The organism is Streptomyces sp. NPDC001401 (genome assembly GCF_042895385.1).
GTDB lineage: Bacteria > Actinomycetota > Actinomycetes > Streptomycetales > Streptomycetaceae > Streptomyces.
Genome location: NZ_JBIAWI010000012.1, coordinates 199,513 through 256,279 on the forward strand (window position 1 = coordinate 199,513; position 56,767 = coordinate 256,279).

The following is a 56,767-nucleotide window of genomic DNA, read 5'->3' on the forward strand; positions in this document are numbered from 1 at the left end:
ACACGAGATAGACGGACATCAGGTGCAGGACGTTGTCGCCGCCGTCCCCCATGAAGACGCTGCGGTTCTGCAGCGAGAGCACACCGATCATGAACAGCACGGACATGGTGCGGGTGCGCCAGCCGAGCAGCAGCAGGACGCTCGAGAGGGCGGCGAGCGCGTACACGAACTCGAACCAGCCCCGGCCGTCCGACCACATCAGGGCCGTGAAGGCACTGTTGGACGCGATCAGCTGCTGGGCGAGGTCCCAGCTCCACGGGCCGCCGGGGCCGTACAGCTCCTCCCGGTGGGGGAACTCGCGCAGCAGGAACAGCAGCCAGGTCGCGCTGAAGCCGATGCGGATCACGGCGGTCTGGTAGGGGCCGAGCGCCGATTCCGTGATGCGGGCGATGGCGGCGGAGACCGACAGGGCGAAGCGGGTCACTGGGCGCCTCCGTCGGTGTCGGCGGCCGTGACCGGCCACCAGGGCAGCACGCGGTCCATGGGTTTGTCCGAGATCTTCTCGGTGCTCCACTTCGGCGGGGGCACGTTGGTGGTACGGGAACGGACCTGGACCTGCTCGATGACCCCGCCCTTCCCGGCTGCGTCGTCGCGGCCCAGGCGCAGCACCACTATGCGGCGCAGATACGTCTCGGACAGGGCGCCGCGCAGCCCCGCCGGACGGTTGGTGCTGTCGTGCGTGGCGACGAAGAAGTCCCAGGCCCGCCGCAGTTCGTTCTGCTCAGTGTGGCTGGGCAGCAGATTGCCCTCGATGGCCTGCCCGTCCTGGGCGGACAGGTCGTACCAGCCGGTGGTCCGCACCTCGCCGTTCTTCGCCTGCACCTCGGCGCGGACCTGGACGGCGATGTTCTGCTGCAGCGGGTTGGGCGCGAAGAGCTTCCAGTTCTGTTCGAACTCCGGATAGATCCAGTCGTCGATCGCCTTGCCGTGCGCCTTGGTCAGCGTGTTCGACGGCGCGACGTGCAGAAAGACCATGCCGACGTGGACACAGGCGACGACGGCGACGACCGCGAGCGCCAGCGCGGCGCCGATCTGGTAGCGCAGGGAGAGGGCGGCCACACCGGTGCGGGGTTCGGCGTACGGGCCGGCGGCAGGGACGGCCGAGAAAGCGGTAGCGCCGGGATCGAGTACGGCGGCGTCCGGTGCGGCACCGCGCGGATCGCCCGTCCGGTCCGGTCCGCCAGGCTCGGGCGGGCCGTCCGGCACAGGCGCCCTGTCCGGCCCGGGCGGGCCATCCGGCTCGGGCGCACCGCCCGGCCCGTCCGGCCCGTGCCGGGCGTCCGAGTCTGTGCCGTACGCGTCCATTCCGCCCCGTCTCCCGATCCCGGTCCGTCTTCCGGCCGCCCGGCCGCGGGGCGCCCTACCGCCTGTGCGCACCGCTCCACCGCACTCGCACGGGCACCGTACTCAGGCCCGCCCGCGCGGCACAGCCCCTGTCGGGCCGAGCTCGCCGCGGCGTACGCGAGGTCGCCCCGTTTGTCCACAGGACACGCCCGCAGGTTATCCACAGCGGTTGACACCTTACGGCGCCCGTCCCACCATGGAATCGCACGAACCGAACGATCGGTCGGGAGCGAGCTCCGGACAGAGCCCAGGTCGAGGGGGACCGCATGGCGACAGCAGCCGCGCACCAGACGCACGGCACCGCGCAGGACACCGCCGACACCGGTGCGTACGAGCGCGCCTTCGACGCCGCCGTGGCCGCCGACGAGCGCATCGAGCCGCGCGACTGGATGCCCGACGCCTATCGCGCGACGCTGGTCCGGCAGATGGCGCAGCACGCCCACTCCGAGATCATCGGCATGCAGCCGGAGGCCAACTGGATCACCCGCGCGCCGTCCCTGCGCCGCAAGGCGATCCTGATCGCCAAGGTGCAGGACGAGGCTGGACACGGGCTCTATCTGTACAGCGCGGCCGAGACCCTCGGCACCAGCCGCGACGAGCTGCTCGACAAGCTCCACTCCGGCCGCCAGAAGTACTCCTCGATCTTCAACTACCCGACGCTGACCTGGGCGGACGTCGGCGCGATCGGCTGGCTGGTGGACGGCGCCGCGATCACCAACCAGGTCCCGCTGTGCCGCTGCTCCTACGGCCCGTACGCGCGCGCGATGGTCCGCATCTGCAAGGAGGAGTCCTTCCACCAGCGCCAGGGGTACGAGCTGCTGCTGGCCCTCGGCCGCGGCACCCCGGAGCAGCAGGCGATGGCGCAGGACGCGGTGAATCGCTGGTGGTGGCCGTCCCTGATGATGTTCGGTCCGCCCGACGACGAGTCGGCGCACTCCGCGCAGTCGATGACGTGGAAGATCAAGCGGCATTCGAACGACGAGCTGCGCCAGCGCTTCGTGGACATCTGCGTCCCCCAGGCCGAGTCACTGGGCCTGACCCTCCCCGACCCGGACCTGCGGTGGAACGAGGAGCGGGGGCACTACGACTTCGGCCCGATCGACTGGACGGAGTTCCGGGAGGTCCTCAAGGGCAACGGGCCGTGCAACGAGCAGCGGATCACCCAGCGCAGGCGCGCGCACGAAGAAGGTGCATGGGTACGGGAGTCGGCCGCGGCCTACGCGGCCAAGCACACCGGCGAGACAGGCGAGACAGGCGAGACAGGAGCGACGCGAGCATGACGAACACCGACTGGCCTCTGTGGGAGGTCTTCGTGCGCTCACGCCGCGGCCTCTCGCACACCCACGCCGGCAGCCTGCACGCGCCGGACGCGGAGTTCGCCCTGCGCAACGCCCGCGACCTGTACACCCGCCGCGGCGAGGGCGTCTCGATCTGGGTCGTCGCGTCTTCCGCGATCACCGCGTCCTCCCCGGACGAGAAGGACCCGTTCTTCGAACCGGCCGCCGACAAGCCGTACCGGCACCCGACGTTCTACGAGATCCCGGAGGGGGTGAAGCACCTGTGACGACGACAGTTCCCGTGACCGCTGCCCTCGCCCTCGGCGACGACGCCCTGGTGCTCTCGCACCGCCTCGGAGAGTGGGCGGGCCATGCCCCCGTCCTGGAGGAGGAGGTCGCCCTCGCCAACATCGCCCTGGACCTGCTGGGTCAGGCCCGCGTGCTGCTGTCGACGGTGGGCGACGAGGACGAGCTGGCGTATCTGCGCGAGGAGCGCGCCTTCCGCAACCTCCAGCTGGTGGAACAGCCGAACGGCGACTTCGCCCACACCATCGCCCGTCAGCTCTACTTCTCCACCTACCAGCACCTGCTGTACGCCGAACTGGCCGCCGGGGACGGCCCCTTCGCCGGCCTCGCCGCAAAGGCCGTCAAGGAGGTCGCCTACCACCGCGACCATGCCGAGCAGTGGACCCTGCGGCTCGGCGACGGCACGGAGGCCGGCCACGAGCGCATGCAGCGCGCGTGCACGGCCCTGTGGCGGTTCACCGGCGAGATGTTCCAGCCGCTGGACGGCCTGGACATGGACCTGGCCGGGATGGAGACGGCCTGGCTGGAGTCCGTCCGGGCGGTGCTGCGCCGGGCGACCCTGACGGTCCCCGAGGGACCGCGTGCCGGGGCGTGGACGGCCGGCGCGGGCCGGCAGGGCGTGCACACCGAGCCCTTCGGCCGGATGCTCGCCGAGATGCAGCACCTGCACCGCAGCCACCCGGGGGCGTCATGGTGACGACGACCACCCCCCTGGAGGCCGAACTCCTCGAGATCGCCGGTTCGGTGCCCGACCCCGAACTGCCCGTGCTCACCCTCCGGGAGCTCGGCGTCCTGCGCGCAGTGCATGTCCGCGGCGCGGACTCGGTCGAGGTCGAGCTGACGCCGACGTACACGGGCTGCCCGGCCATCGAGGCGATGTCCCTGGACATAGAGCGGGTGCTGCACACACACGGCATACGGGACGTCACCGTCCGCACGGTGCTGCGGCCCGCCTGGTCGACGGACGACATCACGCCCGAAGGGCGGCGCAAGCTGCGGGAGTTCGGGATAGCGCCCCCGCGCGTGCGGGAGGTGTCCGGACCGGTCCCCGTATCGCTGGGCCCGACCCGCACGCTGGAGCCGGTGCGCTGCCCGCACTGCGGCAGCGCCGACACCGAGTTGCTCAGCCGCTTCTCCTCCACCGCCTGCAAGGCACTGCGGCGCTGCCTTGCCTGCCGTGAACCCTTCGACCACTTCAAGGAGCTGTGATGGCCCGCTTCCACACGCTCCCGGTGGCGGCGGTCGACCGGCTCACCGACGACTCGGTGGCCCTCACCCTCACCGTGCCCCCTCAGCTGCGCGAGGAGTACCGGCACGCCGCGGGCCAGCACCTCGCCCTGCGGCGCCTGGTCGACGGGGCGGAGATACGGCGCACGTACTCGATCTGCTCCCCGGCACCCGCCCCCGACGGCGCGGGGCCCAGCACCCTGCGGGTCGGCGTGCGGCTGGTCGAGGGCGGGGCCTTCTCGACGTACGCGCTCAAGGAGATCAATGTCGGAGACGAGCTGGAGGTGATGACCCCGGCCGGCCGTTTCACCCTCGATCCGGCGCCCGGCCTGTACGCGGCGATCGTCGGCGGCAGCGGCATCACTCCCGTGCTCTCGATCGTCTCGACGCTGCTCGAGCGCGAGCCGGGGGCCCGGTTCTGCCTCATACGCAGCGACCGGACGGCCGCCTCGACGATGTTCCTGGACGACGTCGCCGATCTGAAGGACCGGTACCCGGGGCGGCTGCAGTTGGTGACGGTGCTGTCCCGGGAGGAACAGCAGGCAGGGCTGCCGTCCGGGCGGCTCGACCAGCAGCGGCTGACCGGGTTGCTGCCGGCGCTGCTGCCGGTGGGCCAGGTGGCGGGATGGTTCCTGTGCGGGCCGTTCGGGCTGGTGCAAGGGGCCGAGCGGGCCCTGCGCGGACTCGGTGTGGCGCGCACGCGCATCCACGAGGAGATCTTCCACGTGGACGCCGCCGCCCCCACGCCGGCCGCGACCGCCCCCGCACACAGCACGGTGACCGCCCGGCTCGACGGCCGCGGCGGGACCTGGCCCGTGCAGGACGGCGAGTCCCTGCTGGAGACGGTCCTGCGCAACCGGCCCGACGCGCCCTACGCCTGCAAGGGCGGCGTATGCGGCACGTGCAGGGCCTTCCTGGTCACCGGCGAGGTGCGCATGGACCGCAACTTCGCGCTGGAACCGGAGGAGACGGGGGCGGGATATGTGCTGGCATGCCAGTCGCATCCGGTGACGGAGAAGGTGGAGCTGGACTTCGACCGCTGACCGGGACCGGGCGAGCTGACCGGGCCCGGACGACGGGGGCGGCCGCACCGTTCCCTTCTCCTAGAACCTGTTCTATCTTGACGGTCCGTCAGATCAGGCTGGGTGCCTGGTCGGTGAGCCGGCGTGCGCGTGGAAGGACAGGGACCGTGGACTTCACCTTCACCGAGGAGCAGCAGGCGGCGGCCGAAGCGGCGCGGGGGGTGTTCGCCGGGGTCGCGCCTGACGCGGTGCCTTCTCCCTCGCTCGTCGCGGGCGCCGTGGCCGAGGACTTCGACCGCGCGCTGTGGACCAGGCTCGCCGAGGCGGACCTGCTGAGCCTGCTGCTGGACGCGGAGTACGGCGGGGCGGGCCTGGACGCCATCGCGCTCTGCCTGGTGCTGCGGGAGTCGGCCAAGGTGCTGGCGCGCGTGCCACTGCTGGAGACCAGCGCGGCCGCCGCGGCCGTACAGGCATACGGCGGCAAGGAGTTGAAGTCGGCGCTGCTCACCCGCGCGGGGCGGGGGGAGGTGGTGCTGACCGCCGCCGCGAACGGCCGCACCGGCCACGACCCGGCCGAACTCGCCGTGACCGCACGGCAGGAGGGCGAGGAGTGGGTCCTGGACGGGGTGCAGACAGCGGTGCCATGGGCACACACCGCCGACTTCGTCGTCGTACCGGCCCGTACGAGCGCCGATCGCACCCTCCTCGCCGTGGTTCCCCGCATCCACCAAGGCGTCGGCCTCGGCGAGCAGATCTCCACCACCGGCGAGCGGCTCGGCGAACTGCGTCTGGAGTCCGCCCGGATCGCGGCCCGTGACGCCATCGACGCCGACGGCGCATGGGAGTGGCTGCGCGAACTGCTGACCACGGGGACGTGTGCGCTGGCGCTCGGCCTGGGCGAACGAGTCCTCGCGATGACCAGTGAATACACCGGCAAACGGGAGCAGTTCGGATACCCCGTCGCCACATTCCAGGCCGTCGCCGTGCAGGCCGCCGACCGTTACATCGACCTGCGCGCGATGGAAGCCACACTGTGGCAGGCCGCCTGGCGGATCGCCTCGGGGGCACCCGGCGTGCTGCCCGCCTCCGGTGACGTCGCCGTCGCCAAGATCTGGGCGTCGGAGGGCGTACGGCGGGTCGTGCAGACGGCGCAGCATCTGCACGGCGGGTTCGGGGCGGACGTCGAATACCCCCTGCACCGCTATCACGCCTGGGCCAAGCACCTGGAGCTGCAGCTCGGCCCGGCGGCAGCGCACGAGGAGGCCCTGGGCGACCTGCTGGCGGCACACCCGCTCGGCTGACCGCCGCAGCCGCCACGAGCTACAGGACGAACCCGGGCTGCCCCTCGTCCGTCACGACCGGGCGGCCCACGGCCGCCCACACCTGCATGCCTCCGTCGACGTTCACGGCGTCGATGCCCTGCTGCACGAGGTACATCGCGACCTGCGCCGAGCGTCCGCCGGAGCGGCAGATCACGTTGACGCGGCCGTCCTGCGGCGCGGCCTCGGTCAGTTCGCCGTAGCGGGCGACGAAATCACTGATGGGGATGTGCAGTGCCCCTTCGGCGTGACCTGCCTGCCACTCGTCGTCCTCGCGGACGTCCAGCAGGAAGTCGCCGTCCTTGAGGTCCCCGACCTCGACCGTGGGCACACCAGCTCCGAAATGCATGCCTGAGACGCTACCCGACGCGGCCGGGAACGGAACCGGCCGCCCGAGCGGCAACCGCCCCACCGCCACCACCGGCGCGCCCTACCCCAGCAGCTCGGCCAGCTCCGCCTCGCGCTGGGAGACATCGGCCAGGAGCTTCTCGGCGATCTCCTCCAGGAGCCGGTCGGGATCGTCCGGCGCCAGCCGGAGCATCGAGCCGATCGCGCTCTCCTCCAGTTCCTTGGCGACCAGCGAGAGCAGTTCCTTGCGCTGGGCGAGCCATTCGAGGCGGGCGTAGAGCTCCTCGCTGCGGCTCGGACCGCGCTCCGCCGGCGCCGGTCCCTTCGCCCACTCCTCGGCCAGCTCCCGCAGCAGGGGTGCGTCGCCGCGGGCATAGGCGGCGTTGACCCGGGTGATGAACTCCTCGCGCCGGGCCCGCTCGGTGTCGTCCTGGGCCAGGTCGGGGTGGGCCTTGCGGACCAGTTCGCGGTAGAGCTTGCGGGCCTCGTCGCTGGGGCGCACCCGCTGCGGGGGCCGCACGGGCTGGTCCGTGAGCATCGCCACGGCCTCCGGGAAGAGCCCCTCCCCGTCCATCCAGCCGTGGAACAGCTCCTCGACGCCGGGCATCGGCAGCACCCGGGCCCGTGCCTCGTCCGCCTTGCGACAGTCCTCGGGGTCGCCGGTGCGGGCGGCCCGGGCCTCGGCGATCTGCGCGTCCAGTTCGTCGAGGCGGGCGTACATCGGGCCGAGCTTCTGGTGGTGCAGCCGGGAGAAGTTCTCGACCTCCACCCGAAAGGTCTCGACAGCGATCTCGTACTCGATCAGCGCCTGCTCGGCGGCCCGCACGGCCCGCTCCAGCCGCTCCTCGGGACGCGGCGCACCGTCCTGGGGCGTCGCCTGCGCCTCGCCGGCGACACCACCCTGCTCAGCTTCCGGGCTCGTCACCCGCCCAGCGTAGGCCACGGCGGGGCCGGACCACTCCGGCGCACCGGCGCCGCCGGCCCGGCACTCCTACGCCCCGCTCGGCATCCCGGCTGCCCGCCCCGACGCACGGCCACCGCACTGCCCGCACAGGCACGGCACGATCCGCACCGGACGGTCGCCGACGGCACCCCGCAGGAAACCCCGCTACCTCCAGGGACACCCCGTCCCCGATGCCCACGGGCCCCGATGTCACCGGCCCTCGCCGCGAGCCTCGGGACAGTCCGCATCCACCCACTCCACCACCAGATCCCGGCACACCACGACCAGCGTTCCCGGCCGGCAGGCGATCTCATGGGTGCAGCCGTCGGCGTGCGGCAGCACCTCATCGAGGATCACCTCGCCCAGCGCGCTCACGTCGCACACGTCCAGGACGTCCACCTGGAAACGCGAGACGCCCGTGTACCGGACAAGGAGGTCCTCGCCGTGCTTGAAACAGTTGTGCCCGAAGCGGATCTCGATCTCGTCGTCGCCGGTCCGGCGTACGCCTTGCGGCTTGAGATCCTTCACACACCGCTTGGCGCAGAAGTCGTAGTGCCCCGGATCCGTGGCGAACGCCCTTGCCCCCGGCGGCAGTTGCGGTGCCAGCGCCGGCAGCCGCGCCAGGTAGGGCCGCGGGTCGATGATCCCCGTCACATCACCGTCCCGCCCGTCGAGGTCGACGTACTTCACGCCACGCTCCTCACCGGCCGCCTCCCGCAGACACTCCCCTCACACTCCCATTTCCGCCGGGATCCGCCCCGCCCGCACCGCCGCCACCAGATCGGCGTGGTCGGCCTCCGTGCGGTCGGCATAGGCGACGGCGAAGTCGGCGATCGCCTCGTCCAGTTCCTCGCTCTTGCCGCAGTACCCGGCGACCAGGCGCGGGTCGGCGCTGTGGGAGTGGGCGCGGGCCAGGAGGGCGCCGGTCATGCGGCCGTAGTCGTCTATCTGGTCGGCGGCCAGCGCCGCCGGGTCGACGCTGCCCTTGCGGTTGCGGAACTGCCGTACCTGGAAGGGCCGTCCGTCCACCGACGTCCATCCCAGCAGGATGTCGCTGACGACCTGCATGCGCTTCTGCCCGAGAACCACCCGGCGGCCCTCGTGCTCCACCTCCGGCGCCTCGAAGCCCGCGGCCACCAGGTGCGGCACGAGCGTCGAGGGGCGGGCCTCCTTCACTTGCAGGACGAGCGGCTGCCCCCGGTGGTCCAGGAGCAGCACGACGTACGACCGTGTGCCGACGCTGCCCGTGCCGACGACCCGGAAGGCGACGTCGTGCACCGCGTGGCGGGCCAGCAGCGGAAGCCGGTCCTCGGAGAGCGTCGTCACATACTGCTCGAGGGCCGCCGCCACCGCCGCGGCCTCCGCGTCCGGCACCCGCCGCAGCACCGGCAGCGCCTCGACGAAGCGGCGCCCGCCGTCCTCGGCCTGCTCCGTCGACTTCGCCGCGAAGCGCCCGCTCGTATTGGCCCGCGCCTTCTCCGAGACCCGCTCCAGCGTGCCGAGCAGGTCGTGGGCGTCGGTGTGGGAGACGAGTTCCTCGTCCGCGATGGCGTTCCACGCGTCCAGTACCGGCAGCTTGGCGAGCAGCCGCATGGTGCGGCGGTAGGCGCCGGTCGCGTCGTAGGCCGCCTTGCGGCAGTGGTCCTCGTCGGCGCCGGCCTCCCGGCCCGCGAGGACGAGCGAGGCGGCGAGCCGCTTGAGGTCCCACTCCCAGGGGCCGTGGACGGTCTCGTCGAAGTCGTTGAGGTCGATGACCAGGTCGCCGCGCGCATCGCCGTACAGGCCGAAGTTGGCGGCATGCGCATCTCCGCAGATCTGCGCGCGGATCCGGGTCATGGGTGTGCGCGCGAGGTCGTACGCCATGAGGCCGGCCGAGCCGCGCAGGAAGGCGAAGGGAGTGGCCGCCATCCGGCCCGCCCGTATCGGAGTGAGCTCGGCGATCCGGCCTCGGTGGGACTCCTCCACCGCGTCGGCCGCGTGCGGGCGGGAACCGTCCAGGTCGAGCGCGGAGTGCGCGCTGCGCGGCACCCGCTTGCGCAGCGCCTTGCCCTCGTCCTTGGGCGACCCCTCGGCGGGCCACTCGGCGAAGCCCCGCACCCGCGGCAGCCGCCGCACGCCCGACTCCACCGCCGCCGCCTCCGCTGCCTCTCCGATTTCGGTCACACCAACCGCCTCCCCCGCACGGGCACGAACATCAACTCGTGCCGACCGTACAGCCGGTGGCCGAAGTGCGTCAGACCCTGTGGACAACTCCGCACCTGTGGAAAACGCCGCCCGGGACCGGCCGGCGGGCCGTGTGATTGTCCTCACCGGGTAACACGCCTCACACCGCCCCGGACAACGCGAAAGCCCCCAGGTCAGAGACCTGGGGGCTTTCGGCTGGTGCGCGAGGGGGGAGTTGAACCCCCACGCCCTTGCGGGCACTGGAACCTGAATCCAGCGCGTCTGCCTATTCCGCCACCCGCGCATTGGGTGTGTCCTCCGGCTCCGGACCCTTGGGGCTGGCGCCTTCCGACACGCAGAACATTAGCACGCTGGCAGGGGTGGGTTCACATCCCTTATGCCTGGGCAGCCGCCCACCAGCACGGACGTGTCGTCCAGTCGGCGACCGGCCCACGACCTGCCGACCCACGCCGCTTCCCGCCACGCGACCCGCGACCGACCGGCCCACGGACGACCGACCCGCCGAGCCCCCCGCTCCGTATCAACACGTACCGGTTCACGTATCAACCTCGTACCGGTCCGGCTCGTCTCCCCTTGAGCCGGGCCGGGTCCACAGTCAGGTGCGGGACACTGGTCTGCGGCCACCTCTACGATCCTTGGCAGAAGGAGTGCGCGGGAGGAGTTCGAAGGGCAGCTTCGGAGGGAACTTCCGGAGGGAACTTCGTCCAGCGTCGACACCCGTCGACAAGGCCGACAGGGGGAACCAGCTGATTCACCCGCGCGTGGATACGATCAGTAAGCAGTACCAGGCAAGGCAGCGCCCGCCAGCCGGGACACTGGATGGAAGCGACATCGGAGGAGGTGCCTCATGGGAGTCCTGAAGAAGTTCGAGCAGCGTCTCGAAGGTCTGGTCAACGGCACCTTTGCCAAGGTGTTCAAGTCCGAGGTCCAGCCCGTGGAGATCGCCGGAGCGCTCCAGCGCGAGTGCGACAACAACGCGACCATCTGGAACCGCGACCGGACGGTCGTGCCCAACGACTTCATCGTTGAGCTGAGCACGCCGGACTTCGAGCGGCTCAGCCCCTACTCCGGCCAGCTCGGCGACGAGCTCGCCGGCATGGTGCGCGACTACGCCAAGCAGCAGCGCTACACCTTCATGGGACCCATCAAGGTCCACCTGGAGAAGGCGGACGACCTCGACACCGGCCTGTACCGGGTGCGCAGCCGTACGCTCGCCTCCTCCAGCAGCCAGCAGGCTCCCGGGCCCGCCGCTCCGGCGGCCGGGCCGGCAGGCCGCCCCGGCGGAGGGTACGGCTACCCGCCGGCCGCCGCACCTGCGGGCGCCCCGCCGATGCCTGCCGCGCCGCCCGGCGCGCGCCCCGGTGCCGCGCCCTACGGCCAGCGTCCTGGCGCGGCCGGCGGCCCGGTCGGCGCACCGCAGCCCGGCTCACGCACCCGCCACTGGATCGAGATCAACGGCACCCGCCATCAGATCTCCCGCCCGACGCTGGTGCTGGGCCGCAGCACCGAAGCCGACGTGCGGATCGACGACCCCGGCGTCTCCCGCCGGCACTGTGAGATCCGGACCGGAACGCCCTCGACGATCCAGGATCTCGGGTCCACCAACGGCATCGTGGTGGACGGGCAGCACACCACCCGCGCTACGCTCCGCGACGGCTCGCGGATCGTCGTGGGCAGCACCACCATCATTTACCGGCAAGCCGAAGGGTGAAGCGGGGGCAATGTCAGAGCTGACCCTCACGGTCATGCGGCTGGGTTTCCTGGCCGTACTGTGGCTGTTCGTGATCGTGGCCGTGCAGGTCATCCGCAGCGACCTGTTCGGTACGCGCGTCACCCAGCGCGGGTCCAGGCGCGAAGCCGCACGGCCACAGCAGGCCGCCCGGCAACAGGCCGCGCCGCCGCAGCAGCGTCAGCAGGCCGGCGGCGGCCGCCAGCGCCGTAACGCCCCCACCAAACTCGTCGTGTCCGAGGGCACCCTCACCGGCACGACCGTCGCGCTCCAGGGCCAGACCATCACCCTGGGCCGGGCGCACGACAGCACGATCGTGCTGGACGACGACTACGCCTCCAGCCGCCATGCCAGGATCTACCCGGACCGCGACGGCCAGTGGATCGTCGAGGACCTGGGCTCCACCAACGGCACGTACCTCGACCGGAGCCGGCTCACGACCCCCACGCCGATTCCCCTGGGCGCGCCGATCCGCATCGGCAAGACAGTCATCGAGCTGCGGAAGTAGTACGAAAATGAGCGAGCGGAGCGAGCACGCAGCGGCGGCCCCCACCACGGGCACCGGCGCGCTCCCGACCGGAGGGTGGGCACCGTGCGGATGTACCCGGAGCCGACGGGCGAGGTGCGCATGAGTCTGTCACTGCGCTTCGCCGCCGGATCGCACAAAGGCATGATCCGCGAGGGCAACGAGGACTCCGGATACGCCGGTCCGCGCCTGCTCGCGATCGCCGACGGCATGGGCGGCGCCGCCGCCGGAGAGGTCGCCTCCTCCGAGGCCATCTCCACCATCGTCGCCCTCGACGACGACGTGCCGGGCTCCGACATCCTCACCTCCCTCGGCACCGCCGTACAGCGCGCCAACGACCAGCTGCGCGCCATGGTGGAAGAGGACCCGCAGCTCGAGGGCATGGGCACCACGCTCACCGCCCTCCTGTGGACCGGCCAGCGGCTCGGCCTCGTGCACGTCGGCGACTCGCGCGCGTACCTGCTCCGCGACGGCGTCCTCACCCAGATCACCCAGGACCACACCTGGGTGCAGCGCCTGGTCGACGAGGGCCGTATCACCGAAGAGGAAGCCACCACCCACCCGCAGCGCTCCCTGCTGATGCGCGCGCTGGGCAGCGGCGAGCATGTCGAGCCGGACCTCTCGATCCGTGAAGTCCGCGCCGGCGACCGCTACTTGATCTGCTCCGACGGTCTGTCGGGCGTCGTCTCGCACCAGACGCTCGAGGACACCCTCGCCAGCTACCAGGGCCCGCAGGAGACCGTGCAGGAGCTGATCCAGCTCGCGCTGCGCGGCGGCGGCCCCGACAACATCACCGTCATCGTCGCCGACGTACTGGACCTGGACACCGGGGACACCCTCGCCGGGCAGCTCTCCGACACCCCGGTCGTGGTCGGCGCGGTCGCCGAGAACCAGAACCACCTGCACGACCCCGGCTTCATGGAGACCCCCGCAGGGCGCGCCTCCGGCCTCGGCCGCCAGGGTCACGGAGGGGGCGGCGGCGAGTTCGGCCCGCCCGGCTCCGGCGACACCACCGGCTACATCCCCGCGGGCAGCTTCGGCGACTACACCGACGACGACTTCGTCAAACCCGGCAAGGGCCGCAAGTGGGCGAAGAGATCCTTCTACATCGTGCTCGCCCTCGCCGTCGTCGGCGGCGGCCTCTACGGCGGCTGGCGCTGGACGCAGACCCAGTACTACGTCGGCACCAAGGCCGAGCACGTCGCGCTGTACCGGGGCATCAGCCAGGACCTGGCCTGGGTCTCCCTCTCGAAGGTGGAGAAGGACCACCCCGAGATCGAACTCAAGTACCTGCCGCCGTACCAGCAGAAGCAGGTCAAGACGACGATCGCCGAGGGCGGCCTGACCGACGCCCAGTCGAAGATCAACGAGCTTTCCGTGCAGGCCTCCGCGTGCAAGAAGGAGACCGAGCGTCAGCAGGCCGAGAGCGAGAAGAACTCGAAGACCGGCACGGGCCAGGCGGGCGGCACCACAGGAACCACCAAGACCTCCCTCACGTCCAAGGCATCACCGAGCCCGTCGACCTCACCGACCCCGTCCACATCAGCGACCGCACCCACCCCCAGCCCCGGCCCCACCCTCTCGGAGGATGAGCAGAAGGTCGTCTCGCTGTGCGGTAAGCAGTAGGCAAGCCGTGAGAGGCCCTGTCACACGATGAGCAGTACTACCAACACCCCGACGCACCATACGTCCACGATCGGCGCGATCGGCGCACCGAGCCGGCGCAACACCGAGCTCGCGCTCCTGCTGTTCGCCGTCGTCATCCCGGTCTTCGCCTACGCCAACGTGGGCCTGGCCATCGACGACAAGGTGCCGGCCGGGCTGCTGAGCTACGGCCTGGGACTCGGCCTGCTCGCGGGCGTCGGCCATCTCGCCGTACGGAAGTTCGCCCCGTACGCCGACCCGCTGCTGCTGCCCCTGGCCACGCTGCTGAACGGACTCGGGCTCGTCGCGATCTGGCGGCTCGACCAGTCGGCGCTGCTGCGGCAGATCGGCGTGGCCGGCGGCAAGGCCACCAACCAGCTGATCTACACGGCGCTCGGCATCACCCTGTTCGTCGTCGTCCTGATCTTCCTCAAGGACCACCGGGTCCTCCAGCGCTACACCTACATCTCCATGGTCGGCGCCCTGGTCCTGCTGCTGCTCCCGCTGGTCCCCGGCCTCGGCGCCAACATCACCTACGGCGCCAAGATCTGGATCCAGGTCGGCAGCTTCACCATCCAGCCCGGCGAGTTCGCCAAGATCGTCCTGGCGGTCTTCTTCGCCGGCTACCTGATGGTCAAGCGCGACGCGCTCGCCCTCGCCAGCCGCCGCTTCATGGGCCTGTACCTGCCGCGCGGCCGCGACCTCGGCCCGATCATCGTCGTCTGGATGATCTCGATCCTCATCCTGGTCTTCGAGACCGACCTCGGTACCTCGCTGCTGTTCTTCGGAATGTTCGTCATCATGCTGTACGTCGCCACCGAGCGGACCAGCTGGATCGTCTTCGGTCTGCTGATGTCCGCGGCCGGCGCCGTCGGCGTGGCCAGCTTCGAGCCGCACGTCCAAACGCGTGTCCAGGCCTGGCTCGACCCGATGCGCGAGTACACCCTCAGCCGCACCCCGAACGGCGACGGCCTGGTCCACTCCGAACAGGCCATGCAGGCCCTGTGGGCCTTCGGCTCCGGCGGCACCCTCGGCACCGGCTGGGGCCAGGGCCACTCCGAGCTGATCCGCTTCGCCGCCAACTCCGACTTCATCCTCGCCACCTTCGGCGAGGAGCTGGGTCTGGCCGGCATCATGGCGATCCTGCTGGTCTACGGCCTGATCGTGGAGCGCGGTGTGCGCACCGCCCTCGCCGCCCGCGACCCGTTCGGCAAGCTGCTCGCGATCGGCCTGTCCGGCGCCTTCGCGCTACAGGTCTTCGTGGTGGCCGGCGGTGTGATGGGCCTGATTCCGCTGACCGGTATGACGATGCCCTTCCTCGCCTACGGCGGCTCCTCCGTCATCGCCAACTGGGCCCTGATCGGCATCCTGATCAGAATCAGCGACACCGCACGCCGCCCGGCGCCCGCGCCCGCCGGCAACCCCGACGCCGAGATGACCCAGGTGGTCCGCCCCGGCACCGCCGGTCCCGTCGAGTGATCCTGATCACCCCACTCCATCAACATCATTTCCCCCAGGTCGCTCACTAGAATTACGAACGACCATTCGAATCCCGTTGTTCACGGGATGACCAGACACATTGGGGGATCTCATGCTTCGCATGGGCTCACGCGGCAAGCGCGTCGCGGTGGGGGCGGCCGCCGTGCTCGGCGCCGCACTGTTCACGGTGACCAGCACGACGAGCGCCCAGGCCGCTCCGCTGTACGGGGGCAACTGGAACGCGGACGACGTCAAGATCCGCAAGGGGCCGAGCACGGACCTGGCGATCGTCGACCGCGGCTACAAGGGCGACGGCGCCGCCGTGAAGTGCTGGGTCAAGGGCGAGGGCGTCTACGGCGACAACATCTGGTGGTACGTGAAGAACGTCAACTCCAGCAAGAACGTCTGGGGCTACACCTCCGACTACTACTTCAACGTGGCCAGCGGCAACCCGCCGAAGTGCTGACCAGGCCCTCGGCGCACTCCTGACGGACGGCTTCCGACCCCGGCACCCGCCGGGACCGGAAGCCGTCCGCGGTTTCCGGAACCCACCGCACCGCTGATGCGTCTCTTCACCAGTCGTTGTCCACAGCCCCGCCCGGGAGACACAGCCACTGCCCCTAGACTGTGGGCGGCCAAGATGAGTACCAGCGCCATCGGCACCGAGAGACTGAAGCAGCAGGCGCACCTGTTAGCTTGTGGAAAGGCCGGATGTGAACAAGCCACTGCGCCGAATTGCGATCTTCTGCGGACTTCTCGTCCTGGCGCTGTTGATCCGTGACAACTGGCTTCAGTACGTCCAGGCCGACAAGCTGCGCACCGATCCGGTCAACCGCCGCGTCGCCATCCAGCGGTACGCGAACCCGCGGGGCGACATCGTCGTCGACGGCGACCCCATAACCGGCTCGGTCGTGAACAAGCACGGTGACTTCAAGTACAAGCGCACGTACAAGAACGGGCCCATGTGGGCCCCGGTCACCGGCTACTCCTCCCAGGCCTTCGACGGCAGCTTCCTCGAGAAGGTCGACGACGGCATCCTCACCGGCACCGACGACCGGCTCTTCTTCCGCAACACCCTCGACATGATCACGGGCAAGCAGAAGTCGGGCGGCAACGTCGTCACCACCCTCAACGCCGCAGCGCAGAAGGCCGCGTACAACGGCCTCAAGGCCCAGGGCGGCAAGGGGGCCGTCGCCGCGCTGGACCCGTCCACCGGCAAGATCCTGGCGCTGGCCTCGTACCCCTCGTACGACCCCTCCGTGTTCGCCGGCAACACCAACGACGACGCGAAGGCCTGGAAGAACCTGCAGAAGAGCTCCAACCCCAACGACCCGATGCTGAACCGGGCGCTGCGCGAGACCTACCCGCCGGGCTCCACCTTCAAGGTGGTCACGGCCGCGGCCGCGCTGGAGAACGGGCTGTACACCTCCGCCGACCAGGCCACCGACTCGCCGCTGCCCTACATCATGAAGGGCACGACGACCCCGCTGAAGAACGAGGGGAACATCCCCTGCAAGAACGCGACGATGCGGGTGGCCCTGAAGGTGTCCTGCAACACCGTGTTCGGCAAGATCGGCTCCGACCTCGGCAGCGACAAGATGCTGACCGAGGCGAAGAAGTTCGGCTTCGACTCCGAGCAGTTCGTCCCGGTCCGCTCCAACGCCTCGGTGTTCTCCGAGGACATGAACCCCTCGCAGACCGCGCTGTCCTCGATCGGCCAGTACAACACCGCCGCGACCCCCCTGCAGATGGCCATGGTCGCCTCCGCGGTCGCCAACAACGGCAAGCTCATGAAGCCGTACATGGTCGACAAGCTCCAGTCGTCCAACCTCGACACCGTCGCGCAGACCGACCCGCAGGAGCTCAGCCAGCCCCTGTCGGCGAAGAACGCGCAGATCCTGCAGTCGATGATGGAGACGGTCGTCAAGGAGGGCACGGGTCAGAAGGCCCAGATCGGCGGCGGCGTCACCGTCGGCGGCAAGACCGGTACCGCGCAGCACGGTGTGGCCAACAGCAAGAACCCGTACGCCTGGTTCCTCTCCTACGCCAGGCTCAGCGACGGCAGCTCGCCGGTCGCCGTGGCCGTGGTGATCGAGGACGACAACGCCAACCGTGAGGACATCTCCGGCGGCGGCCTCGCCGCCCCGATCGCGAAGAGCGTGATGGAGGCGGTCATCAACTCCAAGAAGTGACCCCGCTCACGTCCCCTTCACAACGGTGCACGTTGCGATACCGGTCCTGTATCGGGTGACGCACTTGGCCAGGTCACACAAAGCTAGCCGGGTACCGTAGGCCCGGACGGCAGCCTCCGACCGCACACCCGTGCCGGTCGGGACCGACGGAGAGGGCTGGTAGGAGCTATGGAAGAGCCGCGTCGCCTCGGCGGCCGGTACGAACTGGGCCAGGTGCTCGGTCGTGGTGGCATGGCGGAGGTCTACCTCGCGCATGACACCCGCCTCGGGCGCCAAGTGGCGGTGAAGACGCTGCGAGCGGACCTCGCACGCGACCCGTCCTTCCAGGCCCGGTTCCGCCGGGAGGCCCAGTCGGCCGCCTCGCTCAACCATCCCGCGATCGTCGCGGTCTACGACACGGGCGAGGACTACATCGACGGGGTCTCGATCCCGTACATCGTCATGGAGTACGTCGACGGCTCCACGCTCCGTGAGCTGCTCCACTCCGGCCGCAAGCTCCTGCCCGAGCGCGCGATGGAAATGACCATCGGCATCCTCCAGGGCCTGGAGTACGCCCACCGCAGCGGCATCGTCCACCGCGACATCAAGCCGGCCAACGTCATGCTGACGCGCAACGGCCAGGTCAAGGTCATGGACTTCGGCATCGCCCGCGCCATGGGCGACTCCGGCATGACGATGACGCAGACGGCCGCCGTCATCGGCACCGCGCAGTACCTGTCGCCGGAGCAGGCGAAGGGCGAGCAGGTCGACGCACGGTCTGATCTTTATTCGACCGGCTGCCTGCTCTACGAACTCCTCACCGTACGCCCCCCGTTCGTAGGGGACTCCCCGGTCGCGGTCGCCTACCAGCACGTACGCGAGGAAGCCCAGGCCCCCTCCGTCTTCGACCCGGAAATCACGCCCGAAATGGACGCCATCGTCCTGAAGGCCCTGGTCAAGGACCCGAACTACCGCTACCAGTCCGCCGACGAGATGCGCGCCGACATCGAGGCCTGCCTCGACGGCCAGCCCGTCGCGGCCACAGCGGCCATGGGATCGGTCGGCTACGGCGGCTACCCCGACGACCAGCCGACCACGGCCCTGCGCGCCACGGACGCCGGCGCCACGTCGATGCTCCCCCCGATGAACCCGGACGACGGCGGCTACGGCTACGACGACCGCTCCCGCCGCCGCCAGAAGAAGTCCAACACGTCGACGATCCTGCTGGTCGTGGCGGGCATTCTGGTGCTGGTGGGCGCGATCCTGATCGGAAAGTATGCGTTCAGCGGGAACGGGGGGGTGGGGAACGACAAGGTCGCGGTGCCGAACCTCGTCAGCCAGTCCGAAGGCGACGCCAAGAATCTGCTGAACAACAGCGACCTCAAGGTCGGCAAGATCACGCGGCAGCCCTGCGACAAGCAGGCCAAGGGCAACGTCTGCTCTCAGGATCCCGGGAAGAACAGCAACGTCAAGAAGGGGTCCGCTGTCGACTTCGTGGTGTCGACGGGGGCACCGAAGGTGGCCGTCCCTGACGTCCGCGGTCTGACCTACGACAAGGCGAAGTCCCAGCTCGAGGGCAAGGGCTTCGTGGTCGAGCAGAAGACCCAAGAGTCCAGCCAGACCCCGGGCATCGTCCTCTCACAAGACCCGAAGGGCGACACGGAGAAGGAGAAGGGCACCACGATCACCCTCACCGTGGCCAAAGCCGCCGAGACCGTCGCGGTGCCCCCCGTCACCGGCCAGAGCTGCGACGACGCCAAGTCCGCACTGGAGGCCGTCGGCCTGACCGGCAACTGCGTCAACACGCCCACCAACGACGACAACCAGGTCGACAAGGTCATCTCGACCACGCCGGCGATCGGCAGCCCGGTCAAGAAGAACTCGGCGGTGCAGCTCAACATCGGCCAGAAGCAGCAGCAGACGGCCGTCCCGAGCGTCGTCGGGCAGAGCGTGAAGGACGCAAAGAAGACCCTTCAGCAGGCTGGCTTCAACAACATCCAGTTCGCCAACGGCAGCGACCAGAGCGACAACGCGATCGTGCTGCAGCAGGACCCGCAGGGCAACACCGGGGTCCAGGACCCGGGCAGCACGACGGTCACCCTCACGACCGTGGGCGGCGGCAACAACGGCGGTAACAACGGCGGCACCAACTTCTTCGGAGGCGTCACCGGAACCGCATACCGCACGGAGAACTGACAGTCCTCCCGACCGCTACGGAGCCCCGGCACCCTGTTCACACAGGGCACCGGGGCTCTTTCGTGCCCCCAAGGCCCCCGTACTGAACATCTGCTCCTACGTCGATCGTGTCTTCACATCTGACGACTTGGAGCGAACCGACGTCCTCGACAGAGTCAAGGCACTGTCGCTGCTGCCGGACGGGATGCATGTCACTACGGCGATGGTGGCGGCGTACTTCGGCGTGACAGTCGAGGTGATCCGGCAGCTCAAAGCACGGCATCACGAGGAGCTGTCGCTCAACGGAATGGTGACCCTGACGCCATGAACGGCCGCGCGTTCGAGCGCCACATCGCCAAACTGCTGATCCGCGACGGATACACCAACGTCGTAGTGCAGGGCGGTCAGTCGTCCAGTGCAAGAGGTTCGCGCCCTACCTCAACATCACCAGCCCCGACGTCCAGAAGTTCGTCCGATCGGCCAAGGTTCTGTACAGCGCAGAAGTGGCCCTCTATGTGGCCACATGCCCCTTCACTCGTGAGGCTCTCAGCATCGCCGCCGAAGCCGGGATTACCGCCGTACACCGTCGAGTGCTGGAGAGGTGGGCCGCAGGTGAGCCGCTGAAGATCCTGGCGTAGGCGCCGCCCAATCGAAAGAGGCCCGAAGCCGCAAGAGCAAGTTGCGGCTTCGGGCCTCCGACATGCTAGGGGACTGAGTTGCTGCGAGTAACTCAGTCAGCGCAGCTCTTCAGGTGGCGTCCGCTTACTGTCCACCTTGTCCACCCGCACCAACTCCCCCCACACCACATACCGATACCGGCTCGTGTACACAGGCGTACACGTAGTCAGCGTGATGTAGTGCCCAGCCTTCTTCTTCCCCGACTCCTTCGGGACCTGCGACAACACCTTCACGTTGAACTTCGAGGTTTCGTCGAGGACGTCGTACACCTTGTAGACGTACCACCTGTCCCTCGTCTCGAAGACGATCGCGTCGCCGACCTTCACCTTGTCGATGTTGTGGAACTTCGCGCCGTGGCCGTCCCGGTGGGCGGCCAGCGTGAAGTTGCCCTTCTTGCCCGTCGTCGGGAGGGTCGCCTTGACCGGGTCCGTGTAGTAGCCGGCCACGCCGTCGTTGAGGACCTTCGTCGAGGTGCCCTTCTCGACCAGGACCTCGCCGTTCTTCATGGCGGGGACGTGCAGGAAGCCGATGCCGTTCTTGGTGTCCAGCGCGCCGGGGCCCGTGTTCTGGTCCTGGTGGGCCCATGTGTCGCGGACCTTGTCGGCCTGCTTGTCCGCCTCGCGGTCGGCGACGACGTTCGTCCACCACAGGGAGTAGACGACGAACAGGCCGAGTATCAGGCCCGCCGTGATGAGGAGTTCACCGAAGACGCTCACCGCCGCCGCGATGCGGCCGTAGCCGCGGCGGCGGGCCGGTGGCGCCGCGGGCGCGTCCGTGTCCTCTTGAGTGTCGTCGGTGGTCGCTGCCACGTTCATCTGCCCCTACTCGACGAGCGCATCCGGCTTGCCCTTGCTGCGCGGCCGTTCCTCGACCATCTTGCCCCAGACGATCAACCGGTACTTGCTGGTGAACTCCGGAGTACAGGTCGTCAGCGTGATGTACCGGCCCGGCTTCGTGAAACCCGACTGGGGAGGCACGGGACCGATCACGCTGGTATTGCTCGGCGACGTCACCGGCAGCGTCGATGTGATCTTGTAGACGAAGTACTTGTCCTGCGTCTCGACGACGACCTCGTCGCCCTTCGTGAGCCTGTTGATGTACCGGAACGGCTCGCCGTGCGTGTTGCGGTGCCCCGCAAGCGCGAAATTGCCGGTCTTCGCGTCGGGCATCGCCGTCTTCAGCTTGCCCTCGCTGTAGTGGCCGACCATGCCCTTGTCGAGCACCTTCTTGTTGCTGACGCCCTCGGCGATCGGCACCACCACATCCAGCTTGGGGATGTCGAGAATCGCGAAGCCCTGGCCCGGCTCGAACTCACCCGGCGCACGCTTGCCGCTCGCCCAGTCGTTCTGGAGGGTGCTGGTCTCCTTGTCCGCCGCCGCATGCGCCCGCACGTTCGTCCACCACAGCTGGTAGGTCACGAACAGCAGCATCAGTACGCCGGTGGTGATGAACACCTCACCGATCGCCCGGCTCGCGACGACCGCCGGACTGGCCTTGCGCGCGCGGGCCTGCCGGCGGGCCTCCACGCGTGAAAGCGGCGCCTTGGGAGCATCGGCGGACGCCCCCTCGGCGCCTTCCGAGGCCTCCGAGGTCGCACGAACGCCCCCATGGCGCCCATGACGGCGCTTGGCGGCCTTCCTGCGGGCCGCTCGGCCGCCCGGAGTGGTTCCTGTGGCAGGCGTGGCTGTTGAGGCGTCAGACGGCAATATGGAACCGCCCGGCGGCGGCTCCGGTATCCGCAGAGCCACCGTCTCGTCGTCGACGGGCGGCAGATACGGCTCCGGCTCCTCTACGAGCGGCGGTACGTACGGCTCCTCCGCGGCCGCCGCATACGCCCCGTGCTGCCCCTGCTGCCCCGCCGGATCGCCGTTCCACTCCTCGAACGCACCGGACGTCTCATACGAACCGGGCGCCTCGAACGAACCGGACGCGTCGTACCCCTCGTACGACTCGTACCCCTCGTACGGCTCCTGCCCGTACGAGGCGCCGGACTCGCGCTCGGGGCGCAGCGCGGTCACGCCGTGGCCCTGCCCACCACCGGGGCGAGCCCCGCCGACCTCGCCACGGCACCCTGGTCGCCGCACTCCACCAGCCAGTTGGCCAGCATCCGGTGGCCGTGCTCGGTCAGCACCGACTCCGGGTGGAACTGCACGCCCTCGACCGGGAGTTCACGGTGCCTGAGGCCCATGATGATCCCGTCGTGCGTACGCGCGGTCACCTCCAGCTCGGCCGGCACCGTCTCCGGCTCCGCAGCCAGCGAGTGGTAGCGCGTCGCCGTGAACGGCGAGGGCAACCCGGCGAACACACCCCTGCCCTCGTGCTCGACCAGCGAGGTCTTGCCGTGCAGCAGCTCGGGCGCACGGTCCACCACACCGCCGTACGCCACCTGCATCGACTGCATACCCAGGCACACACCGAAGACCGGCACCCCGGTCGCCGCGCAGTGCCGCACCATCTCGATGCAGACGCCCGCCTCCTCCGGCGTACCCGGCCCGGGCGACAGCAGCACACCGTCGAAACCGTCCTGGGCGTGCGCCGTCGACACCTCGTCGTTGCGCAGCACCTCGCACTCGGCGCCCAGCTGGTACAGGTACTGCACCAGGTTGAAGACGAAGCTGTCGTAGTTGTCGACGACGAGAATCCGCGCACTCACTGGTTGTCCACCGTCACATCGTTGAAGGGCAGCAGCGGTTCGGCCCACGGGAAGACGTACTGGAAGAGGACATAGACCACGGCCAGGACCAGCAGGAGTGAGATCAGCGCCTTCACCCATGCGTTGCCCGGCAGATGCCGCCAGATCCAGCCGTACATGCCGTCCCTTCCGTTCCACCACGGCACCAGACTCACGCCGTACCCGCACCAGACTAACGGCGCAGCGCCTCTGGTTTCCCGGCCTCCACAGGCTGTGTGGAATCCAGGTGCGCCCACACGATCAGCCGGTGACTGTGCCCCCACTCCGGATCGCACGTGGTGAGCGTCAGATAACGGCCCTCCTGCGTGTACCCCGACTTACGTGGCACAGGATCGATCACCTCAACGTCCGTCGGTACAGTTTTGTAGGGCCCTTTGTCGATCCGATACGTGAACCAGGTGGTCCCGTCGGTCAGCACCACCGCGTCACCGGGCCGCAGCTTCGGGAAGTCCACGAACGGATCTCCGTACGTGCGCCGGTGCCCCGCGACCGCGAAGTTGCCCTCCTGGCCCAGCTGCGCGGTGTTCGCGTAGTGACCGAGCCCCTTCTTCAACGTGCTCACGTCGGTGTTCTCGAGCACGGGCTTGTTCCACGTGAAACCAAGCCGCGGGATGTACATGATCGCGAAGGGCTTGCCCGCAACATACGGCGCCGGCCTCTTGGGACCGGACGCAGTGCCGGCCCCGGCACTCGCCGTGGGATGCGCCGTGTGCTTCGCCCACTGCTCATGCAGAACATCGATCTGGTGGTTCATCGCGCCGTCAGCCCGCACACCGGTCCAGAACAGCACATAGACGACGAAGAGGACGATCAGGGTACCTACGGTGATACAGAGTTCACTGACGGTCCTGACGACGACGCGCACCGGCAGCTCCCGAAACGGCTCAGTTCACTCCACGGGCTGGGCGTAGTGCAGATCCACTGTGCCCGAGTAGCCGGGCAGAGTCACCGTCCCGTCCTCGGTGACTTTCCAGCCGAGGCCGTACACATTCACGTACACCATGTAGTTCTGGATCGCCGTGGAGGCGGACAGCGCCTTGTTCAGCTTGTCGGGGTCCCCGATCGCCGTGATCTTGTACGGCGGTGAGTAGACGCGCCCCTGAAGGATCAGGGTGTTGCCCACGCAGCGCACGGCGCTGGTGGAGATCAGCCGCTGGTCCATCACCTTGATGCCCTTGGCGCCGCCTTGCCACAGCGCGTTCACCACGGCCTGCAGATCCTGCTGGTGGATGACCAGGTAGTCGGGCTGCGGCTCGGGATAGCCGGGAAGCTTGGCGGTGGCGTCCGGCGGGGCGTCGTTGAGCGTGACGGTGATCGCCTCGCCCTTCAGCTTCTGCGTGCCCGCACCCTTCTCCAGGCCCGCGAGCTTCTCGTCCTCCGCCTTGGTACTGCCGTCGTCACGCTCGGCGAAGGACTCGACCTCGCGGCGCAGCGAGCCGTTGGACTGGTCCAGTCCGCCGTTCTTGCGGCTGCGCTCCTGGATCAGGTCCGAAAGCTTCAGCAAGGACGTGTCCGTGCGGATATTGGTGCCCTTGGCCGTATTGAAACTGGTGAAGAAAATGAGCCCTGCGAGGGCGAAGACGGCCACCGTGAGCACCCGCACCGGCCGGAAACGGCGTCCACGGGCAGGACTGGATCCGTCCTGGGGGGAGTCGGCAGAATTGCTCAACGTACCCTTATCTCCTTCGGCGCCGCGGAAGCACTACGCTAACGGACGCCCGGGGGAGCGCTAAGAGTCCCCTTGTACGCTGCTCCGGAGCCAGCCACAGTTCCCTGCGCGGCCACGCAGCGCATCGACAGGAGAGACCCTCGTGCCGAAGTCACGTATCCGCAAGAAGGCCGACTACACGCCGCCGCCGGCAAAGCAGGCGACCAGCATCAAGCTGAACAGCCGCGCCTGGGTCGCGCCCGTGATGCTGGCCATGTTCCTCATCGGGCTCGCCTGGATCGTCGTCTTTTATGTGACGGACGGTTCCCTGCCCATCGACGCTCTGGACAACTGGAACATCGTGGTGGGCTTCGGCTTCATCGCCGCCGGATTCGGCGTCTCCACGCAGTGGAAGTAGCGGTCGAAGCCACGACCACGGGCCGGTGAACTCAGCTCTGCCCAGGGCTATCCGCTTAGTTATCCACAGCCGGTTTCCACACGCTGGGGAAAAGAACGACCATCCAACGACCGGCTGTGGATAACCCATCGAGCGTTGACGCCGGTGTGACTGCCACACCGGCAACCGCAAGCCTGTTCGCCCCCTTCCTGACCTGCAGAAACACCGGTCAGTGACAGGGGGCACAGCTGTTCCCGCACGCTATGCACAAGATTCGACACACACTGTGGACAAGCCGGTACGTCAGGTGAGCTGAGCCGTCCTGAGCAGGGTCAGAACCACTACGACGACCAGGACGAGGGCGCAGGTGCCGTACTGGACGAGGGCTCGGTGCTCGCGCGGGGCGTGCACCATGGCGTAGCCGGTGATGACGCCGGCGACGAGGCCGCCGATGTGGGCCTGCCAGGCGATATTGCTCCAGCCGAAGGTGAAGATCAGGTTGATCACCAGCAGGGCGATGATCGGCCGCATGTCGTAGTTGAGGCGGCGCATCAGGACGGCGGTGGCGCCGAAGAGGCCGAAGATGGCGCCGGAGGCGCCGAGGGAGGCCTCGGTCGGTGAGGCCAGCAGGTAGGTGAGGGCGCCGCCGGCCAGGCCCGAGACGAAGTAGAGGGAGAGGTATCGGGCGCGCCCGAGGGCGGCTTCGAGTGGGCCTCCGAGCCACCACAGGCTGAGCATGTTGAAGCCGATGTGCCATACGGCTTCGTGGGTGAACATCGAGGTCACCAGCCGGTACCACTCGCCCTCGGCGACGCCCTGGGTGGGGTTGAACGGTGCCGGGGGCCATTCGCCGATGAGGACGAGGTGGTCCAGGAGCGAGGTCTGCACGTGCACGGCGATGAACACCGCCACGTTGATCCCGATGAGGATCTTGGTGAACAGGCGGGGGTCGGCGGTGATGGTGCCGCCGGCGATGGTCCGGGGTCGGGCCGCGGCTGGGCGGTGTCCGGTGCCGGAGTCGCCGCGGGCGCATTCGGGGCATTGGAAGCCGACCGAGGCGTTGACCATGCACTCGGGGCAGATGGGGCGTTCGCAGCGGGTGCAGCGGATACCGGTCTCACGGTCGGGGTGGCGGTAGCAGCCGGGCAGGCTCTGGGCATGCTGGGGTCCCTGGTCGTCCGGGCCCTGTGGGCTGCCTGGCGCCTGGTCCATGAGATCCCCTAGGTCGTCGTACGGGCGTCGTGCACAAATGCACCGCCCCGCCCATCTTTACGGATGGGCGGGGCGTTTGGTTCCTGCTGTGCGGGGACTCGACCTTTGCGGGTTCGGTCCTCGTGGATCTCAGCCCTCGCGGGTCTCGACGACGACGGACTCGATGACGACGTCGTTGACCGGGCGGTCGGTGCGGGGGTTGGTCTGAGCGGTGGCGATGGCGTCGATCACCTTCTGGCTGGCGGCATCGGTGACCTCGCCGAAGATGCTGTGCTTGCGGTTCAGCCACGTCGTGGGGGCGACGGTGATGAAGAACTGCGAGCCGTTGGTGCCCGGACCGGCGTTGGCCATGGCCAGCAGGTAGGGCTTGTTGAAGGAGAGGTCGGGGTGGAATTCGTCCTCGAACTGGTAGCCGGGACCACCGGTGCCGTTGCCCAGCGGGTCTCCGCCCTGGATCATGAATCCGCTGATCACCCGGTGGAAGACCGTGCCGTCGTAGAGCTTGTCCGTGGACTTCTGGCCCGTCTCGGGGTTGACCCACTCACGCTCGCCCGTGGCGAGCTCGACAAAGTTCCGGACCGTCTTGGGCGCGTGGTTCGGCAGGAGCCGGACTTCGATGTCGCCGTTGTTGGTCTTCAGGGTGGCGTAAAGCTGCTCAGCCACGATCTGCCTTCCGTTGTCTTCCTGTGACCCCCTGATCCTCGCACGGTCTGCGTCGTGCGTCGCCCGGCGCCCGGTTGTGGGTGCTTATCGGGGAATGTTGCTTGCAGAAAACCGGTCGAGTGCGTCCGGGCCGGGGGCGCTCGGCGACGATCCGTGGCATTGTCGACGACAAGCGCCTGTTGCCCCGTATTCATCCTCTATTGGACTCGATCGGCTCTTGATCAGCTCTTGATCGGAGATGGTCCGGAGTCGGTGTGCATGACCCGGATGCCCGCCCTCACATGCCCCGGTGTCTCTTGACAGGCATGATCCGTAAAAGGGTGGAAAGTCGAAATACCGTACGCCACCGAGGAGGAGGAACCCGTGACCCGCATCGACAGCGTGCGCGCCGCGACCGGTTCGGCGAAGGACAGCGTGCTGCACGCCGCGGAAGTGGTGGCGCCCTACGCCGACACGGCCAAGGACAGGGCCGCGCACTATGCACACGAGGCACGCGTACGGCTCGCGCCGAAGGTGTCCCAAGCCGCCGACCAGGCCCGCGTCCAGTACGACGTATATGTCGCGCCGCGCCTGGAACAGGCCCGTACGCATGTGCCGCCGAAGGTCGACCAGGCTGCCCATGAGGCTGCCGTCCGTACCCGGCAGGCGGCCCGGCAGGCCGCCGACTATTCCCGGCCGAGGCTGGAGCAGGCGGTGGCCGCGGCCGGGCCCGTCAAGGACGAGGCCGCCGCGCGCGGTGCCGCCGCGTTGGCTGCGCTGCGCGGTCAGGTCTCGCCGAAGGAGATTCAGAAACTGGCCCGTCGGCATGAGCGTCGGGCGAGGGCCGGCCGTGCCGCGAAGGTGCTGCTGGTGCTGGGCGCTCTCGCGGGCGGAGCTTTCGCTGCCTGGAAGTGGTGGGACAAGCAGGCCAATCCGGACTGGCTGGTCGAGCCGCCCGCTGCGACGGAGGTTCCGGAGTCGAGCCGGCTGTCGTCGGTGGACGGCAGCGGTCAGTCGTTGCTCGACCCGGAGGTGCAGGCGAAGGAGGCCGAGGAGGAGGCCGCGCGGCGCGACGACGGCCGGTGACATGCTGTGGGCCGAAGTGCGGTGTGGGGCGGGAGACTTGAGGGTCTTCCGCCCCACGGCTGTGTTTCACGTGAAACACGTCCGGCCGTGCAGTCCGCTCGGTCGTTGATCGTGGCGTGCGAGATGACGAAGCTGTGCGGCGGGCGCTCCGGGGTCAGGGGCCGTCGCTCGCAGCCGGCGTCCGCGGCGTCAGTGTCGCCCGGTACCACGCGGCTGCCTCGCTCAGCCTGATCCGGTGTCCCGGGCCGGGCGGGCAGTGGGCGCGGGACCAGAGCGGGGAGCGGTACCAGCGGTCCTCCGCGAGCTGTCTGGCCTGGTGTGCGCTGACCCTTCCGGGCGTCTCGCGCAGGCGGGCCAGGTAGTCGTCGAGGGCGAGGCCGTCCTGGGGGGCCGGCAGGCCGAGCGTGTCGCCGAGCAGGACGACGAGGTCGCGCAGGGTCGGTGCGTGCGGATGGGCGGCATGGTGCACGGTGCCGGGCGGGACGTGTTCGGGTGTCCGGGCGAGGGTGGCCAGCAGCCGGGCCAGGTCGTCGACCGCCACCAGCGACAGGCGGGCCCGGCCGTTTTCTGGCAACGCCGGTACGCGCTGCAGGAGTTCAGCGACGGAGGGGACGAACCACACGTCCCCGGCGCCGTACACGAGTGGCGGTCTGAGCACTGAGCCGCCGGCGGCGAGTACGGTCTGCTCGGCCTGTAGCCGGGTGCGGCTGGTGGCGGAGGCGGGTGCGGGCGTGCGTTCGTGTTCGGTGAGGTCGCGGTGCGGTCCGGCGCCGTAGACGGCGGTGGTGCTCACCAGGACGGTGCGGTGGACGTCGGCGCGTTCCGCCTCGGAGAGCAGGGCGCGGGTGCCGTCGACGTTGACGGCCCGGCACTTGTCTTCGTCGGCGCCGATGTGTGAGGCGCAGTGGAGCACGGTGTGTATGTCGTGGCACACGCCCCGTAGGGAGGCCGGGTCGGTGAGGTCGCCTGTGACGTACTCGACGCCGGGCACCGCTTCGGACGCCTCCGGTACCCGTCTGACCAGTGCCTTCACCTCGCCGGGTTTCGGTGTCCGGTCGCCGGCCAGTGCGCGCAGCGCTGCCGAACCGATGAACCCGGTGCCGCCGACGACCAGGATCTTCCCGGTCACCGTGTGGGGGCGGGGACGGGGTGGACGGGTGACTGGGGAGGGGCCGGGTGCAGTCCGTTGCAGGGGTCCATCCCCAGATGGAACGCCGACAGCCGCTGCCGCGCAAGCTTTCCGGCACCAGAAACCAGACCGCTGGGTCTCTTTTTCTTCTAGGAACTATGGCGCGATTCACGTGGCACACATCACCACCGCGTCGGGGTGGGCCGCTGAGGAAGGCGTCACTCCACCCGCCGAACCGTCGGAGACCTTTCGGAAACAGACCGGGTGGTTCGGTAGGCTGGGGGCAGCAGGCACGCCCCGAAGGGAAAGTAATGGCCAAGCAGGCTCGCGCGGTGCAGACCAGGCGCTCGATCGTGGAAGCCGCAGCGAGTGTGTTCGCCGAGTACGGCTACGAACGCGCGGCCACCTCGGAGATCCTGCGCCGGGCGAACGTCACCAAGGGCGCTATGTACTTCCACTTCCCGTCCAAGGAGTCGCTGGCCCAGGCAATCATGGACGAGCAGACCGGTCTGGTGAGCGTGGAGCCCCGGCTCTCGCCCTTGCAGTCGATCATCGACATCACTCATCAGTTCGCCCATGTGCTGCGCCACGACGCCCTCGCCAGGGCGGGAACGCGGCTGTCCATAGAGGGTGTCTTCTTCAACGGCACACACCCGTGGGGCGACTGGTTCGATCTCACCACTCGGCTGCTGACCGAGGGGCAGAAGCAGGGCGAGGTGCTCCCCCAGGTCGTGCCGAGGGAGACTGCGGAGTTCGTCGTCGCCACGTTCACCGGCGTCCAGTTGGTGTCCGAGGCCATCAACCGGCGAGCCGATCTGCATGGTCGCGTCGCCGTGATGTGGCGTCACATCCTGCCGTCCGTCGCCCATCCGGCCGCCATCTCGCACCTGCGCCCGGAGGGCGCCACCGACCCGGCGGCCGCGACGGCGCGGAACGAGGCCCGGTCCGAGGCCGACGTCGAGGTCGGGGCCGTCACCGGCTGACCGCAGCGCTCGGTCGTCCACCGCCCCGCCCTGCAACAAGCCCACCGCACTCCGATCCCGCCCAGGGCTCCGCCGGGCGGCCCAAGTGGTGTCGGTCGCCGTAACGAAAAATCCCCTCCGGCCTGCGTTTTCGCAGGTCGGAGGGGATCCACGGTGGAGCCTAGGGGAGTCGAACCCCTGACATCTGCCATGCAAAGACAGCGCTCTACCAACTGAGCTAAGGCCCCGGAAAAGGAGCATCCCCCGGAAGAACCGCGTACCGGTGGGCGCCGCAGACCAGAGTACCGGGTCACCCCCGGGATCTCGCAAAAAGATTGGGGGTCCCCGTGGACGACCACTCTCCGTAAGATGCTCGGCGTGGTTCGCTACAGCGAACCACAGTACTTGGGGAAGCGATGGGGAGACGCAATGGACGCCGCACAGCAGGAAGCGACCGCAAGAGCGCGGGAACTGCAGCGGAACTGGTACGGGGAGCCGTTGGGGGCGCTCTTCCGTAAGCTCATAGAAGATCTCGGTCTCAACCAGGCCCGTCTCGCGGGGGTGCTGGGTCTGTCCGCTCCGATGCTGTCACAGCTGATGAGCGGCCAGCGGGCGAAGATCGGCAACCCGGCTGTCGTGCAGCGGGTGCAGCTGTTGCAGGACCTGGCGGGGCAGGTCGCGGACGGCAGCGTGAGCGCGGCCGAGGCCACGGAGCGCATGGAAGAGATCAAGAAGTCGCAGGGGGGCTCGGTGCTCAGCAACACCACGACCACGACGAGCAGTTCGGGAGCGCCCACGGTCAAGCGGGTGGTCCGCGAGATCCAGTCGCTGCTGCGCTCGGTGGCGGCCGCGGGGGACATCATCGACGCCGCGGACACTCTCGCGCCCAGCCATCCGGAGCTGGCAGAGTTCCTCCGGGTGTACGGCGCCGGCCGCACCTCCGACGCTGTCACGCATTACCAGTCGCACCAGAGCTGAGCCCGTGGCCCGGTCGCCGAAGGGGGTTCGGCAGCCGGGCCGACGGCCGAGGAGAGGTGCGGGGGCTCGTATCACTCATCACGCTCGTCGAGGAATGGCGCTGGGGGGAGTCGTATCACCCGTCGAGGGGCAAGCAAGGGGGGGTAGCCGAAGGGGGAGGAGCGACGCACAGCCATGGGTGAGGTCTTCGCCGGCCGGTACGAACTGGTCGACCCGATCGGACGCGGAGGAGTCGGCGCCGTCTGGCGCGCCTGGGACCACCGCCGCCGCCGCTATGTGGCCGCCAAGGTGCTGCAGCAGCGCGACGCGCACTCTCTGCTGCGCTTCGTCCGCGAGCAGGCCCTGCGTATCGATCACCCTCATGTGCTTGCGCCCGCCAGCTGGGCCGCCGACGACGACAAGGTCCTGTTCACCATGGACCTCGTCGCCGGCGGCTCGCTGGTTCATCTGGTCGGGGACTACGGCCCCCTGCCCCCGGCCTTCGTCTGCACCTTGCTCGACCAGCTCCTGTCGGGGCTGTCCGCGGTGCACGCGGAGGGCGTCGTACACCGCGACATCAAGCCTGCCAATGTCCTCCTGGAAGCCACCGGCACGGGCCGGCCGCGGCTGCGGCTGTCCGACTTCGGCATCGCCATGCGGCTGGGTGAACCGCGTCTGACGGAGACCAATCTCGTGGTGGGGACGCCGGGTTATCTCGCGCCCGAGCAGATGATGGGCGCGGAACCGGACTTCCCCGCCGACCTGTTCGCGGTGGGACTGGTCGCGTTGTATCTGCTGGAGGGTGCCAAGCCGGACGCCAAGGCGCTCATCCAGTACTTCGCGGCGCACGGGACGCCGAGCGCGCCCAAGGGCATTCCCGAGCCGCTGTGGCAGGTTGTGGCCACGCTGCTGCAGCCCGACCCGCAGGCCCGGTTCCGCACGGCCACAGGGGCGCGCAAGGCGCTCGCCTCCGCCAGGGAGCTCCTGCCGGAACCCGGCCCCGACGACGAGCTGATCGAGATCTTCGACCAACTCGGCCAGCTCCCACCGGGGTTCGCCCCCACGGGACCTCTCAAACCCGCACCGGGGGTGGAGGCGAAGAGGGAGGCAGACACTCGTGGGACCGGTGCAAGTGAGGCTCCGTCGCGGCCCGTTGAGGCAGAGGCGTCTTCCCTGCCGTCCGCGTCGGACGCAAACGCCGTGGCGTCCACGGGCGTTACGCCGCTGCCCGATCCCCGTCAGGCCCCCGGACGCCGGCCGGAGCCGTCCGTCCCCACGCAGCCGCCCAGCATGTCGGACACCGGCAGCTTCCACCTGCCGCCCCCGCAGGCCACTGCCTCCTCCGCCCGAACTCCCGCTCCACAGACGCCAACGCCCCATGCACAGGCGCATCCCCACCAGGGCAGCCAGCACCAGCCCGCCTACGTCTCCCCCCATGACCCCACGCATGTACTGCCCTCCCCCCAGCCGCACACGCCGCTGCACCAGGCCCTGACGCCGACGCCGCACCAGCGTGCTGATGTCTCTACTGTTTCGTACACCGCCCAGGCTCCTCAGGTTCCGCCTTCCGCGCAGGGAATCTCGCAGGCGACGACGCGCCGCGGCCATCGCGCCCGCCCCGCACGCCGTCCCGGCCCGCCCGCCAAGGTGGCGATCCCACTCCTGCTTCTCGCGCTGACCTGCTACGCCGTCGGATTCTGGGCGCTCACGCGCATCTGAACCGTCCGCCGGCCCTCGACCCGCGGACCACAGGACCTCACCGGGCCTCTGCCCTTCGCCGGGCCGTAGGACTCACCAGGCCCGTGCCCTCCGCCGCGCCGCGACGGTCCACACCCCGAGCACGACGAGCACGACCGTGCCCGCTCCGATGCCACCCGCGGCGACCGCCTTCATCGTGGCGTCGGCGTCCGCGGGCCTGCCCTCCGCGGCTGCCTCCCGGTCCTGCGCGCTGACCTCGAAGACGTTCCGCGGCACGGACTGCCCCGCGTACCCGGGACCGTCCTGCGCCGCACCCTCGACCCCGACGCGCAGCGTCAGCCCGAACGGCCCGTCGCCGAACTTGTCGGCCACTCCTGCGGCGAGGTGCACCACCAGGTAGTACGAGCCGGCGAACCGCATTCCGTTCACTTGGTCGGGGACGGCGTAGCGGTTGGTGTAGTCGACGGCCGGCACCGCGCGGAGGGAGGCCGACTTCTGCTTGCCGTCGTAGCCGACGCTCGCGTCCGCCACGTCGGCGCGGACGGGGTTGTAGAGCGTGAGGGCCAGGGCGTCGATGGCGTAGCCGTGGCCGTCGCCGTTCGCGCTGCCCAGTTCGGCCGTGGCGGACGGCTGTTGGCCCCAGTCGACCGGGATCTTGTAGAAGAGCGTCTGCCCGGGCGAGATGGCGGCGCGCCAGACGCCCTGTCCCACGGAGGCCGCCCGGGAGAACCCCGCGCCGCCCTGACTGCGCTTGGCCACGCCCGAGACAGGGGTGGGCGAGGCGGAGTTCCAGGCCTTGGGCGTGCTCGTCGAACCGGCCTGCTTCAGACGCGGTTCGGTTGTGGCGGTGAGCTCCAGGTCCCAGGCGCCGGGCGAGGATTCCGCCGTACCGACACGCTCGACGACGACGTAGTAGGTGCCGGCGCCCCGGCACACAGGGTCGGCCGGGGAGGTCGTCCGTGCGCCCCAGGCCGTGATGGGGTGCGGACTCTTGGAGGCGCCGAAACGCGCGCGCTCGTTGGAGCAGAAGTGGTTGCCGGCGTCCTGCACCGACACCCTGATGCCGTCAGTGATGGAGAGCGTGGAGCCCGCGCGGGGGACGGCGGTGACGGAGACGTACGCGTTGGACGCGGCATCGAGGTCGAGACTGTAGTAGACCTTCGCGTCCCTGGGCAGGGAGCTCCGGTAGGTCTTGCCGGCCTCCAGGCGCTCGGCGTCCGTGGTCCCCTTCGCCCCGTCCACGACCCGGGCGTCCTCCGCAAAGGCATAGGAGGAGGCGGAGGAGACATCGGTGCTCGGGCTCGGGGTTCCGGCTGCCGCCGCGGTGGCGGTCGGCCAGGACACCGACGCCGCCGTGCACAGCACCGCTGCCACGGCTGCCACGCGCGCGCGTGCGGACCGACGCCCGCGCCATGCTCTCGCGCGCCACCACGCCGTACGCCGCCCCATCACGCGCCACCCCTCGTCGTCGTCCGGACCGCTGGACCGTGGCCCATCCTGCCCCGCGAGGCCGCGCCTCATCCGCGCAACACAAAACCCCGACCGCAAGGACGGCCGGGGTCTGTTCAGATTCCGTTGTCGATACTCACGAACCCGTGGGCACGGAGTCAGTCGCCTCCGTCCACAGATCCTGCTCGGCGCGATCCGCCTGGATCTGGCGGTACACGAGGAGCCCGCCGATGGCGGCCAGTGCGACCAGGAGAAGCTTCTTCACCGCGCGACCTCGTCTTTCCTTGACGTAGGGGACCTCTGGCGCCCGACTATACACACCGGCCGATACCGATCGGTGACCTGCGTGGGCCCTCAACTCCCCTCCGGCAAACCGCAGTAGAACCGGAGGTCACCGCTCCGATCTGAGGGTGATCACACCCCCACAGACGGTGACTTTGCCTGCCATTCTCCTATTTTCCAGCTGTTTTGACCCATCCGAGTGTTGTTCATCTGAACATCGCCGCGCCACGGGCGTCGGTCCACCACTTCGCGACCCCGATACACATAATGAGGAAAGTACGCAAATCGCCCGACCCGAAAGTGAGGGGCCATGGCCCAGAACCAGGTCATGAAGCTGTGGAACGCCATCGTCACCGCCTTCCTCGCGCTGTGCACGGCGCTCGGACTCATCACGACGACCGCCGCCGCGGCCGTACCGCAGACCGAGACGACCGGCAACTGCATCGCGCCCGTGACGATGCCGACGGCACCCCACTGGTCCTGGTCCTACGCCAGAGCCCTGCCCCCCACGATGAAGCAGCGCATCCGCGCCGAGGCCCACGGAAAGTCCCCCAGCTGCCGCCACAGCCCGCTCACGGAGACGGAGGAAGGCGCGGACACAGGCACCGCCGAGCCGGCCACTCCCCTCCAGCTGTGAGGCACCGCCTCTCCATCCCCGGCGTAACGGCGAACTTGCGTACCCGAACCGCCCAAGCAGAAGACCCCCAACCGGAACCGGTTGGGGGTCTTTTCGCTGGTGGGGCTAACAGGATTTGAACCTGTGGCCTCATCCTTATCAGGGATGCGCTCTAACCAACTGAGCTATAGCCCCGCCGCGCTCTGCGGTGTGTGTCCCGCGCGCTGACCCCTGAAGATTAGCGCACGACGTGGGCAGTCCCAAAATCGGTTGTCTCAGGACCGGTGGCAGAGGCAAGGACCGGTGGCAGAGGCCAAGACCCGGCAGAGGTCAGAACCAGGGGCAGAGGTCAGAACCGGTGGCAGAGGTCAGAACCGGTGGCAGGGGTTTGAAACGACGGTCACGGTTAATGTCACTCGTCCTCGGCGAGCGTCAGCTCGATGCCGCCGACGAAGCCCGCGGAGAGGTTGTAGATGAACGCGCCGAGGGTCGCGAGAGCCGTCGCGAGAACGACGTCGATGACCGCGATGATCGACGTGAACATCAGGACGTGCGGAAGCGACAGGAACGACTGCAGGTCAAAGCCGTTCGACTCGTTCGATCCGGTCGCCTCGGAGATCGTGCCGCCGACCGAGGAGAAGACGCCCATCGCGTCCATGACCATCCACAGCACCGCGGACGCGACGATCGTGCAGATGCCCAGCGCGATGGAGAGCAGGAAGCTCACCTTCATGACCGACCACGGATCGGCCTTCGCCACACGCAGACGTGCCTTGCGGATACGGGGCGTGGTGCGCGCGCCGGTGCGCGGCCGCCGTACCGCACCGCTCGGTGTGTGGGCGGGCGCCTGGGCCTGGTTCTGGTACGCCTGCGGCGGGTGGTAGGGCCCGGCGGGCTGCTGCGGCTGCCGCTCCCCGGGCAGCGGGGAAGCCGCCTGTGGCGGTGCGGGCTGGGCCGGAGGCTGCTGCGGCTGAGGCTGCGGCTGGGCTCCCGGTGCGGCCGGACCCGCCCCAGCCTTCTGCTGCTGGGTCTGCGGGCCTCGGGCTTCCGTCACAGTTCCCCCCTGGGATCCATGAGTCTCGGACGAGGGCGAGTCGGTCGCACCTGCGTCGATCTTGCGCAGTTGGGTCGTGTGCGAATCCGTCGCACGCGCGGCGGAGCCACGGCCGCCTCCGTCCGTTTCGGTACCCGTGGGGGTACCGGCCGATCCGGCGCCCGTGGCTCCGCTCACGATGACTCACTCCTCGTGCTACTCGGCCGAGGGCGCCTCACCCTCGTCCGTGCCGGTGGTCGCGGCACCTTCGGCGGTCTCGTCGACGGCCACATCGCCGTCGACCTCCTCCGCCTCGCGTCCCGCCTCGGCGTTACGAGCGATACCGACGACGGCATCGCGCTTGCCCAGGTTGATCAGTTGGACGCCCATGGTGTCACGGCCCGTCTCCCTGACCTCGTTGACTCGCGTACGAATCACACCGCCCGACAGCGTGATGGCGAGGATCTCGTCGGTCTCCTCGACCACCAGCGCGCCGACCAGCGAACCGCGGTCCTCCACGATCTTGGCGGCCTTGATACCGAGGCCGCCGCGACCCTGGACGCGGTACTCGTCGACGGCGGTCCGCTTCGCGTACCCGCCGTCCGTAGCAGTGAACACGAACGTACCGGGTCGAACAACATTCATCGACAGAAGTTCATCGCCCTCGCGGAAACTCATGCCCTTGACACCCGAGGTAGCACGGCCCATGGGCCGCAGGCTGTCATCCGTGGCGGTGAACCTGATCGACTGTGCCTTCTTGCTGATCAGAAGCAGATCGTCATCGGCCGAAACGAGCTCGGCTCCGATCAGTTCGTCGTCCGAACCGTCCTCCGTCTCCCGGAGGTTGATCGCGATCACGCCGCCGGAGCGGGGCGAATCGTAATCCTTCAACGACGTCTTCTTGACCAGGCCGCCCTTGGTGGCCAGGACCAGGTACGGCGCCGCCTCGTAGTCGCGGATCGCGAGGATCTCGGCGATCGCCTCGTCCGGCTGGAAGGCGAGCAGATTCGCGACGTGCTGGCCGCGCGCCTCACGGCCGGCGTCCGGAAGCTCGTACGCCTTCGCACGGTAGACGCGGCCCTTGTTGGTGAAGAAGAGCAGCCAGTGGTGCGTGGTCGACACGAAGAAGTGGTCGACGATGTCGTCCTGCTTCAGCTTTGTGCCGCGCACGCCCTTGCCGCCCCGCTTCTGCGAGCGGTAGTCCTCCGTCTTGGTGCGCTTGATGTAGCCGCCGCGCGTGATGGTGACGACGATGTCCTCTTCGGCGATCAGGTCCTCGATGGACATGTCGCCGTCGAAGGGCACCAGCATCGTCTTGCGGTCGTCGCCGTACTTCTCGACGATCGCGGCGAGTTCCTCGCTGACGATGCCACGCTGGCGGACCGGGGAGGCGAGGATCTCGTTGTACTCGGTGATCTTCGCCTGGAGTTCGTCGTGCTCCTGGATGATCTTCCGGCGCTCCAGGGCGGCCAGTCGGCGCAGCTGCATCTCGAGGATGGCGTTCGCCTGGATCTCGTCGATCTCCAGGAGGTCCATCAGACCCGCGCGCGCGATGTCGACGGTGTCACTGCGCCGGATCAGCGCGATGACCTCGTCGATCGCGTCCAGGGCCTTCAGCAGACCACGCAGGATGTGCGCCCGTTCCTCGGCCTTGCGCAGGCGGAAGCGCGTACGGCGGACGATGACCTCGATCTGGTGCGTCACCCAGTGGCGGATGAACGCGTCCAGGGAGAGCGTGCGCGGGACACCGTCGACGAGCGCCAGCATGTTGGCGCCGAAGTTCGTCTGCAGGTCCGTGTGCTTGTACAGGTTGTTCAGTACGACCTTGGCGACCGCGTCCCGCTTCAGCACGATGACCAGACGCTGGCCGGTACGGGAGCTGGTCTCGTCCCGGACGTCCGCGATGCCGCCGACCTTGCCGTCCTTCACCAGGTCGGCGATCTTCTGGGCGAGGTTGTCGGGGTTGACCTGGTACGGCAGCTCCGTGACCACCAGGCACTGGCGGTTCTGGATCTCCTCGACCTCGACGACCGCCCGCATGGTGATCGAGCCACGGCCCGTACGGTACGCCTCCTCGATGCCCTTGCGGCCCACCACGAGGGCGCCGGTCGGGAAGTCGGGGCCCTTGATGCGCTCGATCAGGGCGTCCAGGAGCTCCTCGTGCGAGGCCTCCGGGTTCTCCAGGTACCACTGGGCGCCGGACGCGACCTCGCGCAGGTTGTGCGGCGGGATGTTGGTGGCCATGCCGACCGCGATACCGGCCGAGCCGTTGATCAGCAGGTTCGGGAAGCGGGCCGGCAGGACGGTCGGCTCCTGGGAGCGGCCGTCGTAGTTGTCCGTGAAGTCGACGGTCTCCTCGTCGATGTCACGGACCATTTCCATCGACAGCGGCGCCATCTTGCACTCGGTGTAGCGCATGGCGGCCGCGGGGTCGTTGCCCGGAGAACCGAAGTTGCCGTTGGAGTCGACGAGCGGCATGCGCATCGACCACGGCTGCGCGAGGCGGACCAGCGCGTCGTAGATCGAGGAGTCGCCGTGCGGGTGGTAGTTGCCCATGACGTCGCCGACGACGCGGGCGCACTTGTAGAAGCCACGCTCGGGGCGGTAGCCGCCGTCGTACATGGCGTACAGGACGCGGCGGTGGACGGGCTTGAGACCGTCGCGGACGTCGGGCAGCGCACGGGACACGATGACGGACATCGCGTAGTCCAGGTACGAGCGCTGCATCTCCGTCTCGAGCCCGACGGGCTCGACACGCTGGGCGATGTCGCCGCCTTCTTCAGGCGTGAGGGGAGTGTTCTCGTCGGCCATTGCTGGTGAAGATCCTTCCTGGTGCGGTCAGCTGAGACCGACTCAGATGTCGAGGAACCGGACGTCCTTGGCGTTGCGCTGGATGAACTGGCGGCGCGCCTCGACGTCCTCGCCCATCAGGACCGAGAACAGGTCGTCGGCCTGCGCGGCGTCGTCCAGGGTGACCTGGCCGAGGACCCGGTGCTCCTGGTCCATCGTCGTGATGCGCAGCTCCTCGGCGTTCATCTCGCCGAGACCCTTGAAGCGCTGGATCGAGTCCTCGCGGACGCGCTTTCCACGCTGGCGGCCCAGCTCGAGCAGCGCGTCGCGCTCGCGGTCCGAGTAGGCGTACTCGGTGTCGTCCCGGCCCCACTTGAGCTTGTAGAGCGGGGGACGCGACAGGAACACGTGCCCGGCCTCGACCAGCGGCCGCATGAAGCGGAACAGGAAGGTCAGCAGCAGGGTGTTGATGTGCTGGCCGTCGACATCGGCGTCCGCCATCAGGATGATCTTGTGATAGCGAAGCTTCTCGATGTCGAAGTCCTCGTGCACACCCGTGCCGAAGGCCGAGATCAGCGCTTGGATCTCCTGGTTCTGCAGGATCTTGTCGATCCGCGCCTTCTCGACGTTGAGGATCTTGCCTCGGATCGGGAGGATCGCCTGGTACTGCGGGTTGCGGCCGGACTTGGCCGAGCCGCCGGCGGAGTCACCCTCGACGATGAAGATCTCGCACTTGGTGGGGTCGTTCGACTGGCAGTCGGAGAGCTTGCCCGGCAGGGACGCCGACTCCAGCAAGCCCTTGCGCCGGGTCAGATCGCGGGCCTTGCGGGCCGCCACGCGCGCGGTGGCCGCCTGGATGCCCTTGCGGATGATGTCCGCCGCCTCGTTCGGGTTGCGGTCCAGCCAGTCGTTGAGGTGCTCGTAGACCGCCTTCTGGACGAAGGTCTTCGCCTCCGTGTTGCCCAGCTTGGTCTTGGTCTGGCCCTCGAACTGCGGCTCGCTCAGCTTCACCGAGATGATCGCGGTCAGACCCTCGCGGATGTCGTCACCCGTGAGGTTGTCGTCCTTCTCGCGCAGCAGCTTCTTGTCGCGCGCGTACTTGTTGATCAGGTTGGTGAGCGCTGCGCGGAAGCCCTCTTCGTGCGTACCGCCCTCATGGGTGTGGATGATGTTGGCGAAGGAGTACACGCCCTCGCTGTAACCGCTGTTCCACTGCATCGCGACTTCGAGGGAGAGGCTCTTCTCCTTGTCCTCCGCCTCGAGGTCGATCACCGTCGGATGCACCACGTCTCCCTTGCGGGAGTTGAGGTACTTCACGAAGTCGACGATGCCGCCCTCGTAGTGGTACGTGACGGTCTTGACCTCGGCGGTCTCGTCCGCACCCGCCTCGTCCGCGCCGGAGGTGGCCTTCGCCGACTCGCGCTCATCAGTGAGTTTGATCGTCAAACCCTTGTTGAGGAACGCCATCTCCTGGAAGCGCCGCGAGAGCGTCTCGAAGGAGTAGTCGGTGGTCTCGAAGATGTCGCCGTCGGCCCAGAAGGTGACCGACGTGCCGGTCTCCTCGATGGCCTCGTGCTTGGCGAGCGGCGCCGTGGGGACGCCCATCTTGTAGTCCTGCGTCCAGCGGTGGCCGTCGGTCCTGACCTCGACGGCGACCTTCGCGGACAGCGCGTTCACGACCGAGACGCCCACGCCGTGCAGACCACCGGAGACCGCGTAGCCGCCGCCACCGAACTTGCCGCCCGCGTGCAGCACGGTCAGCACGACCTCGAGCGCCGGCTTGCCCTCGGAGGGCACGATGCCGACCGGGATGCCACGGCCGTTGTCGACCACGCGCACGCCGCCGTCGGCGAGGATCGTCACGTCGATGGTGTCCGCGTGGCCGGCCAGTGCCTCGTCGACGGAGTTGTCGACGACCTCGTACACGAGGTGGTGCAGCCCTCGCTCACCGGTCGAGCCGATGTACATACCAGGGCGCTTGCGGACCGCGTCCAGGCCCTCGAGGACGGTGATGGCGCTGGCGTCGTACGAGGCGGTGACCTCGCCGTTCGACGAGGTCACCGCACCGTTCTCGCCGGCGTCGGTGGACGGGATGTTCTCGTTGGGGTTGCCGGAATCGGCCACGAAGCGCCCTTTCTGGCACAGCACGAGCCAGGCTCGTCGGCGGGTTGCCGGAGCGGCTGCGGCATGTTGCGTTGGTAAGCCTTGTTCAGCGTTGCTCAGCTTTTCCCGGACGGTCCCCACGAATGGGGCGGGATTAGCTTCCAGTCTACCGGTAGCGCCGACAGTGATGGGGGTTTGCCGGTACCTGAGTCCTCATGTGGCGCCCTCAACCGGCGTCTGCCGGGTCCCCATATGCGGAGCAGGGCTCCAAGAGGCTCACAGCGGCACTCAGCGCTTCCGGCTGTCAACCCTTGGCTACTTGGGAGTCAGGTCGGGATTCGCGACCGCGTGCGGTGGTACGACACAGAGGCCGCCGGCACCACGACCAGACCGCCGGCAGCCTGCAGATGTGAGGTGTGTCACCCGTATGTATCGCCGGGCCCCGTGCTGCCAGGGGCGCGCAGGGGGCCGTAGCGACGGGCGGGACCGCCGGGGCCGTTCACCTTGATCATCTTCACCGCGCCGTGCCCGAGGTCCTCGTTGAGACGGGCCACCAGCGTCGGGGCGAGCAGGCGCAGATTCGTCGCCCAGGCCGTGGAATCACAGCGCACCACCAGGACGCGCTCGTCCTCGTCGTACTTCTCCGGCACACAGTGCTTGGCCACGTCCTCGCCCACGATCTGCGGCCAGCGGCCCATCACCCCGCCCACCGCCGCCGGGGTCTCCCAACCCCGTTCCGTGATGAGCCGGTTGATCGCAGCACCGAGCGCCATGGGATCGCGCCCGTCGGCGCGCGCGCCGGAGCGCAGGCCACCGCGCCGCGCCTGCTTCTTCTGCTGCGCCGCGTCCCCACGCGCGCGTGCCTGCTCCTTCGCCGCCCTCAGCGCCACGCGCGCGAGGTCGACGCCGGACGGCTCGGGAGTCTTCTTGGGCGCCGGCTCTTCGTCCGTCATGCGCGCTCCACCGTCCCGTCCGACACGGAGTACCGCGTCCCGGTCAGTACATGCGGTACGTCATCGTCGACCGCGGCGGTCACCAGCACCTGCTCACCGGGCGCGACCAGCTCCGCCAGGCGCTCCCGGCGGCGGGTGTCGAGCTCGGCGAAGACGTCGTCCAGCACCAGCACCGGCTCGTTGCCCTCGGCCCGCAGCAGGTCGTACGAGGCAAGGCGCAGCGCCAGCGCGTACGACCAGGACTCGCCGTGGGAGGCATACCCCTTGGCAGGCAGCTGACCGAGTTTGAGAAGCAAATCGTCTCGATGGGGTCCTACGAGGGTGACGCCCCGCTCGATCTCCTGCTTGCGCGCCTCGGCGAGCGCCCCCATCAGCTGCTCGTAGAGATCCTCGCGCGCATGAGCCTCACCGGGGGCGGACGGCTTGTACTCCAGGGCGACCGGGCCGCCCCCCGGCGCCAACTGCTCGTACGCCTTGTCGGCCAGCGGCTGGATCGTCGCGACCAGGTCCAGCCGCTGGGCGAGCAACTCGGCACCCACGCGCGCGAGATGCTGGTCCCACACGTCGAGCGTGGACAGGTCCATGGAGCGGCCGCCGTGACGGCGGGCCAGCGCGGCCGACTTGAGGAGCGTGTTGCGCTGCTTCAGAACCCGCTCGTAGTCGGAGCGCACGGCGGCCATGCGCGGGGAGCGGGCGGTGATCAGCTCGTCCAGGAAACGACGCCGCTCACCGGGATCGCCCTTGACAAGAGAAAGATCCTCGGGCGCGAACAGGACCGTCCGTACGATGCCCAGCACGTCACGCGGCCTGACCTGCGAGGACCTGTTGATACGAGCCCGGTTGGCCTTACCGGGGTTCAGCTCCAGCTCGACCAGCTGCTGCCGCTCGCCCTGCTTGACCTGCGCCCGGATGACCGCGCGGTCGGCGCCCATACGAACCAGGGGGGCGTCGGAGGCGACACGGTGGCTGCCGAGCGTGGCCAGATAGCCGACGGCCTCGACAAGGTTCGTCTTGCCCTGGCCGTTCGGGCCCACAAAAGCGGTGACACCCGGGTCGAGCGGAACTTCGACCCGGGCGTACGAGCGGAAGTCGGCAAGCGACAGATGCGTGACGTGCATGGTCGGTCGCCGACCTCCCCCAGGTTGTGGACTGTGGATGCAGCCCTGTGGATTACTTCTTCTCGACCGCGTGGCCGCCGAACTGGTTCCGCAGCGCAGCGATCATCTTCATCTGCGGAGAGTCCTCCTGGCGCGACGCGAACCGCGCGAAGAGCGAGGCCGTGATCGCGGGCAGCGGCACGGCGTTGTCGATGGCGGCTTCCACAGTCCAGCGTCCCTCGCCGGAGTCCTGTGCAAAACCTTTCAGCCTGTCCAGGTGCTCGTCCTCGTGGAGCGCGTTCACCGCGAGGTCCAGCAGCCAGGAACGGATCACCGTGCCCTCCTGCCAGGACCGGAAGACCTCGCGCACATCCGTGACCGAGTCGACCTTCTCCAGGAGCTCCCAGCCCTCGGCGTAGGCCTGCATCATCGCGTACTCGATGCCGTTGTGGACCATCTTCGCGAAGTGGCCCGCACCGACCTTGCCGGCGTGCACCGAGCCGAACTTCCCCTCGGGCTTGAGGGCGTCGAAGACCGGCTGCACCTTGGCCACGTTCTCCGCGTCGCCGCCGTACATCAGCGCATAGCCGTTCTCCAGCCCCCAGACGCCGCCGGAGACGCCGCAGTCGACGAAGCCGATGCCCTTGGCCGCCAGCTCCTCCGCGTGCTTCTCGTCGTCCGTCCAGCGGGAGTTGCCGCCGTCCACGACGACGTCTCCCGGCTCCAGGAGCTCGGCCAGCTCGTCGATCGTCGACTGGGTGGGGGCACCGGCCGGGACCATCACCCACACCACACGGGGCCCCGTGAGCTTGCCCACAAGCTCTTCCAGGCTGTGGACATCGGCGAGGTCCGGGTTGCGGTCGAATCCGATCACGGTGTGGCCTGCGCGGCGTATCCGCTCGCGCATGTTGCCGCCCATCTTGCCGAGGCCGACGAGACCGAGCTCCATCAGTTGTTCCTTAGGTTGCTGTGTGGCGTCTGGGGCACTTTCGTACCTGCGTCCGAGCCTAAACCCGGACGCTCGCGCACACCTGTGGGCATACCCGCTCAAACGTATGCCCCGACCTGCGGGTTCTCTGAGGAGAGCGATCAGCCGCTGAGCCGCACAGGCATGATCAGGTACTTGTAGGCCTCGTCCGCTTCCGCGTCCAGCGCAGGCTTGCCGCTGAGCAGCGCCGGCTTGGTGGACGTCGTGAACGACAGCTGGGCCACCGGGGAGTCGATGGCGCTCAGGCCGTCCAGCAGGAACGTCGGGTTGAAGGCGATGGAGATGTCGTCGCCCTCGAGCTGCGCATCCACCCTTTCCACAGCCTGTGCATCGTCGCTGGAGCCTGCCTCCAGGATCAGCACGCCCTGCTCGAAGCTGAGCCGGACCGGGGTGTTGCGCTCGGCGACCAGGGCCACACGCTTGACGGCCTCCACGAAGGGGGCGGTCTCGATGACGGCGACGGTGTTGAACTCCGTCGGGAACAGCGTGCGGTACTTCGGGAGGTCACCCTCGAGCAGACGCGTCGTCGTACGGCGGCCCGCACCCTCGAAACCGATCAGCCCCTCGCCCGCGCCCGAGCCGGACAGCGCCAGGATCACGCTGTCGCCACTCGTGAGGGCCTTGGCGGTGTCCAGGAGCGTCTTGGCGGGCACCAGGGCGACCGCGGAGGCGTCCGGGTTCTCCGGCTTCCACAGGAACTCGCGGACCGCGAAGCGGTAGCGGTCGGTGGAGGCCAGCGTGACCGTGTCGCCCTCGATCTCGATGCGCACACCGGTCAGCACGGGCAGCGTGTCGTCACGGCCGGCCGCGATGGCCACCTGGGCGGCCGCGGAGGCGAAGACCTCACCCGGGACGGTGCCCGTGGCGTTCGGCATCTGCGGCAGCGCCGGGTACTCCTCCACAGGCAGGGTGTGGAGTGTGAACCGCGAGGAACCGCAGACCACGGTCGCCCGTACACCGTCTGTGGAAATCTCCACCGGGCGGTTGGGGAGGGCGCGGGAGATGTCGGCGAGCAGCCGGCCTGAGACCAGGACGGTGCCCTCTTCCTCCACCTCCGCCTCCACGGACACGCGTGCCGAGACCTCGTAGTCGAAGCTGGAGAGGCTGAGAACGCCGTCCTCGGCCTTCAGCAGGAGGCCGGCGAGGACAGGCGCCGGCGGACGGGCCGGGAGGCTGCGCGCCGCCCAGGCCACTGCCTCCGCGAGTACGTCGCGTTCCACCCGGATCTTCACTGTTGCCGCCTCCTGCTGTTGCCGGCGCTTCTCGCCCTGCCTGGCTTCGTCGTCTGTCTCGGTGTCGTCGGTCCCTGCGGTGGGAAGGACACCGGGGAACAGTCTGACGCACGGCACTGACAGTAGGTGCCTCTCGGGGTCAAGTCGTGACGAGGGGCAGCCGGGAGCCGGACGGCGAGTTGTGCACAGGACCCCCTTCGAAACGAACTTCTCGCTCTCTCTAGTTGGGAGTAGTAGTAGGGGCTGTGGAAACCGTGGATAACCCTGTTTTCCCAGCTCAGAAGCGAGATTTTGTCCACGGGCCCTGTGGGCGGAGGCGGTGGACAACTCCGCAGGTCTGTGGAGAACGGAAAGTTCTGCACACGCCGTGCACAGCCCGAGGTGAGTTCTCCCCAGGGCCGTCCCCAGCTTTACCCACCTTGCCCACAGCCCAACCCGGCACCTTTGTGTGACGCCTTTCACTCGACGCGGTGATCAGGCGCGTCACGTTGCCGAACAGTGGACAGCGATGTGGAGAAGCCGATGATTACTGGGGACAACTGGGCTCCGCCTGTGGGTTGCCGGTGGACAACTTCGTGCACAGCTTGTGGATCACCTCGTCGTCCACAGTCTGTGGAGATCCTTCATCCACCGATCCACAGCCACTTGACCTGGCTGGATGGTTGATCAGCGGGTGGCCTGTGGATCGTGATCTGGACAACTCCACAGTCCCCAGCATGTGGACGGAAGAAAGTTGCCCAATCTGTGGAGAGTGGCCGTAACGCGGCAGTTAATCGAACAGCGGACAACGCCGACACAACGAAGGGCGCCCGCCGGATCTCCTCCGGGGGCGCCCTCGACGACGTGTCTGGCACGTGTCCGTGTGGCCGTCAGCCGTTCTTGATGCGGTTCGTCAGCTCGGTCACCTGGTTGTAGATGGAGCGCCGCTCGGCCATCAGATTGCGGATCTTGCGGTCGGCGTGCATGACGGTGGTGTGGTCGCGGCCGCCGAACAGAGCGCCGATCTTCGGCAGCGAGAGGTCCGTCAGTTCACGGCACAGGTACATGGCGATCTGGCGGGCCGTCACCAGGGCGCGGCCGCGCGAGGTGCCGCACAGGTCCTCGACCGTGAGGCCGAAGTAGTCGGCGGTCGCGCTCATGATGGCCGTGGACGTGATCTCGGGGGCCGAATCCTCGCCACCGGGGATCAGGTCCTTCAGGACGATCTCCGTCAGTCCCAGGTCCACCGGCTGCCGGTTGAGCGATGCGAACGCCGTCACCCGGATCAGCGCGCCCTCCAGCTCTCGGATGTTGCGCGAGATGCGGGAGGCGATGAACTCCAGTACCTCCGGCGGGGCGTTGAGCTGTTCCTGCACCGCCTTCTTGCGCAGGATCGCGATACGCGTCTCCAGCTCGGGCGGCTGGACGTCGGTGATCAGGCCCCACTCGAAACGGTTCCGCAGCCGGTCCTCCAGCGTCACCAGCTGCTTGGGCGGCCGGTCGCTGGAGAGCACGATCTGCTTGTTGGCGTTGTGGAGCGTGTTGAAGGTGTGGAAGAACTCCTCCTGCGTCGACTCCTTGTCCGCGAGGAACTGGATGTCGTCGACGAGCAGGATGTCCATCTCGCGGTAGCGCTTGCGGAAGCTGTCGCCCTTGCCGTCGCGGATGGAGTTGATGAACTCGTTGGTGAACTCCTCAGAGCTCACATAACGCACACGCGTGCCCGGGTAGAGGCTGCGCGCGTAGTGCCCGATGGCGTGCAGCAGGTGGGTCTTGCCGAGCCCCGACTCCCCGTAGATGAAAAGGGGGTTGTAGGCCTTGGCCGGTGCCTCGGCGACGGCGACTGCGGCGGCGTGTGCGAAGCGGTTGGAGGCGCCGATGACGAAGGTGTCGAACAGGTACTTCGGGTTCAGGCGCGCGGTGGGCTCACCGGGGCCGGTGGCCGGCGCGGGCTTCGCGGCCAGCGGGCCGGGGGCACCGCTGGAGGCGGGCAGCGAGGAGCCGACCGGGCCACCGCGGTGGACGTGTCCGGAGCCGGACGGCTGCTCGGGCAGCTCCCGGCGGGCGTCGCGCTGGTCGTAGTCGGAGCGCGGCGGCTGGTCGTAGTCGGAGCGCTGCGTCTCGTACGGGGGGCGCTCCATCGGCTGCGGACGGTAGTCCTGGGAGGGCGGGGCGTACGAGTCCTGTGCCGGGGGGCCGTACGAGTCCTGCGGCGGCGACGCGTACGGGTCCCGCTCGGGGAAGCCGAGGCGCTGCTGCTGCCAGCTGTACTCGTCCTGCGACGGGCGCGGCCAGGCGCCGGGTTCGGGGCGCTGGTACTCGGAGGGGTAGGCCGGGCGGGCGGTGGGGAGCTGGTCGCCCGGGTCGCCGGGGAGCTGCTCGGGGCGGTTCGCCCGGTGGCCGTCGGCGCGGTGGCGGCCGTAGCCGTCGTACTGTCCGGAGGGGAGCTCGGGTTCCTCGTAACGCGGCTGGTGGCGGGCCGGCGGTGCCGGCGGGGCGGGGGGTTCGCCCGCGGTGTCGTCGACGGTGATCGCGATGCGGATCGGGCGGCCGCACTCGCGGCTCAGGGTCTCGCTGACGATCGGGGCGAGGCGGCCTTCGAGCACGCCCTTCGCGAACTCGTTCGGTACGGCGAGCAGGGCGGTGTCGGCGACCAGCGCGAGTGGCTGGCAGCGCCGGATCCAGTGCTCGTCCTTCGTCTCTACACCCTGCCCGCGGCCCTCGCCGAGGAGTTGCTCCAATACTCGTGGCCACACTGCGGCAAGATCGGCAGGTACGTCAGCCACAGGGCACGCTCTCTCACGGGTCCCACGAACGTGTGATTGTGGGACGGGTCGGGATTCAAATGGGGTGGGGCAGGTACAAGGGAACGAATCGGAGTTCAGCCACGGTAGTCAGGGTGAAGGGTGCGGTTCAAGTTGTTGTCCCCAGGCTGTGGATAGTGTCTCCCAGTGACCGTTGGTTTGACCGGATGGCGTAGCCCCGCGTACCGTAACCAGGTCGAGTTGTCGATGGCTGCTGCCGCCTGCCTCCGATGGGCACAGATCACGTCAGGTGATCGGGAAGCGGTGCAATCGGGCGTAACTGCGAGCTACTCGTGGGCGCACGGTGACAGCCAGGACGGCACCCGCCACCACCGATTGATTTCTGGAGCCCCCGAGTGAGCAAGCGCACCTTCCAGCCGAACAACCGTCGTCGTGCCAAGACCCACGGCTTCCGCCTGCGGATGCGTACCCGTGCCGGCCGCGCGATTCTGGCGAACCGCCGCAGCAAGGGTCGCGCCAGCCTGTCCGCCTGATCTCGGTCAGGTCATGCCGTCGTGCTGCCCACCGAGAACCGGCTGAGGCGGCGCGAGGACTTCGCGACCGCGGTACGACGAGGGCGCCGGGCCGGACGCCCGTCCCTCGTCGTCCATCTTCGTAGCGGTGCCACGGACCCGCACGCGCCTGGGGAGAGCGCTCCCCCGACGCGTGCGGGTTTCGTCGTGAGCAAAGCTGTGGGTGGTGCGGTGGTACGCAACAAGGTCAAGCGCAGACTGCGCCACCTGATGCGCGACCGAGTCGCCCTGTTGCCCCCCGGTAGCCTGGTAGTCGTACGAGCGCTGCCCGGTGCGGGCGACGCCGACCATGCACAACTGGCCCGAGACCTGGATGCCGCCATCGAACGGCTGCTGGGAGGGGGCGCGCGATGAAGTACCCGCTGCTGGCTTTGATCAAGCTGTACCAGTGGACGATCAGTCCGCTGCTCGGGCCTGTGTGCAAGTACTACCCGTCGTGTTCCCACTACGGCTACACGGCCATCGACCGGCATGGTGCGATCAAGGGCACGGCGCTCACCGCCTGGCGCATCCTGCGGTGCAATCCGTGGTCGCTGGGCGGTGTGGACCATGTTCCGCCGCGTAAGCGTCCGCGGTGGCACGAAATGCTGCGTGGCGCCTGGCGTGCACGCAAGGGCGGGCCCTCCGCCGGCGAACCGGCCACCGAGGAGAATCTTCCTTTGAGCCCGGCCGCAGAGACCTCGTCCCATGCCCAAGGAGCATGATTAGTGGACACGATTGCCAGCCTCTTCAGCTTCATCACGACACCCGTTTCATGGGTCATCGTCCAGTTCCACTCGGTGTACGGGAAGGTCTTCGGTCCTGACACGGGCTGGGCCTGGGGCCTGTCCATCGTGTCCCTGGTGATCCTGATCCGCATCTGCCTGATCCCGCTTTTCGTGAAGCAGATCAAGGCGACCCGGGCGATGCAGACGCTCCAGCCCGAGATGAAGAAGATCCAGGAGCGCTACAAGAGCGACAAGCAGCGTCAGTCCGAAGAGATGATGAAGCTGTACAAGGAGACGGGTACCAACCCGCTCTCCTCGTGCCTTCCCATCCTGGCGCAGTCGCCGTTCTTCTTCGCCCTGTACCACGTGCTCAACGGCATCGCGACGGGTTCGACGATCGGCGTCATCAACGACTCGCTGCTCGCCAGTGCCCGTAAGGCGCACATCTTCGGTGCCCCGCTGGCGGCGAAGTTCACCGACAGCTCGGCGAAGGTGGAGTCGCTCGGCGCCTCCCTCACCGACGTCCGTGTCGTCACCGCGATCATGATCGTCCTGATGTCGGCGTCGCAGTTCTACACGCAGCGCCAGCTGATGACGAAGAACGTCGACACCACGGTGAAGACGCCGTTCATGCAGCAGCAGAAGATGCTGATGTATGTCTTCCCGGTCATGTTCGCCGTCTTCGGCATCAACTTCCCGGTCGGTGTCCTCGTCTACTGGCTGACCACCAACGTGTGGACCATGGGCCAGCAGATGTACGTCATCCACAACAACCCGACCCCGGGTTCCAAGGCTCAGGCCGCTTACCTGGAGCGCCTGACCAAGCACGTCACGCACCACGGCAAGACCCGCAAGCGGAGCGAGAAGACCATCGTCAAGGCGATCGTCGCCAAGGGCCGTGACCGTAACGAGTTCGAGCGCAAGTTCATCAACGCTCTGAACAAGGCGGGTCTCGCTGCCCAGACCGACGGCACCGTGATGCAGAGCGATAGCGCTGCCGCCGCCCAGTCCGAGGACGGTACGGCGACGACCGGCACCGCCGCCGCTCCCAAGCGCCAGCAGCCCAAGCGGCAGAGCAAGGCCCAGCGTCAGTCCGGCGGTGCGAAGGCGGCCGGCGACTCCGAGCCGAAGACGTCGCTGAGCAAGTCCGACGAGCCGGAGGACGCCAAGCCCTCCGCCGCTGCTCAGAAGGCCGAGCCGAAGCCCGGCAGCGGCGGTCGCAGCAAGGCCCAGTCCGGGCAGCGCAAGGGCCCGCAGCGCCCCAAGTCCCCGTCCAAGAAGTAAGAAGGAGCCCATCCCGTGACGGAAGGCACCACCTCCGCCGCTGCCGAGGGTGCAGACACCCTTACCCGCCTGGAGCAGGAGGGCGAGATCGCGGCGGACTACCTCGAGGGTCTGCTGGACATCGCCGATCTCGACGGCGACATCGACATGGACGTCGAGGCCGACCGCGCCGCTGTCTCGATCATCAGCGACTCCGGCGGCCGCGACCTGCAGAAGCTGGTCGGCCGCGACGGTGAGGTGCTGGAGGCGCTTCAGGAGCTCACGCGCCTGGCCGTGCACCGGGAGACCGGGGACCGCAGTCGGCTGATGCTGGATATCGGCGGCTACCGCGCCAAGAAGCGTGCCGAGCTTTCCGAGCTGGGTGCGAAGGCGGCCGCCGAGGTCAGGAACACCGGCGAGCCCGTGAAGATGAAGCCGATGACGCCGTTCGAGCGCAAGGTCGTGCATGACGCCGTCAAGGCCGCGGGCCTGCGCAGTGAGTCCGAGGGCGAGGAGCCGCAGCGCTTCGTCGTCGTGCTCCCGGCCTGATCGGTCCGTACGTTCCTCCGGCCCCGTCTGTAGCGCAGGCGGGGCCGAGTTTTGTCAGCCTGATAGTTCTGGTGGTCTCGGCGCTCGGTGCGCTGATGCGGTACGGAAGGACGGTCCCCCGTGACGGAGGCAGCGGAGCTTCCCCCTGCGCCCGAGCAGGCGCGCGAGGTGTTCGGCGATCGCTTCGCCGACGCGGTCCGCTATGCGGAGCTGCTTGCTGAGGCGGGTGTGCAGCGCGGTCTGATCGGCCCGCGTGAGGTGCCTCGTCTGTGGGAGCGGCACCTGCTGAACTGCGCGGTGCTTTCCGAGGTCGTGCCCGAGGGTGTGACCGTGTGCGACGTGGGCTCGGGTGCCGGCTTGCCGGGCATTCCCCTGGCGCTGGTCCGCGAGGACCTGAAGATCACGCTGCTGGAGCCTCTGCTTCGGCGTACGACCTTTCTCACCGAAGTCGTGGAGTTGCTGGGCCTGGACCATGTGACGGTTGTCCGTGGCCGTGCCGAGGAGGTCATGGGCAAGGTGCCGCCGGTGCATGTCGTGACGGCACGGGCCGTGGCCCCGCTGGACCGACTGGCCGCGTGGGGCATTCCGCTGCTGCGGCCGTACGGGGAGATGCTTGCGCTCAAGGGCGACACCGCCGAGGAGGAGCTCAAGAGTGCGGCCACGGCGCTCAGCAAGCTCGGTGCCGTGGAGACGTCCATCCTGCATGTGGGTGAAGGCGTGGTGGATCCTCTGTCCACGGTCGTGCGGGTCGTGGTCGGGGAGAGCCCAGGCGGTGTGCGCTTCGCGGCGAAGAAGGCCAAGGCTGCTCGGACGGGGCGGACACGTCGGCGCCGCTGATCCGCCTGACGACGAGACGTACTCCACACAAGCTGCCAAACCTACGCACGCCGGAGTGTCGCGACAGTTCGGCCACTGCTGCTGTGCATCGTGTTTCACGTGAAACGTCGCTCACTGCTGCACGGCATCATCAGCCGCGGTCGCGCCGCGGCCGAACCCCGCGACCGTAAGCCTCTCGGTTCACTCGGAGAGGCGCCCGTATCCGACGGCATTCGGTCCCCCGTGAGGGGGGCCGAGTTGTCCACAGAGGTGGATTTCTCCACAGAACAACAGGCCTCACTGGTTCACGACCCCGAAGACATGGGAGGCTCTGTTCATTGCGAGCCTGAAGTCGAGGAGAGTGAATCCTTGCGGTCCGACGCCAACATCGCGGGACCGATGACCGATCCGGTCCCCGGTCCCCGTACCGAGTCGATGGGGGAGGATGTTTCACGTGAAACACCGCCTCCGATGGACGACACTCCGATCGGTCGTGCTGCCCAACTGGCGGTGGAGGCTCTGGGCCGCGCCGGCGAGGGCCTGCCACGGCCTGAGCAGACACGCGTCATGGTGGTCGCCAACCAGAAGGGCGGTGTGGGCAAGACGACGACAACCGTCAATCTTGCCGCTTCCCTGGCCCTGCATGGCGGCCGTGTCCTGGTGATCGATCTCGACCCTCAGGGCAACGCATCCACTGCGCTGGGGATCGACCATCACGCCGAAGTCCCGTCCATCTACGACGTCCTGGTCGAAAGCAAGCCCCTCGCGGAGGTCGTCCAGCCGGTCCCCGATGTCGAGGGTCTCTTCTGCGCCCCCGCCACGATCGATCTCGCCGGTGCGGAGATCGAGTTGGTGTCCCTGGTGGCACGGGAGAGCCGGCTGCAGCGAGCCATCCAGGCCTATGAGCAGCCTCTGGATTACATCCTGATTGACTGTCCCCCGTCGCTCGGCCTGTTGACGGTCAATGCGCTGGTGGCCGGCGCGGAGGTCCTCATCCCGATCCAGTGCGAGTACTACGCGCTGGAGGGGCTGGGGCAGCTGCTGCGCAACGTCGACTTGGTGCGGGGCCATCTCAACCCTGCGCTGCATGTATCGACGATCCTGCTCACCATGTACGACGGTCGGACGCGTCTCGCGTCCCAGGTCGCGGACGAGGTGCGCAGCCACTTTGGCGACGAGGTGCTGCGGACGAGCATTCCCCGCTCGGTCCGCATCTCCGAGGCGCCGAGTTATGGGCAGACGGTGCTGACCTACGATCCGGGATCGAGTGGCGCCCTGTCTTATCTTGAGGCGGCACGAGAAATCGCGCTGAAGGGTGTCGGCGTGACATATGACGCGCCGCATGCCCACATTGGCGCCCAGAGTGATCCGAGCATGGTGGAGGGGATTCAGTGAGCGAGCGACGGAGGGGTTTGGGCCGTGGTCTCGGCGCACTGATCCCTGCTGCCCCGACGGAGAAGACACCGGCCCCGGCCGCGATGGGGGGCGCTGGTTCTGCGTCCCCGTCGGCGGTCCCGGTGCTGACCACCGACCGTGGGGTGGCAGCGGCGAAGGTGACAACACTGCCGCCTGTTTCACATGAAACCGAGGAGCCGTCGCTGAACGGCGTCGCGGAGGCGCCCGCGTCTCCCGTGGGTGCCCATTTCGCGGAGCTCCCTCTCGACTCCATCACGCCGAACCCGCGTCAGCCGCGTGAGGTCTTCGACGAGGACGCGCTGCAGGAACTCGTCACCTCCATCAAGGAGGTAGGTCTCCTCCAGCCGGTCGTCGTACGGCAGTTGGGCCCCTCCCGCTACGAGCTCATCATGGGCGAGCGGCGCTGGCGGGCCTGCCGTGAGGCGGGGCTCGAGGCCATCCCGGCGATCGTGCGGGCCACGGAGGACGAGAAGCTCCTTCTGGACGCCCTCCTGGAGAACCTGCATCGGGCGCAGCTGAACCCGCTGGAAGAGGCCGCCGCCTACGACCAGCTCCTGAAGGACTTCAACTGCACGCACGACCAGCTGGCCGACCGGATCGGTCGTTCCCGGCCCCAGGTCTCCAACACCCTGCGTCTGCTGAAGCTCTCGCCGGCGGTTCAGCGCCGGGTGGCCGCCGGGGTTCTCTCCGCCGGTCATGCGAGGGCACTGCTCTCCGTCGAGGACTCGGAGGAGCAGGACCGGCTGGCCCATCGGATCGTGGCCGAGGGACTGTCCGTGCGGGCCGTCGAGGAGATCGTGACCCTCATGGGCTCGCGGCCGCAGACGGCTCAGCGGTCCAAGGGCCCCCGGGCCGGGGCCCGGGTTTCCCCGGCGCTGACCGACCTCGCGACCCGTCTCTCGGACCGTTTCGAGACCCGGGTGAAGGTCGACCTGGGGCAGAAGAAGGGCAAGATCACCGTCGAGTTCGCCTCCATGGAGGACCTTGAGCGGATTCTCAGCAGCCTTGCGCCCGGAGAGGGACCGGTCCTGCAGAAGAGCCTTTTGGAGGACGATTCCGAGGACCTCGAGGCCTAGACATCCTGTGGCCGACTGGGCGGTTTCGCTCGGTAGGCCGAGAGAGTGGGTCGTGTCCGGTGTGTACCGGAACACGGCCCGCTCTTTGCTTTCAGGCGGTATCGATGGAATCGCTTCGTGGATACGATGCGTTCGGGTATGGCGCATCCACCTGGCAGTACCTCTGAGAGGAGGCAGGGGCCATGCGAACGATGAGCCGCACCGGACTGGTGAGCGCGGGCCTGGGACTGGGCGCGGTCGGCGGCTTCGTCGGCAGCCTGCTCAGGGAACGGAGCGCTCTGACAGCCGCCCGCGACGCTGCGGGCGAAGGAAGCGAGGAACAGCCTTCATGGGGCGTCGGCTCGTACCGCTCACGCTGGACAACCTTCAGGACCTTCCCAAACGCTGTCGCGCGTGTGTCTTCTGGGAGCTGGACCCAGTCAGCGGTGAGGCCGCGGTAAAGGCGGGCACGCCCGCCTTGGAGAAGGAAGCGTGGATCTCGGCGGTCCTGCTGGACTGGGGGTCCTGCGGCCGGGTCGTCTACGTCGACGATGTACCGGTGGGCTTCGTCCTGTACGCCCCTCCGGCCTACGTTCCGCGCTCTACCGCCTTTCCCACGAGCCCTGTCTCACCGGACGCGGTACAGCTGATGACCTCGTTCATCATGCCGGGCTATCAGGGGCAGGGTCTCGGGCGGGTCATGGTCCAGACGGTCGCCAAGGATCTGTTGCGACGGGGCTTCAAAGCAATCGAGGCCTTCGGGGACGCACGGTGGAAGGAACCCGCGTGTGTCTTGCCGGCCGACCATCTCCTGGCCGTGGGCTTCAAGACGGTCCGCCCTCACCCGACTTACCCCCGTCTGAGGCTGGAGCTGCGGACGACGCTCTCCTGGAAGGAAGACGTGGAGATGGCGCTCGACCGGCTGCTGGGGGCTGTACAGAAGGAGCCGGTGCTGAGGCCGCTGTGAAAAGCGTCCGGACAAGCGAATGGGCCAACCCCCTGCGGGGTTGGCCCATTCGTGTTTCACGTGAAACATGCGCCGTCGGCTCGACGGCTTCGCCGGCTACTCGGCGATGAAGTCCTCGAGGTCGCGGACGATCGCGGCCTTCGGCTTCGCCCCGACGATGGTCTTGGCGACCTCGCCACCCTGGTAGACGTTCAGCGTCGGGATGGACATGACGCCGTACTTGGCGGCCGTACCCGGGTTCTCGTCGATGTTGAGCTTGACGATCTCGATCTTGTCGCCGTACTCGGCGGCGATCGCCTCGAGGGACGGCGCGATCTGGCGGCACGGACCGCACCAGGCGGCCCAGAAGTCCACCAGTACGGGCTTGTCGCTCTTGAGGACGTCCTGCTCGAAGGAGTCGTCGGTCACATTCTTCAGGGTGCCGGCCACGGCGGGCTCCTTAACTGGTTGGTGCGTGGGGCGGATGGGGGTCAGACAGAGGTCTTCTCGGGCTCGGCCTGCTCCTCGTCCGCAAGGGCAGCGAGGAAGCGCTCGGCGTCGAGCGCGGAGGAGCAGCCGGTGCCGGCCGCGGTGATGGCCTGGCGGTAGGTGTGGTCGACCACGTCACCGGCGGCGAAGACTCCGGTGAGGTTGGTGCGGGTCGAGGGGGAGGCGACCTTGAGGTAGCCCTCCTCGTCGAGGTCGAGCTGGCCCTTGAAGAGTTCGGTGCGCGGGTCGTGGCCGATTGCGATGAACAGGCCGGTGACCGCCAGGTCCGAGAGTTCGCCGGTCTTCAGGTTGCGCAGCTTCAGACCCGAGAGCTTGGGGTCGCCCTGGATCTCGGCGACCTCGCTGTCCCACACGAACTTGATCTTCGGGTCGGCGAAGGCGCGCTCCTGCATCGCCTTGGAGGCGCGCAGGGTGTCCCGGCGGTGGACGATCGTCACGGACTTGGCGAAGCGGGAGAGGAAGGTGGCCTCCTCCATCGCGGTGTCGCCGCCGCCGATCACGGCGATGTCCTGGTCCTTGAAGAAGAAGCCGTCACAGGTGGCGCACCAGGAGACACCGCGGCCGGAGAGAGCGTCCTCGTTCGGCAGGCCGAGCTTGCGGTGCTGGGAGCCGGTGGTGACGATGACGGCCTTCGCCTTGTGCACGGTGCCGGCGGTGTCGGTGACGGTCTTGATCTCACCGGTCAGATCGACGGAGACGATGTCGTCCGGGACGAGCTCGGCACCGAAGCGCTCGGCCTGGGCACGCATGTTGTCCATGAGCTCGGGGCCCATGATGCCGTCCCGGAAGCCGGGGAAGTTCTCCACGTCGGTGGTGTTCATCAGCGCGCCACCGGCGGTGACGGCGCCCTC

The 56,767-nt window shown here is 68.5% G+C and carries 57 protein-coding genes and 3 tRNA genes (2 of these 60 running past the window's edge); 30 read left to right on the forward strand and 30 right to left on the reverse strand.

From position 1 onward, the window contains the following. Positions 1-424: the 5' portion of an HTTM domain-containing protein gene (locus ACFY10_RS34525; protein ID WP_390669180.1), read on the reverse strand. 791 nt of this gene lie to the left of the window's left edge; only the first 424 of its 1,215 coding nucleotides appear in the window; it begins with the start codon at positions 422-424; its stop codon lies off the left edge, out of view. Beyond that, a complete protein-coding gene (locus ACFY10_RS34530; protein WP_390669181.1) occupies positions 421-1,305 on the reverse strand; it encodes a DUF5819 family protein in 885 nt (294 codons plus the stop codon). The genes ACFY10_RS34525 and ACFY10_RS34530 overlap by 4 nt, the downstream gene beginning before the upstream one ends. Before the next feature lie 305 nt (positions 1,306-1,610). Here ACFY10_RS34530 and paaA point away from each other — a divergent pair, with 305 nt between their 5' ends. The 6 genes from paaA (at position 1,611) to ACFY10_RS34560 (ending at position 6,477) form a co-directional block, all read left to right on the forward strand. Next, positions 1,611-2,624 carry a 1,2-phenylacetyl-CoA epoxidase subunit PaaA gene (paaA, locus tag ACFY10_RS34535; RefSeq protein ID WP_390669182.1) on the forward strand — a complete coding sequence of 338 codons (1,014 nt, stop codon included), beginning with the start codon at positions 1,611-1,613 and terminating at the stop codon, positions 2,622-2,624. Beyond that, positions 2,621-2,908 carry a 1,2-phenylacetyl-CoA epoxidase subunit PaaB gene (gene paaB, locus ACFY10_RS34540; RefSeq protein WP_390669183.1) on the forward strand — a complete coding sequence of 96 codons (288 nt, stop codon included), beginning with the start codon at positions 2,621-2,623 and terminating at the stop codon, positions 2,906-2,908. Before paaA ends, paaB begins: the two co-directional genes overlap by 4 nt. Further along, positions 2,905-3,624: a 1,2-phenylacetyl-CoA epoxidase subunit PaaC gene (gene paaC / locus ACFY10_RS34545; RefSeq protein ID WP_390669184.1), complete on the forward strand. Its 720-nt coding sequence runs from the start codon at positions 2,905-2,907 to the stop codon at positions 3,622-3,624. The genes paaB and paaC overlap by 4 nt, the downstream gene beginning before the upstream one ends. Then, positions 3,621-4,136, forward strand: a complete 516-nt coding sequence (gene paaD, locus ACFY10_RS34550) for a 1,2-phenylacetyl-CoA epoxidase subunit PaaD (RefSeq protein WP_390669274.1) — start codon at positions 3,621-3,623, stop codon at positions 4,134-4,136. The genes paaC and paaD overlap by 4 nt, the downstream gene beginning before the upstream one ends. Then, the gene (locus ACFY10_RS34555) at positions 4,136-5,197 is read left to right on the forward strand and encodes a 2Fe-2S iron-sulfur cluster-binding protein (protein ID WP_390669185.1); all 1,062 of its coding nucleotides are present in this window, start codon (positions 4,136-4,138) and stop codon (positions 5,195-5,197) included. Before paaD ends, ACFY10_RS34555 begins: the two co-directional genes overlap by 1 nt. A 146-nt stretch (positions 5,198-5,343) precedes the next feature. Continuing rightward, positions 5,344-6,477: an acyl-CoA dehydrogenase family protein gene (locus ACFY10_RS34560; protein WP_390669186.1), complete on the forward strand. Its 1,134-nt coding sequence runs from the start codon at positions 5,344-5,346 to the stop codon at positions 6,475-6,477. A gap of 19 nt (positions 6,478-6,496) precedes the next feature. On the opposite strand, the gene ACFY10_RS34565 is transcribed toward ACFY10_RS34560, so the two are convergent. From ACFY10_RS34565 to ACFY10_RS34585, 5 genes are all read right to left on the reverse strand, one after another. Next, a complete protein-coding gene (locus ACFY10_RS34565; RefSeq protein WP_390669275.1) occupies positions 6,497-6,826 on the reverse strand; it encodes a rhodanese-like domain-containing protein in 330 nt (109 codons plus the stop codon). 99 nt (positions 6,827-6,925) lie between these two features. Next, positions 6,926-7,768: a J domain-containing protein gene (locus tag ACFY10_RS34570; protein ID WP_390669187.1), complete on the reverse strand. Its 843-nt coding sequence runs from the start codon at positions 7,766-7,768 to the stop codon at positions 6,926-6,928. A gap of 228 nt (positions 7,769-7,996) precedes the next feature. Further along, on the reverse strand, positions 7,997-8,476 hold the full coding sequence (locus tag ACFY10_RS34575; RefSeq protein ID WP_390669188.1) for a hypothetical protein: 480 nt from the start codon (positions 8,474-8,476) through the stop codon (positions 7,997-7,999). 39 nt (positions 8,477-8,515) lie between these two features. Beyond that, positions 8,516-9,949 carry a DUF2252 domain-containing protein gene (locus ACFY10_RS34580; RefSeq protein WP_390669189.1) on the reverse strand — a complete coding sequence of 478 codons (1,434 nt, stop codon included), beginning with the start codon at positions 9,947-9,949 and terminating at the stop codon, positions 8,516-8,518. 217 nt (positions 9,950-10,166) lie between these two features. Continuing rightward, positions 10,167-10,253 (reverse strand) — tRNA-Leu (locus ACFY10_RS34585). A 564-nt stretch (positions 10,254-10,817) separates the two neighbouring features. On the opposite strand from ACFY10_RS34585, the gene ACFY10_RS34590 reads away from it, so the two are divergent. The 9 genes from ACFY10_RS34590 to ACFY10_RS34630 all read left to right on the forward strand — a co-directional run bounded on the left by ACFY10_RS34590 (position 10,818) and on the right by ACFY10_RS34630 (position 20,332). Beyond that, the gene (locus ACFY10_RS34590; RefSeq protein WP_390669190.1) at positions 10,818-11,681 is read left to right on the forward strand and encodes an FhaA domain-containing protein; all 864 of its coding nucleotides are present in this window, start codon (positions 10,818-10,820) and stop codon (positions 11,679-11,681) included. A gap of 10 nt (positions 11,682-11,691) precedes the next feature. Then, on the forward strand, positions 11,692-12,207 hold the full coding sequence (locus ACFY10_RS34595; protein WP_099930121.1) for an FHA domain-containing protein: 516 nt from the start codon (positions 11,692-11,694) through the stop codon (positions 12,205-12,207). A gap of 90 nt (positions 12,208-12,297) precedes the next feature. Further along, positions 12,298-13,851: a Stp1/IreP family PP2C-type Ser/Thr phosphatase gene (locus ACFY10_RS34600; protein ID WP_390669276.1), complete on the forward strand. Its 1,554-nt coding sequence runs from the start codon at positions 12,298-12,300 to the stop codon at positions 13,849-13,851. 27 nt (positions 13,852-13,878) lie between these two features. Further along, positions 13,879-15,348, forward strand: coding sequence for an FtsW/RodA/SpoVE family cell cycle protein (locus tag ACFY10_RS34605; RefSeq protein ID WP_390669191.1), 1,470 nt, complete (start codon positions 13,879-13,881; stop codon positions 15,346-15,348). Positions 15,349-15,469: 121 nt separating this feature from the next. Next, positions 15,470-15,814 carry a hypothetical protein gene (locus ACFY10_RS34610; protein ID WP_390669192.1) on the forward strand — a complete coding sequence of 115 codons (345 nt, stop codon included), beginning with the start codon at positions 15,470-15,472 and terminating at the stop codon, positions 15,812-15,814. Positions 15,815-16,061: 247 nt separating this feature from the next. Then, on the forward strand, positions 16,062-17,540 hold the full coding sequence (locus ACFY10_RS34615) for a penicillin-binding transpeptidase domain-containing protein (RefSeq protein WP_390669193.1): 1,479 nt from the start codon (positions 16,062-16,064) through the stop codon (positions 17,538-17,540). Positions 17,541-17,708: 168 nt separating this feature from the next. After that, entirely contained in the window at positions 17,709-19,715 is a 2,007-nt protein-coding gene (gene pknB, locus ACFY10_RS34620) for a Stk1 family PASTA domain-containing Ser/Thr kinase (RefSeq protein ID WP_390669194.1), read from the forward strand. 127 nt (positions 19,716-19,842) lie between these two features. Continuing rightward, complete coding sequence (locus tag ACFY10_RS34625) at positions 19,843-20,022, forward strand: hypothetical protein (RefSeq protein WP_390669195.1); 180 nt, start codon at positions 19,843-19,845, stop codon at positions 20,020-20,022. A 115-nt stretch (positions 20,023-20,137) separates the two neighbouring features. Next, positions 20,138-20,332: a restriction endonuclease gene (locus tag ACFY10_RS34630; protein ID WP_390669277.1), complete on the forward strand. Its 195-nt coding sequence runs from the start codon at positions 20,138-20,140 to the stop codon at positions 20,330-20,332. A gap of 96 nt (positions 20,333-20,428) precedes the next feature. Here the strand turns inward: ACFY10_RS34630 and ACFY10_RS34635 are convergent, their stop codons facing one another. Genes ACFY10_RS34635 through ACFY10_RS34660 form a run of 6 tightly spaced genes read right to left on the reverse strand, consistent with a single transcriptional unit; the run spans position 20,429 to position 24,733 of the window. Then, entirely contained in the window at positions 20,429-21,187 is a 759-nt protein-coding gene (locus ACFY10_RS34635) for a class E sortase (RefSeq protein ID WP_390669196.1), read from the reverse strand. A gap of 6 nt (positions 21,188-21,193) precedes the next feature. Continuing rightward, positions 21,194-22,390, reverse strand: coding sequence for a class E sortase (locus ACFY10_RS34640; RefSeq protein ID WP_390669197.1), 1,197 nt, complete (start codon positions 22,388-22,390; stop codon positions 21,194-21,196). Continuing rightward, positions 22,387-23,025: an aminodeoxychorismate/anthranilate synthase component II gene (locus ACFY10_RS34645; protein WP_030939022.1), complete on the reverse strand. Its 639-nt coding sequence runs from the start codon at positions 23,023-23,025 to the stop codon at positions 22,387-22,389. The genes ACFY10_RS34640 and ACFY10_RS34645 overlap by 4 nt, the downstream gene beginning before the upstream one ends. Further along, positions 23,022-23,219: a hypothetical protein gene (locus ACFY10_RS34650; protein ID WP_390669280.1), complete on the reverse strand. Its 198-nt coding sequence runs from the start codon at positions 23,217-23,219 to the stop codon at positions 23,022-23,024. Before ACFY10_RS34650 ends, ACFY10_RS34645 begins: the two co-directional genes overlap by 4 nt. Before the next feature lie 17 nt (positions 23,220-23,236). Then, positions 23,237-23,929: a class E sortase gene (locus ACFY10_RS34655; RefSeq protein ID WP_390669198.1), complete on the reverse strand. Its 693-nt coding sequence runs from the start codon at positions 23,927-23,929 to the stop codon at positions 23,237-23,239. 24 nt (positions 23,930-23,953) lie between these two features. Beyond that, entirely contained in the window at positions 23,954-24,733 is a 780-nt protein-coding gene (locus tag ACFY10_RS34660; RefSeq protein WP_390669199.1) for a DUF881 domain-containing protein, read from the reverse strand. A gap of 142 nt (positions 24,734-24,875) precedes the next feature. Here ACFY10_RS34660 and crgA point away from each other — a divergent pair, with 142 nt between their 5' ends. Then, positions 24,876-25,130: a cell division protein CrgA gene (crgA, locus tag ACFY10_RS34665; protein ID WP_030939008.1), complete on the forward strand. Its 255-nt coding sequence runs from the start codon at positions 24,876-24,878 to the stop codon at positions 25,128-25,130. Positions 25,131-25,412: 282 nt separating this feature from the next. On the opposite strand, the gene ACFY10_RS34670 is transcribed toward crgA, so the two are convergent. Both ACFY10_RS34670 and ACFY10_RS34675 read right to left on the reverse strand, forming a co-directional pair. Further along, a complete protein-coding gene (locus tag ACFY10_RS34670; protein WP_390669200.1) occupies positions 25,413-26,321 on the reverse strand; it encodes a rhomboid family intramembrane serine protease in 909 nt (302 codons plus the stop codon). 129 nt (positions 26,322-26,450) lie between these two features. Continuing rightward, the gene (locus ACFY10_RS34675; protein ID WP_390669201.1) at positions 26,451-26,984 is read right to left on the reverse strand and encodes a peptidylprolyl isomerase; all 534 of its coding nucleotides are present in this window, start codon (positions 26,982-26,984) and stop codon (positions 26,451-26,453) included. A gap of 363 nt (positions 26,985-27,347) precedes the next feature. Between ACFY10_RS34675 and ACFY10_RS34680 the strand changes: the two genes are divergently transcribed. Continuing rightward, positions 27,348-28,049, forward strand: a complete 702-nt coding sequence (locus ACFY10_RS34680; RefSeq protein ID WP_390669202.1) for a DUF5324 family protein — start codon at positions 27,348-27,350, stop codon at positions 28,047-28,049. Positions 28,050-28,203: 154 nt separating this feature from the next. On the opposite strand, the gene ACFY10_RS34685 is transcribed toward ACFY10_RS34680, so the two are convergent. Next, positions 28,204-29,178, reverse strand: coding sequence for an NAD-dependent epimerase/dehydratase family protein (locus tag ACFY10_RS34685; RefSeq protein WP_390669203.1), 975 nt, complete (start codon positions 29,176-29,178; stop codon positions 28,204-28,206). A 311-nt stretch (positions 29,179-29,489) separates the two neighbouring features. Here ACFY10_RS34685 and ACFY10_RS34690 point away from each other — a divergent pair, with 311 nt between their 5' ends. Next, positions 29,490-30,161: a ScbR family autoregulator-binding transcription factor gene (locus ACFY10_RS34690; protein WP_390669204.1), complete on the forward strand. Its 672-nt coding sequence runs from the start codon at positions 29,490-29,492 to the stop codon at positions 30,159-30,161. Between the two features lie 154 nt (positions 30,162-30,315). Here ACFY10_RS34690 and ACFY10_RS34695 read toward each other — a convergent pair. Beyond that, positions 30,316-30,388, reverse strand: a tRNA-Ala gene (locus ACFY10_RS34695). A 181-nt stretch (positions 30,389-30,569) separates the two neighbouring features. Between ACFY10_RS34695 and ACFY10_RS34700 the strand changes: the two genes are divergently transcribed. Beyond that, positions 30,570-31,118 carry a transcriptional regulator gene (locus ACFY10_RS34700; protein WP_030938997.1) on the forward strand — a complete coding sequence of 183 codons (549 nt, stop codon included), beginning with the start codon at positions 30,570-30,572 and terminating at the stop codon, positions 31,116-31,118. A gap of 174 nt (positions 31,119-31,292) precedes the next feature. Beyond that, complete coding sequence (locus ACFY10_RS34705) at positions 31,293-32,816, forward strand: serine/threonine protein kinase (protein WP_390669205.1); 1,524 nt, start codon at positions 31,293-31,295, stop codon at positions 32,814-32,816. Positions 32,817-32,888: 72 nt separating this feature from the next. Here the strand turns inward: ACFY10_RS34705 and ACFY10_RS34710 are convergent, their stop codons facing one another. Further along, a complete protein-coding gene (locus ACFY10_RS34710) occupies positions 32,889-34,244 on the reverse strand; it encodes a hypothetical protein (protein WP_390669206.1) in 1,356 nt (451 codons plus the stop codon). A gap of 136 nt (positions 34,245-34,380) precedes the next feature. Further along, positions 34,381-34,509, reverse strand: coding sequence for a DLW-39 family protein (locus tag ACFY10_RS34715; RefSeq protein WP_003999697.1), 129 nt, complete (start codon positions 34,507-34,509; stop codon positions 34,381-34,383). A gap of 327 nt (positions 34,510-34,836) precedes the next feature. Between ACFY10_RS34715 and ACFY10_RS34720 the strand changes: the two genes are divergently transcribed. Beyond that, positions 34,837-35,163, forward strand: coding sequence for a DUF6344 domain-containing protein (locus tag ACFY10_RS34720; RefSeq protein WP_390669207.1), 327 nt, complete (start codon positions 34,837-34,839; stop codon positions 35,161-35,163). A 97-nt stretch (positions 35,164-35,260) separates the two neighbouring features. Here the strand turns inward: ACFY10_RS34720 and ACFY10_RS34725 are convergent. The 9 genes from ACFY10_RS34725 to dnaA all read right to left on the reverse strand — a co-directional run bounded on the left by ACFY10_RS34725 (position 35,261) and on the right by dnaA (position 48,103). Next, a tRNA-Ile gene (locus ACFY10_RS34725) sits at positions 35,261-35,337 on the reverse strand. A gap of 217 nt (positions 35,338-35,554) precedes the next feature. Then, a complete protein-coding gene (locus ACFY10_RS34730; protein ID WP_390669208.1) occupies positions 35,555-36,373 on the reverse strand; it encodes a DUF3566 domain-containing protein in 819 nt (272 codons plus the stop codon). Between the two features lie 18 nt (positions 36,374-36,391). Beyond that, positions 36,392-38,986: a DNA gyrase subunit A gene (gene gyrA, locus ACFY10_RS34735; RefSeq protein ID WP_390669209.1), complete on the reverse strand. Its 2,595-nt coding sequence runs from the start codon at positions 38,984-38,986 to the stop codon at positions 36,392-36,394. A gap of 42 nt (positions 38,987-39,028) precedes the next feature. After that, positions 39,029-41,089 carry a DNA topoisomerase (ATP-hydrolyzing) subunit B gene (gene gyrB, locus ACFY10_RS34740; protein ID WP_390669210.1) on the reverse strand — a complete coding sequence of 687 codons (2,061 nt, stop codon included), beginning with the start codon at positions 41,087-41,089 and terminating at the stop codon, positions 39,029-39,031. A gap of 398 nt (positions 41,090-41,487) precedes the next feature. Next, the gene (locus tag ACFY10_RS34745) at positions 41,488-42,021 is read right to left on the reverse strand and encodes a DUF721 domain-containing protein (RefSeq protein ID WP_390669211.1); all 534 of its coding nucleotides are present in this window, start codon (positions 42,019-42,021) and stop codon (positions 41,488-41,490) included. Further along, on the reverse strand, positions 42,018-43,139 hold the full coding sequence (gene recF / locus ACFY10_RS34750; RefSeq protein WP_390669212.1) for a DNA replication/repair protein RecF: 1,122 nt from the start codon (positions 43,137-43,139) through the stop codon (positions 42,018-42,020). The genes ACFY10_RS34745 and recF overlap by 4 nt, the downstream gene beginning before the upstream one ends. A gap of 52 nt (positions 43,140-43,191) precedes the next feature. After that, complete coding sequence (gene gnd / locus ACFY10_RS34755) at positions 43,192-44,067, reverse strand: phosphogluconate dehydrogenase (NAD(+)-dependent, decarboxylating) (protein WP_390669213.1); 876 nt, start codon at positions 44,065-44,067, stop codon at positions 43,192-43,194. A 140-nt stretch (positions 44,068-44,207) separates the two neighbouring features. Further along, positions 44,208-45,338 carry a DNA polymerase III subunit beta gene (gene dnaN, locus ACFY10_RS34760; RefSeq protein ID WP_275779088.1) on the reverse strand — a complete coding sequence of 377 codons (1,131 nt, stop codon included), beginning with the start codon at positions 45,336-45,338 and terminating at the stop codon, positions 44,208-44,210. Positions 45,339-46,207: 869 nt separating this feature from the next. Continuing rightward, on the reverse strand, positions 46,208-48,103 hold the full coding sequence (gene dnaA / locus ACFY10_RS34765) for a chromosomal replication initiator protein DnaA (RefSeq protein WP_390669214.1): 1,896 nt from the start codon (positions 48,101-48,103) through the stop codon (positions 46,208-46,210). Positions 48,104-48,477: 374 nt separating this feature from the next. Here dnaA and rpmH point away from each other — a divergent pair, with 374 nt between their 5' ends. The 9 genes from rpmH (at position 48,478) to ACFY10_RS34810 (ending at position 55,427) form a co-directional block, all read left to right on the forward strand. Further along, on the forward strand, positions 48,478-48,615 hold the full coding sequence (rpmH, locus tag ACFY10_RS34770) for a 50S ribosomal protein L34 (protein WP_005482975.1): 138 nt from the start codon (positions 48,478-48,480) through the stop codon (positions 48,613-48,615). Positions 48,616-48,636: 21 nt separating this feature from the next. Further along, positions 48,637-49,008 (forward strand): ribonuclease P protein component, encoded by a 372-nt coding sequence (rnpA, locus tag ACFY10_RS34775; protein ID WP_078912589.1) that lies wholly within the window; start codon positions 48,637-48,639, stop codon positions 49,006-49,008. Then, positions 49,005-49,358, forward strand: coding sequence for a membrane protein insertion efficiency factor YidD (gene yidD / locus ACFY10_RS34780; protein WP_390669215.1), 354 nt, complete (start codon positions 49,005-49,007; stop codon positions 49,356-49,358). The genes rnpA and yidD overlap by 4 nt, the downstream gene beginning before the upstream one ends. A gap of 3 nt (positions 49,359-49,361) precedes the next feature. Further along, positions 49,362-50,645 carry a membrane protein insertase YidC gene (gene yidC, locus ACFY10_RS34785; protein ID WP_390669216.1) on the forward strand — a complete coding sequence of 428 codons (1,284 nt, stop codon included), beginning with the start codon at positions 49,362-49,364 and terminating at the stop codon, positions 50,643-50,645. A gap of 15 nt (positions 50,646-50,660) precedes the next feature. Beyond that, on the forward strand, positions 50,661-51,173 hold the full coding sequence (locus ACFY10_RS34790; protein WP_390669217.1) for a protein jag: 513 nt from the start codon (positions 50,661-50,663) through the stop codon (positions 51,171-51,173). A 120-nt stretch (positions 51,174-51,293) separates the two neighbouring features. Beyond that, a complete protein-coding gene (gene rsmG / locus ACFY10_RS34795) occupies positions 51,294-52,010 on the forward strand; it encodes a 16S rRNA (guanine(527)-N(7))-methyltransferase RsmG (protein ID WP_390669218.1) in 717 nt (238 codons plus the stop codon). Positions 52,011-52,310: 300 nt separating this feature from the next. Beyond that, entirely contained in the window at positions 52,311-53,384 is a 1,074-nt protein-coding gene (locus tag ACFY10_RS34800; RefSeq protein WP_390669278.1) for a ParA family protein, read from the forward strand. Continuing rightward, positions 53,381-54,481, forward strand: a complete 1,101-nt coding sequence (locus ACFY10_RS34805) for a ParB/RepB/Spo0J family partition protein (RefSeq protein WP_390669219.1) — start codon at positions 53,381-53,383, stop codon at positions 54,479-54,481. Before ACFY10_RS34800 ends, ACFY10_RS34805 begins: the two co-directional genes overlap by 4 nt. A 328-nt stretch (positions 54,482-54,809) precedes the next feature. Continuing rightward, positions 54,810-55,427: a GNAT family N-acetyltransferase gene (locus tag ACFY10_RS34810; RefSeq protein WP_275779072.1), complete on the forward strand. Its 618-nt coding sequence runs from the start codon at positions 54,810-54,812 to the stop codon at positions 55,425-55,427. Between the two features lie 96 nt (positions 55,428-55,523). On the opposite strand, the gene trxA is transcribed toward ACFY10_RS34810, so the two are convergent. Both trxA and trxB read right to left on the reverse strand, forming a co-directional pair. After that, positions 55,524-55,856: a thioredoxin gene (gene trxA, locus ACFY10_RS34815; protein WP_007383275.1), complete on the reverse strand. Its 333-nt coding sequence runs from the start codon at positions 55,854-55,856 to the stop codon at positions 55,524-55,526. Positions 55,857-55,897: 41 nt separating this feature from the next. Next, positions 55,898-56,767, reverse strand: the 3' portion of a protein-coding gene (trxB, locus tag ACFY10_RS34820; RefSeq protein WP_390669220.1) for a thioredoxin-disulfide reductase. The gene runs 99 nt beyond the window's last position; the window shows 870 of its 969 coding nt (coding positions 100-969); the start codon falls outside the window, past its right edge; the stop codon is at positions 55,898-55,900.

Bases quoted from the DNA above. Each gene is read 5' to 3' on its own strand.
- ACFY10_RS34800 (WP_390669278.1), top strand. From the start codon at position 52,311: ATGGGAGGCTCTGTTCATTGCGAGCCTGAAGTCGAGGAGAGTGAATCC.
- ACFY10_RS34670 (WP_390669200.1), bottom strand. From the start codon at position 26,321: ATGGACCAGGCGCCAGGCAGCCCACAGGGCCCGGACGACCAGGGACCC.
- pknB (WP_390669194.1), top strand. From the start codon at position 17,709: ATGGAAGAGCCGCGTCGCCTCGGCGGCCGGTACGAACTGGGCCAGGTG.
- ACFY10_RS34610 (WP_390669192.1), top strand. From the start codon at position 15,470: ATGGGCTCACGCGGCAAGCGCGTCGCGGTGGGGGCGGCCGCCGTGCTC.
- ACFY10_RS34705 (WP_390669205.1), top strand. From the start codon at position 31,293: ATGGGTGAGGTCTTCGCCGGCCGGTACGAACTGGTCGACCCGATCGGA.
- ACFY10_RS34600 (WP_390669276.1), top strand. From the start codon at position 12,298: ATGTACCCGGAGCCGACGGGCGAGGTGCGCATGAGTCTGTCACTGCGC.
- ACFY10_RS34700 (WP_030938997.1), top strand. From the start codon at position 30,570: ATGGACGCCGCACAGCAGGAAGCGACCGCAAGAGCGCGGGAACTGCAG.
- ACFY10_RS34595 (WP_099930121.1), top strand. From the start codon at position 11,692: ATGTCAGAGCTGACCCTCACGGTCATGCGGCTGGGTTTCCTGGCCGTA.
- recF (WP_390669212.1), bottom strand. From the start codon at position 43,139: ATGCACGTCACGCATCTGTCGCTTGCCGACTTCCGCTCGTACGCCCGG.
- ACFY10_RS34720 (WP_390669207.1), top strand. From the start codon at position 34,837: ATGGCCCAGAACCAGGTCATGAAGCTGTGGAACGCCATCGTCACCGCC.
- ACFY10_RS34555 (WP_390669185.1), top strand. From the start codon at position 4,136: ATGGCCCGCTTCCACACGCTCCCGGTGGCGGCGGTCGACCGGCTCACC.
- gnd (WP_390669213.1), bottom strand. From the start codon at position 44,067: ATGGAGCTCGGTCTCGTCGGCCTCGGCAAGATGGGCGGCAACATGCGC.
- ACFY10_RS34690 (WP_390669204.1), top strand. From the start codon at position 29,490: ATGGCCAAGCAGGCTCGCGCGGTGCAGACCAGGCGCTCGATCGTGGAA.
- ACFY10_RS34745 (WP_390669211.1), bottom strand. From the start codon at position 42,021: ATGACGGACGAAGAGCCGGCGCCCAAGAAGACTCCCGAGCCGTCCGGC.
- yidD (WP_390669215.1), top strand. From the start codon at position 49,005: ATGAAGTACCCGCTGCTGGCTTTGATCAAGCTGTACCAGTGGACGATC.
- ACFY10_RS34710 (WP_390669206.1), bottom strand. From the start codon at position 34,244: ATGGGGCGGCGTACGGCGTGGTGGCGCGCGAGAGCATGGCGCGGGCGT.
- ACFY10_RS34635 (WP_390669196.1), bottom strand. From the start codon at position 21,187: ATGAACGTGGCAGCGACCACCGACGACACTCAAGAGGACACGGACGCG.
- paaB (WP_390669183.1), top strand. From the start codon at position 2,621: ATGACGAACACCGACTGGCCTCTGTGGGAGGTCTTCGTGCGCTCACGC.
- ACFY10_RS34605 (WP_390669191.1), top strand. From the start codon at position 13,879: ATGAGCAGTACTACCAACACCCCGACGCACCATACGTCCACGATCGGC.
- gyrA (WP_390669209.1), bottom strand. From the start codon at position 38,986: ATGGCCGACGAGAACACTCCCCTCACGCCTGAAGAAGGCGGCGACATC.
- ACFY10_RS34530 (WP_390669181.1), bottom strand. From the start codon at position 1,305: ATGGACGCGTACGGCACAGACTCGGACGCCCGGCACGGGCCGGACGGG.
- ACFY10_RS34590 (WP_390669190.1), top strand. From the start codon at position 10,818: ATGGGAGTCCTGAAGAAGTTCGAGCAGCGTCTCGAAGGTCTGGTCAAC.
- paaA (WP_390669182.1), top strand. From the start codon at position 1,611: ATGGCGACAGCAGCCGCGCACCAGACGCACGGCACCGCGCAGGACACC.
- ACFY10_RS34810 (WP_275779072.1), top strand. From the start codon at position 54,810: ATGGGGCGTCGGCTCGTACCGCTCACGCTGGACAACCTTCAGGACCTT.